General features: G+C 54.5%; 52 protein-coding genes, 1 other RNA gene and 4 pseudogenes (2 of these 57 cut by a window edge). 21 read left to right on the top strand and 36 right to left on the bottom strand.

All coding sequences use genetic code 11. The features are described 5' to 3' along the window. The 4 genes from nrdE to WFN61_RS06075 form a co-directional block, all read right to left on the bottom strand. Positions 1 to 2,053, bottom strand: the 5' portion of a protein-coding gene (gene nrdE / locus WFN61_RS06090) for a class 1b ribonucleoside-diphosphate reductase subunit alpha (protein ID WP_337038259.1). Its footprint begins 92 nt before the window's first position; the window shows 2,053 of its 2,145 coding nt (coding positions 1-2,053); it begins with the start codon at positions 2,051 to 2,053; the stop codon falls past the left edge of the window. After that, complete coding sequence (gene nrdI, locus WFN61_RS06085) at positions 2,026 to 2,436, bottom strand: class Ib ribonucleoside-diphosphate reductase assembly flavoprotein NrdI (RefSeq protein WP_337038257.1); 411 nt, start codon at positions 2,434 to 2,436, stop codon at positions 2,026 to 2,028. Before nrdI ends, nrdE begins: the two co-directional genes overlap by 28 nt. Next, positions 2,433 to 2,678 carry a glutaredoxin-like protein NrdH gene (gene nrdH / locus WFN61_RS06080; RefSeq protein WP_312274813.1) on the bottom strand — a complete coding sequence of 82 codons (246 nt, stop codon included), beginning with the start codon at positions 2,676 to 2,678 and terminating at the stop codon, positions 2,433 to 2,435. The genes nrdI and nrdH overlap by 4 nt, the downstream gene beginning before the upstream one ends. Before the next feature lie 181 nt (positions 2,679 to 2,859). Further along, entirely contained in the window at positions 2,860 to 3,294 is a 435-nt protein-coding gene (locus WFN61_RS06075; RefSeq protein WP_337038252.1) for a carboxymuconolactone decarboxylase family protein, read from the bottom strand. Positions 3,295 to 3,382: 88 nt separating this feature from the next. Between WFN61_RS06075 and pdxR the strand changes: the two genes are divergently transcribed. Next, entirely contained in the window at positions 3,383 to 4,732 is a 1,350-nt protein-coding gene (gene pdxR / locus WFN61_RS06070) for a MocR-like pyridoxine biosynthesis transcription factor PdxR (RefSeq protein ID WP_222888612.1), read from the top strand. 16 nt (positions 4,733 to 4,748) lie between these two features. On the opposite strand, the gene WFN61_RS06065 is transcribed toward pdxR, so the two are convergent. After that, complete coding sequence (locus WFN61_RS06065) at positions 4,749 to 5,075, bottom strand: DUF883 family protein (RefSeq protein WP_042387595.1); 327 nt, start codon at positions 5,073 to 5,075, stop codon at positions 4,749 to 4,751. Positions 5,076 to 5,236: 161 nt separating this feature from the next. Between WFN61_RS06065 and WFN61_RS06060 the strand changes: the two genes are divergently transcribed. Continuing rightward, complete coding sequence (locus tag WFN61_RS06060) at positions 5,237 to 5,581, top strand: DUF2002 family protein (RefSeq protein WP_144817866.1); 345 nt, start codon at positions 5,237 to 5,239, stop codon at positions 5,579 to 5,581. Between the two features lie 12 nt (positions 5,582 to 5,593). On the opposite strand, the gene alaE is transcribed toward WFN61_RS06060, so the two are convergent. Together alaE and WFN61_RS06050 are read right to left on the bottom strand one after the other, a co-directional pair. Then, complete coding sequence (gene alaE / locus WFN61_RS06055; protein ID WP_257758341.1) at positions 5,594 to 6,043, bottom strand: L-alanine exporter AlaE; 450 nt, start codon at positions 6,041 to 6,043, stop codon at positions 5,594 to 5,596. A gap of 294 nt (positions 6,044 to 6,337) precedes the next feature. Next, positions 6,338 to 6,517 (bottom strand): hypothetical protein, encoded by a 180-nt coding sequence (locus WFN61_RS06050; RefSeq protein WP_042387590.1) that lies wholly within the window; start codon positions 6,515 to 6,517, stop codon positions 6,338 to 6,340. Positions 6,518 to 6,756: 239 nt separating this feature from the next. Between WFN61_RS06050 and WFN61_RS06045 the strand changes: the two genes are divergently transcribed. Then, complete coding sequence (locus WFN61_RS06045; RefSeq protein ID WP_042387589.1) at positions 6,757 to 6,915, top strand: YqaE/Pmp3 family membrane protein; 159 nt, start codon at positions 6,757 to 6,759, stop codon at positions 6,913 to 6,915. Between the two features lie 42 nt (positions 6,916 to 6,957). Here the strand turns inward: WFN61_RS06045 and WFN61_RS06040 are convergent, their stop codons facing one another. The 15 genes from WFN61_RS06040 to WFN61_RS05970 form a co-directional block, all read right to left on the bottom strand. Continuing rightward, the gene (locus WFN61_RS06040) at positions 6,958 to 8,370 is read right to left on the bottom strand and encodes a DNA cytosine methyltransferase (RefSeq protein ID WP_337038245.1); all 1,413 of its coding nucleotides are present in this window, start codon (positions 8,368 to 8,370) and stop codon (positions 6,958 to 6,960) included. A gap of 68 nt (positions 8,371 to 8,438) precedes the next feature. Then, the gene (locus WFN61_RS06035) at positions 8,439 to 9,275 is read right to left on the bottom strand and encodes a glycerophosphodiester phosphodiesterase family protein (protein ID WP_337038243.1); all 837 of its coding nucleotides are present in this window, start codon (positions 9,273 to 9,275) and stop codon (positions 8,439 to 8,441) included. Between the two features lie 152 nt (positions 9,276 to 9,427). Then, complete coding sequence (locus WFN61_RS06030) at positions 9,428 to 10,072, bottom strand: helix-turn-helix domain-containing protein (protein WP_337038241.1); 645 nt, start codon at positions 10,070 to 10,072, stop codon at positions 9,428 to 9,430. A 111-nt stretch (positions 10,073 to 10,183) separates the two neighbouring features. After that, on the bottom strand, positions 10,184 to 12,511 hold the full coding sequence (gene pqqF, locus WFN61_RS06025; protein WP_337038238.1) for a pyrroloquinoline quinone biosynthesis protein PqqF: 2,328 nt from the start codon (positions 12,509 to 12,511) through the stop codon (positions 10,184 to 10,186). Positions 12,512 to 12,513: 2 nt separating this feature from the next. Beyond that, positions 12,514 to 13,647, bottom strand: coding sequence for a pyrroloquinoline quinone biosynthesis protein PqqE (gene pqqE, locus WFN61_RS06020; RefSeq protein ID WP_144817872.1), 1,134 nt, complete (start codon positions 13,645 to 13,647; stop codon positions 12,514 to 12,516). Next, a complete protein-coding gene (pqqD, locus tag WFN61_RS06015) occupies positions 13,640 to 13,918 on the bottom strand; it encodes a pyrroloquinoline quinone biosynthesis peptide chaperone PqqD (RefSeq protein WP_144817873.1) in 279 nt (92 codons plus the stop codon). Before pqqD ends, pqqE begins: the two co-directional genes overlap by 8 nt. Next, a complete protein-coding gene (gene pqqC / locus WFN61_RS06010) occupies positions 13,918 to 14,673 on the bottom strand; it encodes a pyrroloquinoline-quinone synthase PqqC (protein ID WP_144817874.1) in 756 nt (251 codons plus the stop codon). The genes pqqD and pqqC overlap by 1 nt, the downstream gene beginning before the upstream one ends. Positions 14,674 to 14,682: 9 nt before the next feature. After that, positions 14,683 to 15,594 carry a pyrroloquinoline quinone biosynthesis protein PqqB gene (pqqB, locus tag WFN61_RS06005; protein WP_144817875.1) on the bottom strand — a complete coding sequence of 304 codons (912 nt, stop codon included), beginning with the start codon at positions 15,592 to 15,594 and terminating at the stop codon, positions 14,683 to 14,685. A gap of 57 nt (positions 15,595 to 15,651) precedes the next feature. Further along, complete coding sequence (gene pqqA, locus WFN61_RS06000; protein ID WP_144817913.1) at positions 15,652 to 15,729, bottom strand: pyrroloquinoline quinone precursor peptide PqqA; 78 nt, start codon at positions 15,727 to 15,729, stop codon at positions 15,652 to 15,654. Between the two features lie 115 nt (positions 15,730 to 15,844). Then, complete coding sequence (locus WFN61_RS05995) at positions 15,845 to 16,894, bottom strand: dipeptidase (protein WP_257758335.1); 1,050 nt, start codon at positions 16,892 to 16,894, stop codon at positions 15,845 to 15,847. Positions 16,895 to 17,179: 285 nt separating this feature from the next. Next, on the bottom strand, positions 17,180 to 17,653 hold the full coding sequence (locus WFN61_RS05990; RefSeq protein ID WP_337038235.1) for a hypothetical protein: 474 nt from the start codon (positions 17,651 to 17,653) through the stop codon (positions 17,180 to 17,182). A gap of 342 nt (positions 17,654 to 17,995) precedes the next feature. Continuing rightward, entirely contained in the window at positions 17,996 to 18,442 is a 447-nt protein-coding gene (locus WFN61_RS05985; protein WP_257758333.1) for a DUF943 family protein, read from the bottom strand. Positions 18,443 to 18,772: 330 nt separating this feature from the next. Then, positions 18,773 to 19,183: a DUF7079 family protein gene (locus tag WFN61_RS05980; protein WP_337038231.1), complete on the bottom strand. Its 411-nt coding sequence runs from the start codon at positions 19,181 to 19,183 to the stop codon at positions 18,773 to 18,775. Positions 19,184 to 19,263: 80 nt separating this feature from the next. Then, positions 19,264 to 19,527 (bottom strand): hypothetical protein, encoded by a 264-nt coding sequence (locus WFN61_RS05975; RefSeq protein WP_257758331.1) that lies wholly within the window; start codon positions 19,525 to 19,527, stop codon positions 19,264 to 19,266. Continuing rightward, positions 19,517 to 20,041 (bottom strand): DUF2778 domain-containing protein, encoded by a 525-nt coding sequence (locus tag WFN61_RS05970; protein WP_257758330.1) that lies wholly within the window; start codon positions 20,039 to 20,041, stop codon positions 19,517 to 19,519. The genes WFN61_RS05975 and WFN61_RS05970 overlap by 11 nt, the downstream gene beginning before the upstream one ends. A 260-nt stretch (positions 20,042 to 20,301) precedes the next feature. On the opposite strand from WFN61_RS05970, the gene WFN61_RS20945 reads away from it, so the two are divergent. Continuing rightward, positions 20,302 to 20,520, top strand: a complete 219-nt coding sequence (locus WFN61_RS20945; RefSeq protein ID WP_374544319.1) for a phage polarity suppression protein — start codon at positions 20,302 to 20,304, stop codon at positions 20,518 to 20,520. Between the two features lie 816 nt (positions 20,521 to 21,336). On the opposite strand, the gene WFN61_RS05965 is transcribed toward WFN61_RS20945, so the two are convergent. The 6 genes and pseudogenes from WFN61_RS05965 to WFN61_RS05940 form a co-directional block, all read right to left on the bottom strand. Continuing rightward, a complete protein-coding gene (locus tag WFN61_RS05965; protein ID WP_257758329.1) occupies positions 21,337 to 21,636 on the bottom strand; it encodes a contact-dependent growth inhibition system immunity protein in 300 nt (99 codons plus the stop codon). Between the two features lie 12 nt (positions 21,637 to 21,648). Beyond that, entirely contained in the window at positions 21,649 to 22,473 is an 825-nt protein-coding gene (locus tag WFN61_RS05960) for an RNase A-like domain-containing protein (protein ID WP_257758640.1), read from the bottom strand. A gap of 217 nt (positions 22,474 to 22,690) precedes the next feature. Next, positions 22,691 to 23,355 (bottom strand): annotated as a pseudogene (locus WFN61_RS05955) (phage integrase central domain-containing protein); the annotation flags it as partial. Positions 23,356 to 23,684: 329 nt separating this feature from the next. Then, entirely contained in the window at positions 23,685 to 24,875 is a 1,191-nt protein-coding gene (locus WFN61_RS05950) for a hypothetical protein (RefSeq protein WP_257758328.1), read from the bottom strand. Position 24,876: 1 nt separating this feature from the next. After that, positions 24,877 to 25,899 carry a site-specific integrase gene (locus WFN61_RS05945; protein WP_257758327.1) on the bottom strand — a complete coding sequence of 341 codons (1,023 nt, stop codon included), beginning with the start codon at positions 25,897 to 25,899 and terminating at the stop codon, positions 24,877 to 24,879. 1 nt (position 25,900) lies between these two features. Further along, a complete protein-coding gene (locus WFN61_RS05940) occupies positions 25,901 to 26,533 on the bottom strand; it encodes a phage repressor protein CI (protein WP_257758326.1) in 633 nt (210 codons plus the stop codon). Between the two features lie 119 nt (positions 26,534 to 26,652). On the opposite strand from WFN61_RS05940, the gene WFN61_RS05935 reads away from it, so the two are divergent. From WFN61_RS05935 to WFN61_RS05900, 8 genes and pseudogenes are all read left to right on the top strand, one after another. Next, positions 26,653 to 26,895: a Rha family transcriptional regulator gene (locus WFN61_RS05935; protein WP_337038227.1), complete on the top strand. Its 243-nt coding sequence runs from the start codon at positions 26,653 to 26,655 to the stop codon at positions 26,893 to 26,895. A 32-nt stretch (positions 26,896 to 26,927) separates the two neighbouring features. Next, positions 26,928 to 27,437 carry a phage regulatory CII family protein gene (locus WFN61_RS05930; protein ID WP_257758324.1) on the top strand — a complete coding sequence of 170 codons (510 nt, stop codon included), beginning with the start codon at positions 26,928 to 26,930 and terminating at the stop codon, positions 27,435 to 27,437. Between the two features lie 7 nt (positions 27,438 to 27,444). After that, a complete protein-coding gene (locus tag WFN61_RS05925; RefSeq protein WP_257758323.1) occupies positions 27,445 to 27,642 on the top strand; it encodes a phage filamentation protein Fil family protein in 198 nt (65 codons plus the stop codon). Continuing rightward, positions 27,639 to 28,010, top strand: coding sequence for a hypothetical protein (locus WFN61_RS05920; protein ID WP_257758322.1), 372 nt, complete (start codon positions 27,639 to 27,641; stop codon positions 28,008 to 28,010). The genes WFN61_RS05925 and WFN61_RS05920 overlap by 4 nt, the downstream gene beginning before the upstream one ends. A 70-nt stretch (positions 28,011 to 28,080) precedes the next feature. Beyond that, complete coding sequence (locus WFN61_RS05915; RefSeq protein ID WP_257758321.1) at positions 28,081 to 28,308, top strand: DUF2732 domain-containing protein; 228 nt, start codon at positions 28,081 to 28,083, stop codon at positions 28,306 to 28,308. Continuing rightward, the gene (locus WFN61_RS05910) at positions 28,308 to 28,532 is read left to right on the top strand and encodes a TraR/DksA family transcriptional regulator (protein ID WP_257758320.1); all 225 of its coding nucleotides are present in this window, start codon (positions 28,308 to 28,310) and stop codon (positions 28,530 to 28,532) included. The genes WFN61_RS05915 and WFN61_RS05910 overlap by 1 nt, the downstream gene beginning before the upstream one ends. Continuing rightward, positions 28,529 to 28,675 (top strand): annotated as a pseudogene (locus tag WFN61_RS05905) (DNA adenine methylase); the annotation flags it as partial. The gene WFN61_RS05910 and the pseudogene WFN61_RS05905, both read left to right, overlap by 4 nt. A gap of 508 nt (positions 28,676 to 29,183) precedes the next feature. Beyond that, complete coding sequence (locus WFN61_RS05900; protein WP_257758319.1) at positions 29,184 to 30,623, top strand: toll/interleukin-1 receptor domain-containing protein; 1,440 nt, start codon at positions 29,184 to 29,186, stop codon at positions 30,621 to 30,623. Between the two features lie 27 nt (positions 30,624 to 30,650). Here WFN61_RS05900 and WFN61_RS05895 read toward each other — a convergent pair. Continuing rightward, a pseudogene (locus WFN61_RS05895) lies at positions 30,651 to 31,661 on the bottom strand (phage portal protein). A 56-nt stretch (positions 31,662 to 31,717) separates the two neighbouring features. Next, complete coding sequence (locus WFN61_RS05890) at positions 31,718 to 33,484, bottom strand: terminase ATPase subunit family protein (protein ID WP_257758318.1); 1,767 nt, start codon at positions 33,482 to 33,484, stop codon at positions 31,718 to 31,720. A gap of 144 nt (positions 33,485 to 33,628) precedes the next feature. On the opposite strand from WFN61_RS05890, the gene WFN61_RS05885 reads away from it, so the two are divergent. The 3 genes and pseudogenes from WFN61_RS05885 to WFN61_RS05880 all read left to right on the top strand — a co-directional run bounded on the left by WFN61_RS05885 (position 33,629) and on the right by WFN61_RS05880 (position 34,952). Next, positions 33,629 to 34,483, top strand: coding sequence for a GPO family capsid scaffolding protein (locus WFN61_RS05885; protein WP_257758317.1), 855 nt, complete (start codon positions 33,629 to 33,631; stop codon positions 34,481 to 34,483). Positions 34,484 to 34,554: 71 nt separating this feature from the next. After that, positions 34,555 to 34,665, top strand: a pseudogene (locus tag WFN61_RS20940) (phage late control D family protein); the annotation flags it as partial. Positions 34,666 to 34,733: 68 nt separating this feature from the next. Beyond that, the gene (locus WFN61_RS05880; protein ID WP_257758316.1) at positions 34,734 to 34,952 is read left to right on the top strand and encodes an ogr/Delta-like zinc finger family protein; all 219 of its coding nucleotides are present in this window, start codon (positions 34,734 to 34,736) and stop codon (positions 34,950 to 34,952) included. A gap of 115 nt (positions 34,953 to 35,067) precedes the next feature. Here the strand turns inward: WFN61_RS05880 and ssrA are convergent. Both ssrA and WFN61_RS05870 read right to left on the bottom strand, forming a co-directional pair. After that, positions 35,068 to 35,431: a transfer-messenger RNA gene (gene ssrA, locus WFN61_RS05875) on the bottom strand. 443 nt (positions 35,432 to 35,874) lie between these two features. Next, a complete protein-coding gene (locus WFN61_RS05870; RefSeq protein WP_337038218.1) occupies positions 35,875 to 36,003 on the bottom strand; it encodes a hypothetical protein in 129 nt (42 codons plus the stop codon). Positions 36,004 to 36,036: 33 nt separating this feature from the next. Here WFN61_RS05870 and WFN61_RS05865 point away from each other — a divergent pair, with 33 nt between their 5' ends. The 4 genes from WFN61_RS05865 to WFN61_RS05850 all read left to right on the top strand — a co-directional run bounded on the left by WFN61_RS05865 (position 36,037) and on the right by WFN61_RS05850 (position 53,165). Then, positions 36,037 to 48,408, top strand: coding sequence for an Ig-like domain-containing protein (locus WFN61_RS05865; RefSeq protein ID WP_337038574.1), 12,372 nt, complete (start codon positions 36,037 to 36,039; stop codon positions 48,406 to 48,408). Between the two features lie 131 nt (positions 48,409 to 48,539). Continuing rightward, positions 48,540 to 49,829 (top strand): TolC family outer membrane protein, encoded by a 1,290-nt coding sequence (locus WFN61_RS05860; protein WP_312633740.1) that lies wholly within the window; start codon positions 48,540 to 48,542, stop codon positions 49,827 to 49,829. A gap of 23 nt (positions 49,830 to 49,852) precedes the next feature. Next, entirely contained in the window at positions 49,853 to 51,985 is a 2,133-nt protein-coding gene (locus tag WFN61_RS05855) for a type I secretion system permease/ATPase (RefSeq protein WP_144817886.1), read from the top strand. Positions 51,986 to 51,995: 10 nt separating this feature from the next. Beyond that, on the top strand, positions 51,996 to 53,165 hold the full coding sequence (locus WFN61_RS05850; protein ID WP_144817887.1) for an HlyD family efflux transporter periplasmic adaptor subunit: 1,170 nt from the start codon (positions 51,996 to 51,998) through the stop codon (positions 53,163 to 53,165). A gap of 66 nt (positions 53,166 to 53,231) precedes the next feature. Here the strand turns inward: WFN61_RS05850 and smpB are convergent, their stop codons facing one another. Then, positions 53,232 to 53,714: an SsrA-binding protein SmpB gene (gene smpB / locus WFN61_RS05845; protein WP_042387529.1), complete on the bottom strand. Its 483-nt coding sequence runs from the start codon at positions 53,712 to 53,714 to the stop codon at positions 53,232 to 53,234. Between the two features lie 154 nt (positions 53,715 to 53,868). Here smpB and WFN61_RS05840 point away from each other — a divergent pair, with 154 nt between their 5' ends. Further along, positions 53,869 to 54,306, top strand: coding sequence for a type II toxin-antitoxin system RatA family toxin (locus WFN61_RS05840; RefSeq protein ID WP_222126333.1), 438 nt, complete (start codon positions 53,869 to 53,871; stop codon positions 54,304 to 54,306). Then, entirely contained in the window at positions 54,296 to 54,586 is a 291-nt protein-coding gene (locus WFN61_RS05835) for an RnfH family protein (RefSeq protein ID WP_042387526.1), read from the top strand. The genes WFN61_RS05840 and WFN61_RS05835 overlap by 11 nt, the downstream gene beginning before the upstream one ends. 61 nt (positions 54,587 to 54,647) lie before the next feature. Here the strand turns inward: WFN61_RS05835 and bamE are convergent, their stop codons facing one another. The 3 genes from bamE to nadK form a co-directional block, all read right to left on the bottom strand. Beyond that, positions 54,648 to 54,986, bottom strand: coding sequence for an outer membrane protein assembly factor BamE (bamE, locus tag WFN61_RS05830; RefSeq protein WP_042387524.1), 339 nt, complete (start codon positions 54,984 to 54,986; stop codon positions 54,648 to 54,650). A 147-nt stretch (positions 54,987 to 55,133) separates the two neighbouring features. Continuing rightward, a complete protein-coding gene (gene recN / locus WFN61_RS05825) occupies positions 55,134 to 56,795 on the bottom strand; it encodes a DNA repair protein RecN (protein WP_312235223.1) in 1,662 nt (553 codons plus the stop codon). Positions 56,796 to 56,882: 87 nt separating this feature from the next. After that, positions 56,883 to 56,930: the end of an NAD(+) kinase gene (gene nadK / locus WFN61_RS05820; RefSeq protein WP_144817891.1), read on the bottom strand. The gene runs 831 nt beyond the window's last position; the window shows 48 of its 879 coding nt (coding positions 832-879); its start codon lies beyond the right edge, outside the window; it ends in the stop codon at positions 56,883 to 56,885.

Raw genomic sequence — 56,930 nt, 5'->3', positions numbered from 1 at the left:
TCCAGGCGTAGATCTGCGCCCGGTTAATGTCGCGGGTAGTGGCGGTATCCGGGAAGAAGAGGGTTAAAGAGAGCCCCTGATCCACATGGCGCGTGGCCGCCGCATAGGTGTCGATGATCTTCTCAGGGCCAATCTCATAGGCATCCTGATAGAGATGCAGGTTATCGTTAGTCATAAACGGGGCAGGGTAGTAGACGCGCCCGGTTTTTCCCTCTTTGCGGATCTCAATCTTCGATACGATGGGATGGATGCTGGAGGTGGCATGGTTGATGTAGGAGATGGAGCCGGTAGGCGGCACGGCCTGCAAATTCTGGTTGTAGATGCCGTAGCGCATCACGTCGTCGCGCAGCTGGCACCACATCTCCCGCGTTGGCAGTACGATGCCCGCCCGCGCAAACAGCGCCCGCACGGCCTCTGTTTTCGGCTGCCAGCGCTCCTCAATATAGTGCGTAAAGTAGTCGCCGCTGGCGTAGCGCGACTGCTCAAATCCGGCAAAGCGCTGGCCTCGTTCGCGGGCCAGCATCATGGAGGTGTTCAGCGCATGCCAGGTAACGGTGTAGAAGTAGAGATTGGTAAAGTCGATCCCCTCTTCGCTGCCGTAGGCAATGCCCTCCCGGGCCAGATAGCCGTGCAGGTTCATCTGCCCGAGACCAATGGCGTGCGACGCGGCGTTGCCGGCCTGAATTGAGGGCACGGAGCGAATATGGCTCATGTCCGACACCGCCGTCAGTCCGCGGATGGCGGTCTCTACGCTGCGGCCAAAATCGGGCGAGTCCATGATATGGGCGATGTTCAGCGAGCCAAGATTGCAGGAGATGTCGTGTCCGGTTTGGGCGTAGTCGAGGTTCTCGTCATACGTCGAGGCGCTGTTGACCTGCAAAATCTCCGAGCAGAGGTTGCTCATGTTGATTCGCCCGGCAATCGGGTTAGCGCGGTTGACCGTATCCTCGAACATAATATACGGGTAGCCCGACTCGAACTGGATCTCTGCCAGCCGCTGGAAGAAATCACGGGCGTTAATGGTGGTTTTGCGAATGCGATCGTCGGCGACCAGCGTGTCATAGTGCTCGCTGATAGCGATATCGGCAAAGGGTTTGCCGTAGATGCGCTCTACGTCGTAGGGGGAGAAGAGCGCCATCGGGGCGTTCTCCTTCGCCAGTCGGAAGGTGACGTCCGGGATTACGACGCCCAGCGACAGGGTTTTAATGCGGATCTTCTCATCGGCGTTCTCGCGCTTGGTATCAAGAAAGCGCAGGATATCCGGGTGGTGAGCGTGCAGATAGACGGCCCCGGCCCCCTGGCGCGCCCCCAGCTGATTGGCGTAGGAGAAGGCATCCTCCAGCATCTTCATTACCGGGATAACGCCCGAGGACTGGTTTTCTATCCGCTTGATCGGCGCGCCCGCCTCGCGCAGGTTCGACAGCAGGAAGGCGACGCCGCCGCCGCGCTTGGAGAGCTGGAGCGCCGAGTTCACCGCCCGGCCAATCGACTCCATATTGTCTTCAATGCGCAGCAGGAAGCAGGAGACCAGCTCCCCACGCTGCTGCTTACCCGCATTTAAAAAGGTAGGCGTTGCAGGCTGGAAGCGGCCGGAGAGCATCTCTTCGCTAAGCTGGCGCGCCAGCGCCTCGTCGCCCTGGGCCAGGGTCAAGGCAACCATCACCACCCGATCCTCGAAGTGCTCCAGGTAGCGCTTGCCGTCGAAGGTTTTTAGCGTATAGCTGGTGTAGAACTTCCATGCACCCAGAAAAGTGTGGAAACGAAAGCCGCTGCGGTGAGCGGTGGCAAAGAGATCGACGATAAACTCCTGACCATAGCGCGCCAGCACGCTGCCGTCGTAATAGCCCTCGTTCACCAGGTAGTCCAGCCGCGCCTGCTGGCTGGCAAAGGTCACGGTATTCGGCAGGACATGCGCGGTGTGAAATGCCTCCACCGCCTGACGATCTTTATCCAACTGAATGTGGCCTGATGAATCATAGAGATTCAGCATGGCATTCAGCGCATGGTAGTCCGGCGCGGCCTGCATCACGCGTTCTGCGGTTGTCGTTGCCAAAATTCGCTCACTCCTTTTCGCACGTTGTCGAGATCCTGCTGCGTGCCCATCAGTTCAAAACGGTAGAGATAAGGGACGCTGCACTTTTGAGAAATCACATCCCCGGCGCGGCCATAGGCATCACCGAAGTTACGGTTGCCAGCGGCAATAACGCCACGGATCAGCGCCCGGTTTTGTGGATCGTTCAGAAAGCGGATCACCTGGCGCGGCACCGCGCCTGCCGTACCGCCCCCGCCGTAGCTGGGAACGATCAGAATATAGGGAGCGTCCACCTGAATACGCTCGCGCTCGTTAAGCGGAATGCGCACCGCCGGCAGCCCGAGACGCTCAATAAAGCGCTGCGTATTTTCCGAGCTGCTGGAGAAGTAGACGAGGTTGCTCATGCGCTGGCGACGCGGGAGGCGGGCAGCAGGCGGTTAATCATATCCGGACGAAAGCCCGACCAGCTGGTGTCGCCCGCAATCACCACCGGCAGCTGGCGGAAACCCTGCTCCCGCAGCGTATCGGCAGCTTCCGGAACGAGATCGATATTCACCATCTCAAACTTCACGCCCCGGCTCTCCATAGCCCGTTTTGTGGCGTGGCACTGAACACAGTCGTTTCTAGTGTAAATAGTAATGATCATGATTCGTATTCCCATCTATAATAGCAGGTCGGCGCGAAAGGTCGCCCCGGGATATGTGCTTCTTGCTTACAGGAATACTAGATGTAGTTATAAAAATTATCAACCGCGCTATATATAGGTTTTAGGGCGGATTTATGCCCCGTCGACGCATGCGACGGGGGCGGGTAGCTTTTGGCTGAAATTACAGGCGCATGGCAACGGCGAGGCGGTTAAATGCATTCATAAGGCTTATGGCACATGTCAGATCACTCACCTGCTCAGCGCTAAAATGGGCCAACAGTGGCTGATAAACGCTCTCTTCCGCGTGGCTGTCGGCAATATGGGTCACCGACTCGGCCCATGCCAGCGCCGCTTGCTCTTTGTCACTGAAGTGGTGGCTGATCCGCCACCCTGCCAGCGCATCGAGTTTTGCCTGCTCAACACCCGCTTTACGCAGCGCCCGGCTGTGCTTGTCGAGACAGAATGCACAGCCGTTGATCTGTGAAATACGCAGGTAGATAAGCTCAATAAACGTGTTATCAAGCGAGCATTGCTCCAGTGCCTGACTGGCCTGAATCAGGCCGTTATAGGTGGCTGGGCTAAGTTCATAGAAAGGCTGGCGTAGTAGCTGGTTCATCACTCTTCTCCTCGTTAAGATGGCGAAAATGTAGCACTATGATGGTCTGCTCTGGAGAGCCATATTTTGATTAAAAAGGCAGACCATAATGGACGCACGCTATCAGCAAATTGCCCGGCAGCTTAAGGCCGCCATTACTTCAGGAGAGCTCAAAACCGGGAGTCGGCTGCCGTCGAGCCGGACATGGGCCCAGGAGAATGGCATTTCACGTACAACGGTTGAGCAGGCTTACGGCGAGCTGGTCGCGCAGGGATGGCTGGAGCGGCGTGGGCAGGCGGGCACCTTCGTGAGCCAGACTTCACCTTCGGCGTTAGCAGAGACGCCCGCCGTACAGCACGGCGACGAGCATGAGCCGAAGCCGTTTCAGATGGGCCTGCCCGCGCTGGATCTCTTTCCGCGTGCGCTGTGGGCGCGGCTGACCGGCAGACGTCTGCGTACCCAGTCGCGCTTCGATCTCACGCTTGGGGATCCGGCGGGCGAGGCTATGCTGCGCCAGGCCATCGCCGACTACCTGCGCTTCTCCCGCAGCATTGAGTGCCAGCCGGAGCAGATATTTATTACCTCGGGCTATGCGCAGTCGATGAGCCTGATCCTGCAAACGCTGGCCCGCCCGGGGGATGGCATGTGGGTGGAAGATCCCGGCTTCCCGTTGATCTCTTCTGCCATTGAGGGGGAAGGGGTCCAGCGTCTCCCGGTGCCCGTGGACCAGAACGGAATGGATATTGAGGCGGCGATAGCGCGCTGGCCCCAGGCGCGTTTTGCGTTGCTCACCCCGGCCCATCAAAGCCCGTTGGGCGTTGCGCTGTCGCTCCCCCGGCGCAGGCAGGTGCTGGCATGGGCGGCCCAGCAGGCCGCGTGGATTATTGAGGATGACTACGACAGCGAGTTTCGCTATCACGGCAGGCCGCTGCCGCCGTTAAAGAGCCTCGATGCCCCGCAGCGAGTGATCTATACCGGCACCTTTAGTAAATCCCTGTTTCCAGCCATACGCACGGCCTGGATCGTCGTGCCAGCCGCCGAAGCAGCGGCGTTTCGCCAGCGGATCACCAGCACTCCGTGCAGCGTCCCCACGCTGTGGCAGTGCGCGCTGGCGGATTTTATTCAGCAGGGACATTTTTGGCGTCATTTAAAAAAGATGCGGCTGCACTATGCTCAACGGCGTGCCTGGCTGGAAGCGGCGCTCATCCACTACGGGTTTAACGTAGTGCCTCAGCAAGGTGGTATTCAGCTGGTGGCCGAGATCGACGGGGATGACAGAGCCATTGTGGCGCGGGCGCAGCAGAGGGGGCTGGCAGTACAGGCGCTAAGCGACTGGCACAGCGCGCAGCCGGGACGTCGCGGGATTTTAATGAGCTTCACGAATATTACGTCCGCCGAAATGGCGATGCAGTGGGTAGGGCGGCTTTATGAGAACGAAAAGAAACCCCGTGAGGGTTAGCTCACGGGGTTGGGTATTAACGACGGAGGCTTAGCAGCGCACCGAGGAAGATCCCGGCGGCAGCGGCAGCACCTACGCTGCACCATGGCCTGTCTTTAACAAAGCTATCCGCACAGCCGGCAACATCGGTCGCTGCTTGCGTAACGCGGTTACGGCCATGCAGCTTGGCTCGGGTCTGTTTCAGCAGCGCCTGTGCTTTACGACGGGCACCGTCTGCATCATCTTTTGCATCGCTTCCCCAGGACTTCAATACCGCCTCCAGAGAGTCCGCTAGCTGGCTGACATCATTATTAATATCGTCTACGCCTGCATCTACGTCGCTACGGTTTGGTCTTCTAAGCATATGATCCTCCCTTGATTTCGATGTACTAATCAGTGTAGCGCAAAATTTTAACCTCTGACGCCAATCACGACTTGATGGGGCGTTTATGGACTTTTCCGAAAGCGCTGCTAATGCTCAATACTGTAAGGTGGCGCTGCTGTAGACGATGACGAGGATAAAATATGTACTTACGACCCGATGAGGTGGCACGCGTTCTTGAGAAGGCGGGATTTACCATGGACGTCGCGACGCCAAAGGCCTATGGCTATCGTCGCGGAGATAACTATGTGTATGTGAATCGTGAAGCGCGAATGGGGCGCACGGCGCTGATTATTCATCCTACGCTAAAAGAGCGCAGCCAGACGCTGGCTGAACCGGCTTCCGATATCAAGACCAGCGATCACTATCAGCACTTTCCGCTCTACTTAGGCGGCGATGCGCAGGAGCACTACGGCATTCCGCACGGTTTTAGTTCACGTATGGCGCTGGAGCGTTATCTGACTGGACTCTTTGGCGAGTCGGCCTGACTCGCCACGCCATCAGGCTTTGGCCTGATGATAGCTGCTCACCCGGAACAGGCGACGGCAGTAATCGAGAAAGTAGCCATAGGCTGCGCCCATCACCATTGAAACCACGATATTTGAACTGACGGCAGCAGCAATCTGATGCCAGTCAGCCCCCACCACTAGCAGGATTGTCACGTAGACCGGCGACTGAAAAGTCACATACGCCAGCACGTCCGCCATGTTTTTAACTCCACCAGCAGGGGAGAGGCGTCGGGCGAAGCGCATAAAGGCATCGCGGTAGAGGCCATACGGCCATGCAATAAGGATGTTTACCGGGATCGCTACCAGCCGCGAGGAGAGAGACTGCTCGAACGTCATTCCCGAGAGGAAAATCTCAATCAGCATGTTCACGACAGAACAGTAGACGACCATCGCAAAGGTGTCTGCCATGGCATGACGCAGGCGAGACTGGGGAGAGAACATGCTGATGCTCCTGCATAAAAGCAACGAAAGGGGAAGGTTTGACAGCGTTTTGCGGCGCTGCTTTGATTGCGCATAGATTATATCTCTGCCTGTCAACGTACAACTAGCGTAAAATTTTTATTTATCACGCTTTTGTCGATAACATTCTCTGCGGCAGGCTGTTTTTCATCCGCTGCGTTATTTTTGGTGGGGTAGTTAGGTAATGTTTTACTAATCAAGAAGTTATTAAAAAGAGGTGGAACGGCGAGGGGAAGCGGTACGGTGAGCGGATGCCCACCGTAGAAGCGGTGTCTTTTAGCAGACGCCGAAATTGCCTTCTTCTTTGTACAAGGTGACATCAGCAGCCTTAATGGTTACCTTTTCACCCTGCTCGTTACTGGCGGGTACGGCCACAATCTGGTCATCATTTACTTCCACAACTTTAAGCTTCTGGCCGCCGATGCGGGGCTGCACATAATCACCAACTGAAAACATAGCGTCTCTCCTCTCTTTTGATGCATTCACTATAGGTCAGGCCAGCGGCCTGAGAAAATAAATAAGCCCGATTATAACTATCGTTCAACACCTTAAGACAGATTAAGCCAAAGTTTAAGGGTAAGTAAAAGAGGGTAAAAGCACGGGGCGAAAGTGGCAGAGTCACTTAAAATAGCTACGCTTAAAGAGAAAATGTCTTTTTATACAGCCACCTGGATAAATTTTACACGGGAGTAATTATGGGTTTCTGGCGAATTGTACTGACAATTATTCTGCCCCCGCTGGGCGTGCTGCTTGGCAAGGGCTTTGGTATGGCGTTCATTCTGAACATCATCCTGACACTTCTGGGGTACATCCCGGGTCTGATCCACGCTTTCTGGGTACAGTCGCGTTCATAATGCCGTTTTCGGGCAGGAGACCTGCCCGTAACCATCATCTCGCTAGCGTTTTTTAACCGCTTCGAGGATCCAGGGTTCCAGCAGCTTCGCCACGGCAGCGAAGACCGGAACCACGACGGAGTTACCGAACTGGCGGTAAGCCTGGGTATCGGACACCGGTATACGAAACGGTGCCTGCCCAGGCTTTTCAAACCCCATCAGACGAGCGCACTCCCTCGGCGTTAAGCGTCGGGGCCGCCGCAGCTGGTTATCAGCGTTGCCGAAGTCAGCTTCGCCGAGCGCGCGATCCCATCCCCTGTCGATTAAAATCTCTGAACCATCCTTGTAGTAGCGGGCCGACAGAGTGCGCGCCACGCTCTCTGCGCGGGTGGGATCCACCAGACCGAAACCAAAGCCGTTACCCTTTGCCTGATGTTTTTTGGCGTAGTGCCAGAGATAGTGCCACAGCTTTTCTGACAGGATGTATTTGCTGTCCGCGTCCGGCTGCAGGAGCTCGCCAAAGGCAGGGCGGCGTTCAGGGTAGAAGCGGGCAACGTCGCGCAGGGTAAAGCCGTTATGGATGCCCAGATCGCGTCTGAACCCCACCAGCACAATGCGCTCCCGGTGCTGGGGCAGGAAGTGGCGGCCATCGATAACCTTGGGATCGTCTTTACCCACTGCGGCCGCATCGGCAACCTCATAGCCCAGCTCATCCAGCGTCGCCATGATGACGGCGAAGGTTTTACCTTTATCGTGGCTCTTTAGGTTCTTCACATTTTCCAGCACGAAGATAGCGGGCTTTTTCGCTTTGATAATTCGCGCAACGTCGAAAAAGAGGGTGCCCTGGGCTTCACACTCAAAGCCGTGTGCCCGGCCCAGGGCGTTCTTCTTGCTGACGCCTGCCAGACTGAACGGCTGGCAGGGGAAACCGGCCAGCAGCACGTCGTGATTGGGGATCTCAGCGTCAATATGCGCATAGGCCTCGGTTTCCGACACGTCTTTATCCGCGCTCAGCGTGACTTCGCGGATATCCTGGTTAAAGCGATGGGATGCTTCGTCATTGAACCAGTTAGCCTGGTAGGTACGAACCGCATTTTTGTTCCACTCGCTGGTGAAAACACACTGTCCACCGATGGCTTCAAAGCCGTGGCGTATGCCACCGATGCCGGCAAAAAGATCGATAAAGCGAAAGGCATAGTGGGGATGATGTGCCGGAGGAGAGGGAAGCATCTTTTGTAGCAGCTCTGCTTCTAATGCCGTCAGGGTTTTCGGTGCGCTTTTTCCGTTTACCCAGCGGTTAAGCGTCTCCCGGCTCCACTCGCTCTTACCCAGCTTACGTAGCTGCTCGGCCACATATTTTTGACCATAGATGGCCAGCACCTGGTCCAGCAGCTTCCTGTCCTGAGCCTGCTGCAGCTCCTCATGCGTACGCGCACGCTCAAGCAAATCCTGCGCTATTACATCAAATTCCGCCATGATCTCTCCTTGGGGTTAATGCGTGAAAATATATCACTCATTTGACCCAGCGAAACAGAGATTTCTTGCTAACGGGTAGCGGGTAGCGGGAAGTCAACAAGTACGCTATCTGCGTGCAGCGTCTGCGCTATCTGGTACAGGGTTTCAGTATCCCCTCCAGTAAGGATCACTTTGGCAAGCTTGTTATTCCTGAAGCAGCGCATGGCTTCCTGACCCCACGCCAGCGGCGAAGCGCTTGGTGCATTTTGTATATAGCGTTGATATTTTAGGATATACCACTTTTCAATTGCGAATGAAGGAACATCACAGCGATGGTTGATGATGATATCCGAGAGCACCGTCTGGGTAGCTTGCTCGGTCTCAAATCGCGCGATGGTATCGGGCAGAGCGTCAAGGAAGAGCGCATTATTTGCATATACGCGCACCCTGTTGTAGCTATGGCTCTTTTCAAGTACGTCTTCCAGCAGCACGGAAAAGAGCTGAGGAGGCGTACCGGGTGAGTTAATCTCGAGAAAGAAAAAGGTGTTGGGCCATCTTTTGAGCACCTCTGCCAGGGTAGGTACATAGAGATTTTTGCCTCGCAAGGGGTAGTCTGGTTTACCATACCAGTAGCCTGCGTCGGCCTGTTGAAGTTGGGCGACGGTATAGGCCGCGACCGGCCCTTTCAGGTTGGTTAACGTCTGCAGATCGGCAGGGCGATAGAGGACGATCTCATTATCTTTACTGAGCTGTAGGGTCAGCCAGATGGCATTCGCCCCGCTATCGACAGCCTTTTTGATTGATAAAAGCGTATTCTCTGGGGTATCTACCGTACCCTGGCGGGTAATGACCAGCGGCTCTGAAGCCAGTGTCACGATTGAAAATAGCATACCGACAGAGAGCATTAATTTAAACAAAATACGCATTGTTGTTTCTCTTACAGGGCGACAGCATCGTGAAGACCCTCTCTTTTTTTACGGGGGGTGCGTAAAGATGGCATGTTAAAGAATTAATTATAAAAATAATATTCTTATGATGAATGTATTAAGCTATCTATTTTTATGCCTTAACGGTTTAATTAAAACTTTTCCGGCAGGTTTCTGTTGATGCGTATAAGCTTGCCTTTTTTCATCTCTATAAACCCACCCGCCTTCAGTTCTGCAAGAATTTTCAAAATGATGCTGCGCGATAGCCTGGAAAACGTCTGCATATATTTGACTACGGTGTAGCGCTCCTTCAGCGAGTAGGCGGTCTCTCGGTCCATATAGATAAGATAGCTTCTGATGATATCATAAGCCGACTGTAGTCCAGACGCTGCGGTTCTCGCTGCCAGAGTATTAACTATCGTCAGCATAATCTTCATAACATCTGGCCAGAGCCGGTTCTCTTCGACGATCTTAATAAATTTATCAACGCCTACTGAATAAACCATACACGGCGCGATAGCTTCATATTGGGCAATAGCACCCGAAGGCGCAAGCTGTCCGAGGCCCAGAATCGATGGGCCGGTGACGATGGCTAAATTTTGCTTTTTATCTCCCTCACCCAACGCACAAATCATGGCTCCGCTGAGCAAAAAAACGATCTTTCCTGGCGGGGCGCCATTTCGTGCGGCGGTTGGCAATGTCTGGCCTGTTTCGATAAGACAGGGCTGGTTAACAGGAAAGTGAGATAAAATATTTTCAATAGAAGCCAGCGGTTTTTCTAATGCTTTCAGATCCATTGTTGTCTACCGTGCTATAAAAATATGAAGAGTGGAATAGTACAAGCTGACGGTGTGGAATGAAATGAGCAGGCGCGGCCAAAAATCATAAGCACGGCATTAATAATATTTTTATAATAGCTTAATACTCTGGTGCAGCCTCTGCTGCCAATACTGGAGCTGCGTCAATGATAATAAGGAGACGTGCTCGAGAGGCATACGGTTTTCCAGTGCGATTTCCCGGGCGCGCTGCAGCGGCTCAGCACTAAGCTGCCGAACATTTTGCCGCACTCTTTGCTGTATCTGATTCAACTCACCGACCTCCAGAGTCGCTAACGTATGCTGCATGTTGAGTAAAAATTCATTGGTAAACCGTTGCAGCTGTTCAACGCTAAACGTCGGGGACTGGAGAGCGAACAGCAGACCTTCAACCTCACCGCTGCGGTAGAGCGCGCACTGCACTACGTAGCCGATGTTGTGCTCCACGCGGAGCCGCTGGAAGTAGCGCGGCGCGTATAGCTGAGCCAGCACGCGCAGCGCCCAGCGTCCCTCAGCTTCATTATTTGCTAAAGGATAAAATTGCAGCAGCGCATGTTCGCTGCCGCTCTCTGTCAGCATGACAGGATGATGCTGACGCGGAGACGGCATTAACCGTTCAGCAGTGACGGAACAAGGAGAATCGCTGAGCAGATGCGCCAGCCGCTGCTGTAACGCTTCATCGCCGCCGACCAGCGTGGCGTGCCAGTTGGGCATTGGCTCGGGCGAGGCATTTAACGCCGCGGGTAGCTGTGCTAACAGGCGGCGGATGGCGATATCGTATTGCTCTGCCAGCCGGGCGCGACGCTGGTTTCTTGCTGCTTCATGGCGCATTGCCGGTGTCAGCCCCGCCAGCGCACGGTTTATGAGACTCAGGCCATGGCAGATCAGCGCCTCGCTGCCCGTCAGCTGCAGCAGCCATATACCCTGATGTCGTTCCACGCTGACATGTCCATCCCGGTGTGCCAGCTCAGCGGCGACGGCACGCAGCGCCACCTGCATGCATCCGGCATGCTCATCGGTAAGCGCTGCGGGCCATGCGGGATAGAGCAACAGCACCGGCTGTGCGTCTCCGGGAAGAAGATGCCGAAGCGGTGCCCGATCTGCAGGCAGTACCGGCATTGGCGGTAGTGCCGAAGAGGAGAAAAAGTGGAACGCTTCGGCGGCAGGAGCGGCGGCGGCGTTGGTAAAAGGGCCGAGCACCAGCGGCAACCCCTGAAGTTCATGTTTTTCGCCGCCGCCCTCAGGGCGCACGGCCAGACGGCGGCGGGGGGCGACAATCAGTGCAGCGATATGCTGACGCCAGCCGTCATGCTGTTCTGCGGGCGGCAGACCAAATGCTTTGGCCCGCAGCTGATCGAGCGGCGCCCGCTGTTTGACGTCGCGGTTCGCCAACTGGCGATAATGCTCAAGCTGGGCAGGGGTCAGGTCACGTAGAGACCCCAGCCACGCAAGCAGGGCGCTTTCAATGTTAGCGGCTTCGTGAGCCGACCCGCTATTGACGGTAAAGATAAAGCTCAGCAGCGCGCTGTTTTCACTACAGCGTAAATAATCGAGTCGAACGGCGTCGCAGCATGCCTGAGCCCGCAGCCTGGCCAGCAGCCCTCCGGGGGCCTCATCCAGCAGCAGGCGCTCCAGACGCCGCAGCCAGCTACGTGACCGGAAGGGCTGAAGGGCAAACACCAGCCGCAGCTGGGGGGCACCGGGGAGAGAGAGGGTATAATCCTGCCCGGCGACCAGCGGCGGCGCTGCTACCTGCGGGAGGGCATTGCCAGCGATAAAACGGTTGCCGTAGCGTGTCGCCAGCGTATGCAGCGCCTCCAGCGGCTGGGGGCCATGCAGCCATAGCGTCATGGCCGGGGCACGGAAATAGCGGCGATGAAACTGCCGCAGGGCGCGTTGCAGGGCTGGAGTGTTATCGCCAAAGGCCGCGCGGCTGCCGATATGAAAGCGGTGCAGGGCGTCAATGCCGCTGAACATGTGCCGCTGTGCGGCTTCGCAGCAGGTTTCCGCATCGGTACGGAGCAGATGATACTCTGCGTCGATCACCTCAATCTCTTGCTTTACCGCCCCGGCAGTAAGCCGCGGCGCGGCGAGCATATCGCTCAGACGGGCCAGTCCATCCGCCAGGTGTTCGCTGCCGGCTTCAAAGAAGAGAGCCGTTTGCGTGGTCTGCGTCGTAGCGTTCACCCTGCCACCTACCGACTGTGCCCAGGCAATAAGGCTATCCTCTGCGGCAAAGTTAGCGCTGCCGCGAAACAGCATATGCTCCAGCAGATGTGCGAGGCCAGGCCAGGCGGTGGGCTCCTGGAAAGATCCCGCCTCGACCCGCACCAGAGCCGCGGCGCAGGTTGCGGCGGGGTCGCTGACGGCGTGAATGCGTAGGCCGTTATCGAGCAGCCAGCAGGCGTTGGCGATCTCCACGTTTAGCCTTTGAAAATCAGCCGGGAGTTGGCCTGATTGCGGAAACGCAGCTGATCGATGCCGAGCTGGGTGCGGTTTGCCGCTTCTCGCGCCGCCAAAATGGTGCCGTGATGGGGCGATTTAGCACACACCGGGTCGGCATTATCAGCGTCGCCGGTGAGCATGAAGGCCTGGCAGCGGCAGCCGCCGAAGTCTTTCTCTTTCTCCGGGCAGGATCGGCACGGCTCCGGCATCCACGCATTGCCGCGGTAACGGTTAAAGCCGAAGGAGTGATACCAGATATGCTCGAGATCGTGTTCCAGCACCGACGGAAACTTCACCGGCAGCTGACGGGCACTGTGGCAGGGCAGGGCCATTCCTTCCGGCGTCACGCTCATGAAAATGGCTCCCCAACCGCCCATACAGCCTTTTGGCCGCTCCTCATAGTAGTCCGGCGTGACAAACAGCAGATTAGCCAGCTTGCCGTCGACGGCCATGCGTTCGCGGTAGCGCTGGACCACGCTCTCTGCTTTGGCGATCTGTTCGCGGGTGGGAAGCAGGCCTTCGCGATTCAGGTGCGCCCAGCCGTAGAACTGGCAGGTTGCCAGCTCTACGTCATCGGCATCCAGCTGGATCGCCAGCTCGATGATACGGTCAATCTGATCGATATTATGGCGATGCAGCACGAAGTTGAGCACCATCGGATAGCCGAGCGCCTTAACCGCTTTGGCCATTGTCAGCTTCTGCTGAAATGCTTTGGCAGAGCCAGCCAGAGCCGCGTTTAACGTCTCGTCGCTGGCTTGAAAGCTGATCTGAATATGGTCCAGCCCGGCATCGGCGAAGGTCTGCAGCTTCTTCTCGGTCAGGCCGATGCCGGAGGTGATCAGGTTGGTGTAAAAGCCGAGATCGCGCGCGGCGGCGATCAGCTCGGGGAGATCTTTACGCACCAGCGGCTCGCCGCCGGAGAAGCCCAACTGCACGCTGCCCATCGCGCGTGCCTGGCGAAATACCTCGATCCACTGCTCGGTACTCAGCTCTTTTTCCTGGGCGGCGAAATCGAGTGGGTTGGAGCAGTAGGGGCACTGCAGCGGGCAGCGGTAGGTCAGCTCCGCCAGCAGCCAGAGCGGTGGGTTCACCGTGGGCGCGTGGTCAGTCATGGAAGATCACCCATTTTTGTTCATAGGCGCGCTGGAAAAACTCCATTACGTCGTCCGCCAGCCCTCCGGCATCGGGGAAACGCGCGTTTAACTGCGCGATAATGCCCTCCAGCGTCGTGTGGCCATCGACCAGCTGTAAAATGGCGGCCGCGCTATCGTTTAGTTTGGCCATGCCCTCCGGGTAGAGGATCACATGGCTATTTTGAACCTGCTCCCATTGCAGGCGGTAGCCGCGACGGAAGAGGGGAATTTGTTCAGGGGTTAATGTCATTATACCAGCCTCTGATTGTGCCATACCCGCTCGGCGGTCACGCTGTGATAAGGGGGACGGTTCAGGGTGTAGGCCATGCTCATGGCGTCCAGCATGCTCCACAGAATATCCAGCTTGAACTGCAGGATCTCCAGCATCCGCTGCTGCTTCTCAACGGTATCGCAGTACTCTAGCGCCAGCGCCAGACCATGCTCAACGTCGCGATTGGCCTGGCCAAGGCGGCTGCGGAAGTAGTCATAGCCCGCTGCGTCGATCCACGGGTAGTGCTGCGGCCAGCTGTCGAGGCGCGACTGATGGATCTGCGGTGCGAAGAGTTCGGTCAGGGAGCTACAGGCGGCTTCCTGCCAGCAGGCGCGGCGCGCGAAGTTCACATAGGCATCCACCGCGAAGCGCACGCCAGGAAGCACTCGCTCTTCAGAGAGCAGACTCTCGCGCTGCAGGCCGACGGCCTCACCGAGGCGCAGCCACGCTTCAATCCCCCCCTCGCTACCGCCGTAGCCGTCGTGATCCAGAATACGCTGCACCCACTTGCGGCGGGTTTCCGGCTGCGGACAGTTAGCCATGATGGCTGCATCCTTGATGGGAATGCTGGTCTGGTAGTAGAACCGGTTGGCGACCCAGCCCTGGATCTGCTCGCGGGTGGCTTCACCGTTATGCATTGCGATGTGATACGGATGATGAATGTGGTAGTAAGCACCTTTCGCGCGCAGCGCCGCCTCAAATGCCTCAGAAGAGAGAAGCTGTGGTTGTGTCATGGTCATTTCCTACAACTCGATGTTCATGCCATCCCAGCTCACTTCGATGCCAGCGGCGTTCAGGCTCCGCCGCTCCGCGGAGTCCTCGTTGAGGATCGGGTTGGTATTGTTAATATGAATGAGGATCTTACGCCTGGCGGGCAGGGTGCTAAGCAGCGCCGCCAGCCCGTTCTCTTCCGCCAGCGCCAGATGCCCCATGTCTTTACCGGTATTGCGGCCTACGCCAGTATTGGCCAGCTCATTATCACGCCATAGCGTGCCGTCGATCAGCAGACAATCTGCCCGGCGTAGCCAGGGCATGAGCGCCTCGTCTGGTTCACCCAGGCCTGGGGCATATAGCAGCCCAACCCCGCGTGCGGTATCCTCGATAAATAGCGCCACGTTATGGCCTGGCAACGGGCGATCCCGGTATGGTGAATAGGGCGGTGCGTTGCTCAGCAGCGGGATGGCGGTGAAGCGCACATGGGAGCAGACCGCGGTTTGAAACGGCTCGCCGGGCGTCACCGGATGGTGAATTAGCCCGCCGTTCCAGTGGGAGAGCATAGGAAACACGGGAAAACCGGTGCTGAGATCGTTATACACTTCCGGGGTGCACCACACGTGATGAGGGCAGCCTTCACGTAAATTGAGTAATCCCGCACTGTGATCGATCTGACTGTCGGTCAGAATGATTGCGCCGATACCGGTCCCACGCAGTACGTCAGGGTTATTCAATTCGGGTGAGGCCAGCAGCTGATGGCAAATGTCCGGCGAGACATTGCACAAGACCCAGTTTTTACCGTCGTCGCTGACGGCGATGGATGACTGGGTGCGGCGCGTGGCGTTGATGCTGTGATCGCGAACGCCGCGGCAGTTTTCACAGTTGCAATTCCACTGGGGAAAACCGCCGCCCGCTGCCGAGCCGAGAACTTTTATCTGCATGTCAAAACCAGAAGAAAGAGAAAGAAATGCCCGCACGAAAAGCGGGCAGACGGGCGATTAACGGTTGGAAATGTACAGCGTCACTTCCAGGCCCAGGCGCAGATCAACAAACTCAGGTTTAATCCAGGTAGTCATAGCGGTGCTCCTTTAGATGCATCGTAGAGTGTCAGGCCTGATGATAAGCATTCGCATCAGGCCGGTGAATGTTAACGAAATGTGATTTGGTTCACAACTTTAAAAAGGTAACAGGTTATTTGCCCCAGGTGGCAGAGAGCACGTTCAGCCAGTTACGCCAGGCCAGTTTCTCCAGCAGTCGATCGTCGAATCCTGCCTTCGACAGCGCCAGCATCAGGCGGGGCAGACCTTCGACATCTTCCAACTGGTGCGGAACGTTAACCCCGTCAAAATCAGAACCAAATCCCACACGATCCTCACCAAGTTTAGCGATCAAATACGTAACATGTTTAACAATTTCCGTTATTCCGGTTGTCGTACTGTCGCGTTTTCCATCTGCCCGCAGGAAAGCGGTACCGAAATTGACGCCGACCAGCCCGCCGCTGCGGGCAATCGCCTCCAGCTGGGCGTCGGTCAGGTTGCGTGGCTGCGGGCAAAGCGCGTGGGCATTGGAGTGGGTCGCAACCAGCGGGGCGCGGCTCAGCTCAGCGGTTTGCCAGAAGGCTTTTTCATTCATATGTGAGACATCGATCAGGAGGCGCTGCCGGTTACAGGCACGGATTAACGCTTCACCCGCAGGCGTCAGGCCGGGGCCGGTATCGGGCGAACCGGGGAACGGCCCGTTAACGCCTTCGCCAAAAGCATTCGGCAGGTTCCAGAACGGACCAATGCTGCGCACGCCCAGCTGATAAAAGGCCTCCAGTTGCGATAGCCCGGCATCCATCATGCTGGCACCTTCAATATGCAGTACCACAGCGATCTGCCGATTAAGGCGGCACTGCTCAATCTCCTCGACCGTACAACAGATGCGCAGCTGCCCCTGAGAGGCCTGCTCGAGCTGGTGCATAATAGCGATCTGCCGCTCGGCGATGGCTAATGGGTCGAAGGCTGCACGCGCTTCGGCGTGCGTCTGCTTACGCATCTGTGCGATATAGCTAACGGGCGGTATGAACACCGCAAAGAGTCCGCCGCAGAAGCCGCCGCGCTGCATACGCGGGAAGTCGAGATGACCCGACGGGATCCCGGAGTAGAAGGCCGTGACCGGATCGTTGTCATGCTGTAGCCACAGGTTCAGCAGCAGATCGTTGTGGCCGTCAAACACTGGCCAGAGAGGGGCGAAGGGCATGGGCATTTTACTGAGTGTTTTCATTGATGATTACAATAACTGCATTGATTATTTTTTGATGTTTTTAATTTTAACTATCCATCTATAGTCATAGTCCTGCAGCTCACGACCGATAAAAAGCTCGGATAACGCATACCATACTGAGATGCGGATAGCTAATTCTGCCCCGTTAAAGCGCATCAGTTTCTCTCCTGAGATTTTTTCGCAGTTTAGCCTCAAAAATCTTACTGTTACTATAGGTAGGAGCTAGGAGCGGCCTTATGCCGGGATCTCTTACATATTACATCAACGACGACCGTCTGCACGAGCGAGTGGAGGATTGGCTGAAATATCAATAAATTTCTTAAAGCCAAATCGGCGCGATACGCCACGCGGATCAGAAAACGGCAATCTTAATGAAGGATCTCTCATTACTCTTACGGTCCAGGTAGTATCTCCAAAAAAACTAAAATCAATATAATCATCTCGCACTCGCATTTTTTCAAAGGTACCCGTGAGATACTGTCCGCCCAAAGAGACGACCTCAAGCAAGCCCTTTTTTAAATTTATAAGCGATATTTTCGGGGTTTCTTCATAATCGATACCATCAGTTGTAAATAATAGGTAGAGATCAACGTCAACAAAAATTGCGGCTTCAAGAATCTTTCCAGAAATGATGATTTTGGTATTAGCGTTATTAATATTGACATAACACTGAGTTTCTGAAAAAGCGTCAGAGTCTTTGGCTATTTCTAGCGATACGGTATCAATTAATTTCATTTCTAATTATTCCTGAGTTCGTGTTAAGGACTGTATCAGGTGAAACCCTTGTCAGTCTGAGCTGATTTACGAGTTTGGGTGGTCTTTTCAGCCCATTCCTCTCTGTGATGGTGTTTGTGGGCATTGCCTCCATCGTGGTCGCGATGGTGGGCGGTATATGGTGAGCAAGCTTTATCAGGGTTTAACTCGTGTTAAGGATAAGTAATGGGGGCTCGGCACTGTATCCGCGCCTTGTAAAGAGCTTGTTGGTTCGTGCTTTTGGCGGTCGCTTAGTATGAACTTATTGTTTTCCATAGTAAATTATTCTTAGTTTATTTTTTGAATGGTTAAAATTATTGTTTTTTATTCTAAAGTGACTTGGCCATTAGCATTCTCAATATACGTTTTACCGTCTATGTTTATGAATTTTTTACCTTTAAGGTTGCCTCTAATAATTATTGCAATACTATTATATACGCATTTATGATGCTTCCCATCAGTATCATCAAAGCAGGCGTAATCGTCGATGGAACCATCTCTTGTTCCTTTGGGTAATTGTTCATAACCATTGAAGTTCATGATGGTAACTGTGAAGTTATAAGGTGTATTAATAACATGATATTTTTGCTGAAGTAAATCCTTGTTTTTCATCCACCAGCTTAATTTTCCCTCTGTACTTAATGGCAAATGTTCTACAAAAACAGCACCCTTATCCACTCTGACTATTTTGGTTGGTCTTACAGTAATCCATAAAAAATATGCGGCTATTAAAGCAACTATAATAGCTCCAATCCTTTTATAATTAAACATTGGTTTCTCCTGTCAATGTTATAGTGGCTTAAAATTACTATATACTTAAGTGGTGCAGTTGGGGTTTTTCCCAACCTTTTTGTAGCTGAAAATGTAGTCTGGGTGTTTCATTTTGATTTCAGTGTCTGAAAGTTTCTTAGCAATCAATGCCATTGTGGGCTCCTCAGTTTTGGACCCTTTTCAACGGGTCCTGTTCAGGGTGCCATAAGTAATAGATTTCAGCAATTCTCACTAAACGATTACAGACACAAAAAAGCCCGCAGGGCTTTCAAGACTTTACATCAGGCTCTGGTGACCATCGACAAAGAAAGCGTATATCAATCGCTTCGCTTAACAGGCTTTTGGGTTTATTTCCTGTGTGCATTTATCCAGCTCGGCAGTAAGCCTGTTTAGCTCATCCCGAATGTGTTTCCTACGCAGTTTTAACAATAAACTGGCTGGAACAACACGCTCAATAATGGTCGGCTTCCTGCTCACATACTGTATTATGAGCCGTTTAACATCTTCTTCTGTCCAGCCATCCATCACCGGCGTTGGGTTATAAAGAAGATTATCCTGGAAGGCAGGGGCAACTTCCTCATCCAGAATCGTGAAGATCTCTTTACGGCTTAACGCTGACTTCTTCAGCGCCTGCGCTATCCATCTGTAGTCATAGTCCTGAAGCTCACGACCGGTAAAAAGCTCGGATAACGCGTGCCATACTGGGATGCGGATAGCTAACTCTGCCTCGTTAAAGCGCATCAGTTTCTCCTCTGTACTTTTTGCTCGCGATTTATCTTATTGCCGATGAACGCAAGCTGTTGATACCTGCTATAGCCTTTTTAATTAAAATTCATTCGCATGGCACGAAGGATCCTATTAATTGCAGCAATAAGTATTAGAGCAACAATCCCGTTAACGATCAGCAGCGTTATCAGTAAAGCTAAATCATGATCGCCACCTGTGCATTGAATGGATGAAGCTCGACAGGCTCGGTCAACAAAATTAAGAATACTATCGGACACAGTTAATAAGACTCTGCTTTTTACTAAGCAGGTAGTGAGGGCAATAAAAAGAAGAGGATAAATAATTTTATTACCTAACATAACATGGCCCCTCAACCGAACCTTTTACCGTTACTGACACATATGACAGCAGGTTAGTATTATTAATCCTAAACTTCTGTACTCTAAGTAAAGAGTTCCGAAAAAACATAAACTCCGAACTACGAAAGAATGTGATACAACCCCATGATGTACCAGAACCGTCAGGCCGTAAAGGATGGGTCCTAAAATGTGAGCGTCTTACACCGCTGATAAAGGTTTCATCATCAATGCTGCCATCGGCCCGATACAAAGCAAACCATGTACTATGTTCGTTTCCGGTTGCAAAATCCTCTGCCCAAGTAAGAGTCCGTGATTTCCAGGGCCCTCTTGGGCGATCTACTATCCAGTACTTCCCGTTAGGTATCGCTGAATGGTCGATAAAAGAGCATTCAGGGCGATTGGTGAATGGCATATCACCGCTGAAAACTTCAAATTTACCAATGCCAGGGCATTGTAAGTACACTTTTTTTCGGTCGGCTGAAATTTGGTCAAAGTCGAGTAAGCAATCAATCATTTTATTTCCAAATGTTGTCAATTAACGCCAAAAAAGGGTACCACCATTTGATTTATGATTGAACAAAATAGTTGAGGGTAAAATCCGAATAATACATTCTTGTGATTTATTAATTCTAAAAATTGATAGATGATAATTATGTTTTTATTACGATCTGCGCCAATTTATTAAGTTCACGAAGCAGGAAAGTAATATGGCTGACAAGGGGGTTACTCGTTCACATGGAAAAGTTTAGTGCCTTAGCATCCGGCAAGAGCTGAATGACTTTATGCTGCGCTCATGGTGCGAAGTTAGACGTCGCCCTTGCTCCGAAGCTGATGAACCTGAACAGCCAACCTACGCTGATAAAAAATCGCGTCCTTGACCGTGCTACAGCGTATGTGCGTGATGCGTTGGCAGCCTGGCTGGAAGAAGGTGCAGAGACTAGTTATGCGGCACAGGATAATGACATTTTAACCACTATAGGATTCAGGCCTTAAAAGGCCCCGCACGTTGATTAATAGGAAAAATATAACTCAGCACAAAATTTGATTTATGCGCGTCGTAAAGCCGGACATGCAGTCCACGAGCCGGTGTGAAAAAACGCTAAATTCCCGTCAATTTAATATTTTTATGGTTAGGGTTGCTGTGGTTATAACACTTATAAAAAAGCATTGTATCATTACAAGCTTTTATGGCGTCTCTTTGCTTTGTTGTGCTTTTAAATATGACAAAACAGGCTAAGATTATTAGGGAGATCAATGGGGTTATAAGCCATTGCCATTTTGGGACCCTCGATTTTTTGACCCTTCGTTGTGGGTCCCATCCAGGGTGCCAAAAGTGATAGCTCTCAGCAATTCTCGCTGAACAACAACAGGCACAAAAAAGCCCGCCAGGCTTACGCCTTACGGGCTTTCGGGACTTCATCTCAGGCTCTGGTGACCATTGACAAAGAATTTTGTTGGGTTGGCGGAGTCTGAATAAATTATTTAATGTATTGTTTTTATTGATAATTCATTAATTCAACTTTCATTGGTATACCTAAACGTATACCAATGGCGATTTGTTGCAGTGTTTCCTGTGGTTGAGCAAACCTGTTTTTTGAATGGAGCACATCAAGAAAAAAGTTTTTTTGCATTTAACTGTTCACACTGTTCATCTTTGATTTTTACAATTAATTTCATGCGGTTAGATGGTGAACATACGGTGAAGGGTGAACCGTGGACTGTTCACCCTTAAGTTATGTTTAGAAAGTAAAAGACCGGCTGTTGCCGGTCTGAGGTCGGTTAAGTCGCTGCGGGTTTGTCTTCCTGTAGCTACTTCGAAGAAAGTGCAAGTCTGCGCACTGTCATCAGGAAATCGAAGGGGGTTGAATCCCACAACTCAGGTGAAAAATCAAATCCATACCGGCTTTTGAACTCCTCATCCAACTTGTCTCCGTAAAGCTCAAGGAAAGAATCGACCTCTTCGGCTAACTCTTTTAACATCCAGTTGGGGGCTGTTTTTTTATAGAGTTTAACAGTGCCCTCAATAGTATTCTCTCCCTCATTTATGAGGTCATAATCCTGATTGAAATAACCCTGAATCAGCTGATCAAGATGATAGAAACTTTGCATAATCCACCTGTCCTATGGGGTCGGGAATGCTGTAAGGATATAGTAAGGTTTTCCGTTATACTCTTGCAGTTCGATAACAATCCTCACTCCACGCATGCTGATGCGCTGTGTGCTGCCTCGCGTGAATCCATACCCAACCTCCTGCCCGACAGGATAATTGATGGTAAGGCGTCCACCGTTTTTACCACCTCCGAGTAAAGATTTTATATTTGCCCGGTTAAGATAGACTGCCTTCGAAATAACATTTTCAGCAACATTTAAATCTTTAAACGTTGAAGACATTAAAAGTCGCTTATTTTTCTCGAATCGGGCAAGTAACTCACTGTCAGTTTTTCCGACATGATTTGCGAGTGTATGCCCACCGGGTTTGAGACCCGTAACTGATTCATGCTGGATCAATTTGATGCGGCCAGCTTTAATTGCAGCTACACGGACGGCACCAATAGCCGCTGCAAATCCAAGCGGAACGGCTATATCAACTGTCATGCCGATATTGAGGGCGGTGTCTTCATCGGCACCAAGTTCTCTTGCCGCGCTCACAGCGATCTGCCAGGTGGCTGAGCGCGTATCACGACCGGTTATCACCTGTCTGGCTGCGCTTTGAACAGCGTCAAGACTATGTGCACCAACAACCACACATCCCGCTTTCGTTAGTCCTGTTGGTTCTGGTGCGATACATAGTGCCGTGGCACCGACCATTTCTACCGCTCCGAGTAAAACACCAAGTCCACCCAATAATCGGTTACTCAGCGTTTCCGCCTCTGTAACGCTCTTATCTGAAAGCACCGCCGCCAGTTGTACCGGTGACATAACAACGATCATTCCACCTTCTTCCATCACAGTATCCCATTCCCCCATATCCTTACTCAATAATAGCCAAAACTTTCTTCGGTTGATAAGAGTAAATTCTTAACCTTCCTTATTTATTTAAACTCATCATATTCAGCTGATATAAAAAGACCGGCTGTTGCCGGTCTGGAGTTGTTTATGTCGTTGCGGGTTCATCGCATTTCGGCAGCCAGTCGCCGTAGCTTTCCTCTTTCAGCGACAGATTGGTTTGTATCCCCTGCTTTTTGGGCTTCTCAAAGGCCATCCCAATTCCTGAAGCTGGGTTGGCATCAATCAGACCAGTGTTTACGGCATAAATCATTATTTCATTAATGCGCTGCACCAATCGACGTACAGTCTCAAGCGCCCCACGAGCTTTGATTGGCTCAAGCGCTTCAACCAATGTTCGGGCTTTAATTTGCTGAACGGGGATCTCACCAACGGCGGGGAATACATCTTTCTCTAATGAGCGCCAAATGTCTTTTGCGTAATCTGGGGTAACGCTTTTGCTTTTGAGCTGGAACCAGTTAGCGGCGACCGTTGAAAAAATATTGTCCAAAGCGATTTGCTGCTGTTCCTCTGCAACTTCAGCTTGAATTTGCGGGTTAATTCCATCGGCTAACAAGGCAAGGTAATCCGCACTTAACCTTCCGGCACCAGCTAGCGAAAGGGCGGGAAGGCACAGAGCCCTATCATTGTCCGGTGTTTTGTTGCTGAACGTTGATAACGAAAGCACCAGAGTTTCTTGACGCTGGTTTTCACTATCAGGAAAAGCCCATCGCCATCATGCAGCGTTAGAGCCTCCTCTAATGCTTTAGCGTACGGAAATTCGGTGTTGGTCAAAGAGCGTGTTGTCCGTGCTACTGTAACCGCTCTTTCATGACGAGGTATACGCTTTTAGGATACATCTCACCGTAACCCTAGATGTAAACCAATAATCATCGGGTTAAGCCAGATGTCCTCAGACAAATTACAGGCACAAAAAAGCCCGCAGGGCTTGCGCCGTGCGGGCTCTTAGGACTTCATCGGATGACTCTGGTAATCACCGATGGAGAATTTTGGTGGAGCTGGCGGGAGTTGAACCCGCGTCCGAAATTCCTACATACTATAATAACTACTATAAAAACAGGCAGTTACCTTTAAAAACAGCGCCTTAGTCTTAAGGGGTGTTTATTAGTTTTACGCGTTTTTAATGTTGTGCCGCCATTTTGCCGCCACCATCATCCAATGATTTTGTCGTAATCAAACAGTCTATCAATCCAAACTTCAAGTTTATAGAAGTCCGTTAAAGGGTACAATTTAACAATATCTTCATAGAGATTTGAGATTCCTGCTAATTTTTCCCTTTTACGCAAAAAATTTTCTGCGTCTTCCTGTTCAGATGTTTTGAAATCATCATGCTGGTAATCTAAGGTTTTTAAAACCTGCCAAGATACTGGTGGTGTAAATTCAAATAAATCTTTCAAACGTGGGCAATACTCTTTTAGTATCGTTTGTCTATAAGTTGCTTTAGGGGGAAGTACAACATTAATTGAGCGAGGTGTTTTATTTGCATTAGGCATTCTTGTTGAATGGTATGCGATCCCGAAAATAGGAGAGTTAGTGCGGCGACTTATCCACTGCATTAACAAGTTTGGGATTATATACTCTTGAATAAAGGATGCGTTAGCGTTCTTCTTAATATAACTACAAGAAAGAATCAAAGGCCATAAAATTAAGTAAGATGCCTTTCTCCAGTTAGTTTCTTTTAATTCCTCTCCATTCAAAAGGCCTGTGGTTGGTTTGTTTAATATGTCAGGCGAGAAGTTTAATATTTTAGATTTCGTATCATAAGAAATAAAGGATGATAGATATAGTTTATCAAAATCAGGTTTGTTCATTTCTTGCCAGCATACATATAAAGACGTACCCAGATACAGACATGGTAATCCAGCTACTGAGTACCTTTGTGCACTTACGTTTTGTCTCTTAGTAAAAGGAATATGAAATATATCCTCTCTTTCTGACAGTGGAGTATCAGACTTTCTGACTCGGAATAATGGTTTGTTTTTATTGCAGATATCTTTTAGGGGAATGGCAATTCTTTGAATGTGTCTGTTAATTGTATCCGCAGAGAAGGTATCATCGAAAGCATCATAAGCAGATTTAATATCACCAGATAAAAATTCCTCAAGACACTTAGTGATTCCATCGACAATCACACTTATCCGTTTTATCAATAATGTGAAATTTATACCAGAAATATTTTCTTCATCATATTTCTTGAGGGCGTTTACATAGTATTCACATCTTCCCTTAAAGTCTGAAACAATATCGGTTTTTAGTGTGATTGGAGGAGATATACGGTTGGATGTCAAAATTTCATTAATTATATTGTTTAGATCAATCTCTTTGCTTTTCTCAATTTCCATTTTATTGCCTTACAAATTGGTCAAAGGATTTTTTATACACCGCATCTTCAATATGCTCGGGAGAAAAGTGTGCATATATCATAGTCATTTTAATATCGGCATGGCCCAGAATTTCTTTAAGCACAAATATATTTCCGCCGTTAATCATAAAGTGACTGGCGAATGTATGACGCAGCACATGCGTGCACTGGCCTTCAGGCAAGTCGATACCCGCTCTTTTTACTGCACGCTCAAAAGCTTTTCTGCATGGCGTGAATAGCTTCCCTCTGTTTTTGGGGAGTTCGTCGTACAGCTTCTGAAATATCGGTACGGTTCGGTTTTTCTTGCCTTTGGTTTTGGTGTAGGTGATTCGGTATTTAGATAACTGATGGCCCTGCATGTTTTCGGCTTCACTCCATCGCGCGCCGGTGGCCAGGCATACCTTTGCGATCATCAACAGGCTGGGACTTTGAGAATCAGCGCAGGCATCTAACAGGCGTTTAATTTCGTCGGGGTCCAGGAACGCTAGTTCTCCCTCTGCGATTTTGAATGTTGGTAGCCCGGCAAGCGGGTTAGGTGCTGACCAGTGGCCCAGCTTTTTCAGGGTGCCAAAAACGGATGATAAGTTACGCTGTTCCAGGTTTACCGTGCGGGGCTTTACTGGCGACATTAGCGCGCCGTCTTCGTTATGTACCCCACCTTTTAATCGTGCTTCACGATATTTTGTAAAGTCACCGGCGGTTAACTCAGAGGCGACGGGATCGCCCAGCCCATTGCAGATAATATTCAGTTTCGTCATTAGGCGCTTGGGGTCTGCGAGCGTCTGGCCGTAAAGGGAGTGCCACTGCTCAATCAATTCTGACAAACGCCGCCGATCTTCCTTCTCACCCAGCCACGGCTTTTTGTTCACTTCATCCATAGTGAAGTTTTCGAATGCTACAGCCTCGCCCTTAGTCGCAAATTGCTTGCGCACGCGCTTGCCGTCACGCCCGTTCGGGTAACACTCGCACAACCATTTTCCGTTCGGCTGTTTTCTGATGGTCATATCAGAGGCTCTTAATGATTTTCAATGCGCGGCCAACAACCTCGATATCATCCAGGCTGCACTCAAACGAAGAGTCATCTTGATGCACAACTAATCTGTTTCCCGGAAGGCGAGTTAACTTAACAATGCTTTTTATCCCGTCGATATCGACTAACCACATCCCATTCACTGGTGGTGTCTGGTTACGGTCAACTAAATATGAATCGCCAGTGGTATTTACGAGAAACAGTTCGCTTGAGTCACGGGGAAGCAGACTACTATCAATGATGGCCTTCCCGGCTTCAACCAACGAACCTCCTATAAGGGTAGCCTTGTCGATCTCTGGCGATACAAGTTCAGCAAGAGGTTTTACCTTGCTGGAGTTCACAAAATTGATACTTTTTTTATCATCAATTTTTGCTCCTGGTTCGCCTTGTCCTGTGGTTAGCCAGAGTAAAGAAACGCCTGTTTCAAGAGCGCATTGGATCACCCATTCTGCAGGAAAGCTGTCTCTTAAATATCTGTTTGCCATAGTGCTTTTAGATGCGCCTAGGTGATCGCATAGCTGCTGTCTGGACTTGAAATCATAAGCAGCCATCAACCTATGGATAGCCTCTCTACCCCCTGTATTCTCGCCAGCTTTCACCTGTATCATTTTTTAATCCTGTTTATGTATCAAATATTGGATAGTAGTATCTAAATTGTTCAAATGTTGAATCGCATAAAACAAGATAAAACGACATAAACCAAACCTTAATCGAGTGATACTGCACTATGAGCACTGATATTTCAATTCGTGTACCAAAAGAGATGGCTACGCCTGCAGAGTTCGCGGAATGGGAAGGAATTTCTCGCGGCTCTGTTTATCAAAAAATCCATCATGGTCAGCTTGCTAAGTACATGGTTAAAAAGGATAAAAATAAGAGGCGCGTGTGCCTGCGTTACCTAATGTACAAAACCGATCAGGTTCGCGAGTCCCTCGGTCATTCTAACTCCCGCGTCATTGTTGGGCTGTAAGTTCAATATTGAGACATAAAAGGATTTACAGCATGTTTGATTTTAGGGTTTCCACACATTGCCACTATGACGAAGCTTGCCAGACATTTGCGGCGCGTCACAACTTGGCCGAGCTTGCAGACAAAGCAGGCATTAAGCCACAGACACTGCGTAATAAGCTTAACCCGGAGCAGCCGCATCAGCTGACAGCACCGGAAATTATGCTGCTGACTGATATCACCGAAGATTCAACGCTGGTCGATGGCTTTCTGGCACAACTGCACTGTATGCCATGTATGCCGGTCAACGAGCTGGCTAGTGAAAAGCTACCAGTTTATGTCATGAAGGCAACGGCAGAAGTGGGCCAGCTCGCAGCTGGTGCAATATCAACGGAGCGCATGACGCAGTGTCGAAAAAATTCGATGGTGTCCAGTGTCAATGTCGGGATCCGCTGCCTGTTTCTGGCCGCTATGGCAGTGCAATGCCGTATCCAGGGCAACCCTGCGGTAGCTGGCGCTGTAGATACTGTCAGCGGCATCGGCGCAACCTTCGGCCTGATGTGAGGTGAGCATGAAAAATGAACCCTCATTCGCATCGCTGCTTGTTCGCCAAAGCCCATCCATGCATTACGGCCACGGCTGGATCATGGGAAGCGACCGTAAACGCTGGAACTCCAGCCGCGACCAGTCAGCATTATTAAGTGAACTGCGCACAGTGCGCCCCGCGTCGTTTAAGCGCCGGGTTAAAGCTTTTTTGAGGTTGATATGATTAATAACATGTCCGCACCAATCAATGCAGGTGCGACGCCGTTTAATAATGCTGGTTGTACTGTTGCGGAGCCGGAGAAAATGAGTGGTGAGGAATGTCTTGCTCTGTTTCATCAGAAATTAAAAGCCACGCAAAACGGTGCGTTGCGTAATTTCAACAAGCTGAATGATGATTTTAAATTTTCTGTTATGACGCTGGCAAATCGCAACGAGCCAGGCGCGTTTAAGAGTGATGAGGTCGGCAGGCCGTTTGAATATTTCGACCATGCCCGTCGGTTGTTGCTGATTAAAGCGATGAACGAAATAGCGCGCTGGGGCGAAATTTTACCCCGTCGTTTCTCGCTGCATGAAAGCGTACTACCTGAGTAATTAACCCCAAACGAAATTAATGGCGTAAACCCGCCGGGCATTCTTTTGCCCAAATTCTGGAGAAATGAATATGCGAAATACCGAAACCCGTAATTTCAAAGCTGACAGCGATGCGCTGACCGTATTGCTGACAGCCGCAAAAAACGAGGAGCGTAAAGACCGCGCACTCGCTGTTTCAATCCGTCTTGAGTCGCTGGCTATCCACATTACCCAGAAGGGGCTGAACGGCAAAGAAGCCGCCGAACTGCTGCGCCGTGAAGCTGCCCGCTTTGAAAACGAATCTCAGGAGTTGCACTAATGGCCGATTCAATGGATCTCGCACAGCAGCGCGAACAGGAAAACCGTGAGCGCCACATCCACAACGCGCGTAGCCGTCCGGCTGCGCCTTCTGCGTTCTTCTGCCAGGCGTGCGGCGGCGATATTCCTGCTGCTCGCCGGGCTGTGATTCCGGGCGTGCAGTGCTGTGTCACTTGTCAGGAAATCGCCGAGCTGAAAGGCAAGCACTACAAGGGGGCTATATGAGCACCATCCTGAAATGGGCGGGTAATAAAACCGCCGTTATGCCGCACCTGAAAAAGCACCTGCCCGCTGGCCCGCGACTGGTTGAGCCGTTCGCAGGTTCCTGTTCTGTGATGATGGAGACGGATTACCCCAGTTATCTCGTAACCCCGCACTAAAATGCCCGCCGGGTGCCGACGTTCTGATCCAGGCATTCGGGCGAACGCATTTCGCTAAGGTCGCGGGTCACGCCTTTATCACTGCGGACGGCGAAGCGCTGGACGATGTGGTGATTTTAGGCAGGGTTACGCACCTCATCAACCGCGCCATTAGCGATGATAATTGCCCTGTGATCTGAATATTTTGTCATTGCCGCGCCTTTCACGCGGTTGTGCATGTCTATGGTGCATGAAAATGAAGGATCGTTAGAGGATCGTTTACGCCCCGGCCCGCCAGTTCTGGCGGGCTTTTTGTTATCTCATGCACCTGCATGAAAACTATTACACAAAGCGCGCAAGCGTGGCGGGGCTACGAGCGCGCTATTATGGTTAAAATCCTGATTCTCAGGCTATTCGAAGCAATTGCTTGGGCTTGGTGTAGATCATGCGCACTTGTCCCGTGGGCATCGAGGAAGTATCTTAAGTAGAAAGAGCTAACTAGCAATAAGGTAAGATAATGGAACCAAAAATTTTCATTTCATACAGTTGGTCTACAGTAGCGCATAGAGGACGAGTAAAGCAGATTGCCGACAGGCTAATTGGCGACGGTGTAGATGTTATAATTGACATTTATGACTTGAAGGAAGGCCATGATAAAAATGCCTTTATGGAAAAACTTGTTGTTGATGACACTATCACTAATGTATTAGTAATGTGTGATAAAGCGTATGCTGAAAAGGCAGATCAAAAAATCAGAGGGGTAGGAACTGAATCTCAAATAATTTCACAACAAGTATATACTAAAGTTGCGCAAACTAAATTTATTCCTATTTTCTGTGAGTGTGATGAAAACGAAGAACCTTACTTGCCCGTGTTTATGGGTTCTTTAATTGGAATCGATTTCTCTACACCTGAAAAAGAAAATGAAAATTGGGAGCAATTAATAAGGCTTTTACATGGTCAACCGTTGCATAAAAAGCCTAAGCTGGGTTCACGTCCTTCTTTCCTTGATGAAACACGTTATGAGCCTACAAGTGAACCGTTAACAAAACTCAATGGGCTCAAACAAGCATTATTTCAAAATAAAAATGGCATCGCTCACTATAGGAATGATTTTTTAGCTTCGTCGTTTTCATATCTGGATACTTTGCGCGTCAGAGCTGAACCAGATGCCAAGACAGATGAAGCACTCGCTGCGAAAATTGTTAGCGACGTTACGGCTATGAAAGCAATTAGAAATCTATATTGCGAATGGTTCTCGTTAGAAATGGAGTTTACAGGGCAACAGGAATTGAGTGATGTTTTTGTTACATTCCTCGAGAAATTACTCATTTTGCCGACACGTCCAGAAGAACTTCGCTCATATCAAACAAATTGGTTTGATGCTCAACAAATATTTATTTATGAGATGTTCCTTTACCTTGTTTCATCTATGGTGAAGAAAGGGAAGTTCTCATTAATTAATGATGTTCTTTCATCTCACTATTTAGTTCAGGAAGGTCACGCTTCAAGAGAGAAAAATTTCGTCTCATTTGACTCTTTCTTTACAAGTTCAAATACTGTACAACATGCCCTTAGTAAAGAGCACCGATATTATAGCCCATCAGTTGAACTCATACGGCGTAACGCAGATCGTAATGATATAGTGTTCACGGATATTATAGAGGCAGATATATTGTGTTTGGCGTATTCTTGTTGTCATGAAGGGATTTACTGGTATGCCGCCACAACACCTTACATGGTTTACAATACTGTCCCTGATATTTTCTTGAGAGCAACACAACATAAAGGTTTTATAAAACTTAAAGAGGCGCTTGGGGTTGATAGCGCTGATGATTTTAGGTCTAGAATGGAAGAGAAACAACAGCAACATTTAGCGCAAAATTATGGATATGGTAGGGGTCCTGCGAGTTATAAAAACTTAATGAACCTAGATAATATTGACACTTTAAAATAAAACCGCCCTGTCGGGCGGTCTGTGGGGTCAGCTGGCGCTGTCATCGCCCAAATCCAGGCTGTACGGTTCCCAGCGGATCACCTGCTCTCCGATCCAGTCGTTCAGCTCTTCCATGCGCTTCTGTAATGGCAGCAGCTCATTACGTACAAAGACGCGGGCGGCCTTCTCAACGTCACCAAACCCGCCGGTGTTAGTCGGGATGATACCCATCAGCTGCGGCGGCACGCGATGGGCGGCCAGCATGTCATCACGGCTCACGTTCTTGATGTTCAGAAACTCATCCTTTGCCGCTACCTCTGACAGCGGGATGATCTGAATGCCGTCTTTCTTCCCGTTCGGGCTGTACATAAACAGGTTGCGGAAGTTGCCTGGGCCCTTCGATTTTTTCAGCGCTTCACGGATGTTATCCACGTCCTGTTGGTTAGCCGCGGGATCTGACATGTACATGATAAAACCCGCGTGGCTTCCGTTCAGGTAATACTTTCGACGGAACATGGTCGCGGACTCATTCAGCAGCGTGGACGGAATGGCGGAGAGATAATCCGGCAGGCCGTAAATCTCCTGGTTCAGATCCGCTTCCATCAGATGAAAAACCCGGCCCGGCGCAAACTCTTAGGGCTGCTTCTGGTAGCCGTACTGCACAAACCTGTAATGATCCGGGTGAATGCCGCGCCGGGTAAACTTGGCAAGCGACGCCTCAAGCGTCAGCGTGTCGCCTAACCGGTTTACCCGCTTCTCAAGGTAGGCGTTACCAAAGACAAGAAAATCCTGGACGAAACGGCCAAATGCCTGCTTGGACAGCAGGTGGTGCGGTTTAAAGGTGCTGACCAGAATGTTACGTTTCACCTGTATTGCGCTGCTGTGATGAACCGCTGCGCGGTACGTTCGCGCCAGCCCGTCCAGGCTAATGGGTGGCTCATACCACCTGTCGACCTGAACGCATTCCAGATAATCCAGCAGTTCGCGGCGATCAAGCACCGGCACGGGGTCCCCGAAGGAAAATGCTTCGGCATGTGCGCCGCCGGTTTGTTCTGTCATGGTCTGAGCGGCAGGCTGGCGGGGCAGCTCCTGCGCGCGGGGCTTGCGTTTACCCATCAGTAAATCTCCACAATAGTGCTGTTATTCACCGTTGCGCCTTCCAGCGGTTCGTTAAAGAGTGCGTGCATGGTTGCCCATGCCAGATCTGCATGGCTGGCTTCCTCGCTGCGGCTGGCCTCATACGTTGGCCGGTTTCCGCTTGCCGTGGTGCTTTTGCGGATCGCCATAAAGGACTGGGCTACATCGGTCATACCCGCGTCAAACTCAAGACGGCGGCTCGCGATGATGTCGTAGGCTTTGAGCACCAGGGCGTTTTTGACGTTGGGGTTGTAGACAAACTCACGGACGCCGGGATAGAACGCCTTCACGTTCTCATAGACGCCGTGGCCCACGCCGGTCGAGTCGATGCCGATATAGGTCACGTTAAACTGCAGGGTCAGCTGCCGGATGGCTTCTGCCTGGGCGCGGAAGTCCATCCCGCGCCACTGGTAGCGCTGCTGGATGCGGAACTTGCCGCCAGGCACCAGAGGGGGCGCAATCACTACGCACCCGGCGCTGTCGCCGTTCGTTGTCCCTTTCGCAGGGTCATAGCCGATCCATACCGGGCGGTTAGCAAACGGGCGAATCATCAGCGGCTCAAAATCGTCCCAGACTTCCCAGCTGTCCACTATGCAGCCCTGCATAAGGGCCAGGTTAAACACGGACGCCAGATCGTCCATAAATACGCACATCAGCAGGTTCTGGTAGTCCTCCGGGCTGTAACGCTGGCGCAGCTGCTCCAGGTCGAACAGGTCGCAGCCACCACGCACCGCATCTTCCACGGTGATGATCTGGCGATACTGGCCGTCAGCACAGAGTGCGCCTCGCGCCAGATGGCTGTGCGAAAGGTCAATTTCTACCTTGTCATGCTTTGTCCGGCCCTTATTAAACTGAGCGCCGGACCAGAACGGATAGGCGCTGTGCGTCAGGCTGGAAGGCGTGGAGAAGTAGGTTTCACGCCATTTTTTATGCAGCGCCATGCCGGACGCCACTTTCTGCAGCTCCTGGAATTTTGGTATCCAGAAATATTCGTCCAGATAGAGGTTGCCGTGATAGCTCTGCGCGGTCCGGGCGTTGGTTCCGAGGAAATACAGCGTCGCCCCGTTCGGCAGCATCATCGGATCGCCGCGCAGCTCTACATCAACCTCTTTCGCAAACTCAACAATGTACTGCTTGAAAACGTGAGCCTGGGCTTTACTCGCTGAGAGGAAAATCTGGTTGCGGCCGGTAATAAGTGCATCAATCAGTGCCTCACGGGCAAAAAAGAACGTCGCTCCGATCTGGCGTGATTTCAGCAGGTTCCTGACGGCGTATTTATTCCCGGCTTCCCACCACTGGCGCTGGTAGTCGAACATGGTGGAGTGGAAAATTTCTTCCAGCTTCTCGATTTGGTTATCGGTGAAAACGTTTTTCTCTGGCGGCCTGCGCGGGCCTTTGTTGCGGTTGGCTACCTTCGGATTGAGATCGGCCTCGTTACCCCCATCGTTAAATTTACCGATCCGGGCGTGGCGTTCTGCCTGACGGGCCAGCAGGTCAATCTCCTTAAAATCTCGACCCTCCTTTGCGGGCTTCATGATGAGCTGGCAATAGCGCGCCGCCGTGGTCAGCTGCATCTGATCCAGAGGACCGATCTCGCTCCACTTGTCGCGCTTTTTCCAGCTGTGAACAGTTGCGGGTTTCTCTCCCAGCATTTCAGCAATGCGGGCGATGCGTATACCGCTAAAATACAGAAACATCGCCTGTTTTCGCGGGTCGAGGTCCGGGTTAATCGTCGTCATGTTCATGGCGTCAGACTACGGCCCCGCGTTCACCTGCGCCGCTTCGCCCTGTTGGCCATTTTTCCCACAATGGCCGCGCATTGTTTATCCCTCCCCTGAAACGCAAACATAAAGCCTCTCGACACGTCCAGAACAACCGGAGCCGGACAGATGGCAAAAAAATCAAAGCGTTTTCGTATTGGGGTGGAAGGTGCCACCACTGACGGGCGCGTCATTGAGCGCGTATGGCTGACCCAGATGGCGGTGAATTACAGCCAGCAGGTCTACACCGCTGTAGTCAATATGGAGCACATCAAGGGCTATACGCCTGACAGCTCTTTCCGCCGTTTCGGCATTGTGGAAGCGCTGGAAGCTGAGGAAATCAGTGAAGGCCCGCTGAAAGGCAAGATGGCGTTATACGCCTGGATTGTCCCGACTGACGAGCTGGTTTCCATGACCGCGAAGCTGCAGAAGCTTTTCACCTCAATGGAGGTAAACCCGAAATTTTCCGACACCGGGGAAGCCTATCTGGTCGGCATGGCTGTCACTGACGATCCGGCCAGCCTGGGCACGGAAATGCTGCAGTTCAGCGCAAATGCTGAAGCTAATCCGCTGGCACGTCGCAAACAGGACCGCGACAACCTCTTCACCGCTGCCGAAGAAACCCTCTTCGAATTTGAAGACTTGCCGGAAGAAAAGCCGAGCTTTTTCGCCAGCATCAAAGCGCTGCTGTCCCGTAAATCTGCTGACGACGACGCCCGCTTTGCTGACGTGCATCAGGCCGTTGAAGAGGTCGCGGGGGCACACCAGGCACTGTCTGAATCGGTGGCAGAAGTCGGCCAGCGCGTCGGCAATCTGAAAGATGATTTTTCACAGCGCCTGGATGCCATGCAGCAACAGCTGTCCACGGCAGAAACCGGGCTTTCAACCCTGCGCGAGAAGTTAACCGAGGAAGATAGCCGCAGCGATCGCCGCCCGTTCTCTTCCGGCGGTAACGGCAGCTCAGAACAATTAACCACCTGCTGACAGAGCATAAAACTCGATGAAAAAGAAAACCCGCTTTGCCTATAACGCTTACCTGCAGCAGCTGGCGAAGCTTAGACCAGGCAGACTGGACGATTACAACTGTGACCAACACTATCGGGGAGGGTGGCTTCACCACCTCGCTTGAGTTAGAGGTAAAAATAGCTGATCTCGATATGGAATAATTGGCTCTCGAAATTGAATAATAGTGTATCATTATTGCGATTTCAGCAAAGGCGGCGGGATAATAATTATGATGAACTGTCCAGATTGTGGTAGCGCGGCGCACACAAGAAGTAGTTTCCAGGCATCAAAAACTACTAAAGAGCGCTATAACCAATGCCAAAATATTAACTGTGAATGTACTTTCATCACTCATGAAACTTTTGTACGGTACATTGTAAAGACTGAAAGCGTTGCAAAGGTTCCTCCGCATCCTAGCGCTGGAGGTCAGAGCCATATGATTTTCTAACAAGACCCGCTTAATGCGGGTTTTTTTATTGCAGTCAGTCCAGGCGGCCGTCGCCATTTTGCCGCCACTGGCATAAAAAAAGGGGCTACGTTTTCACGTAACCCCTTGTTTTATTTGGTGGAGCTGGCGGGAGTTGAACCCGCGTCCGAAATTCCTACATCCTCGGCACTACATGCTTAGTCAGTCTTTACATTCGCTTGCCAGCTGCGGACAGACACGCCACTAACAAACTAGCCTGATTAGTTTTAACGCTTCAACCCCAGGCAAGGCATCCGCGCGATCTCTTTTGGGTTTGACCTCTCTTTGATCCCCGTCTTAAGAGCGGAAGCTAGGGAGAGAGGGCTCAGAGCAGGTTATTAAGCTGCTAAAGCGTAGTTTTCGTCGTTTGCGACTATTTTTTTGCGGCTTTTTACGAGGCAAACCGCCCCTCGGCATGCACCTTGGGTTTCGCAAATCCCGTCGAATCCAGAATCAGCCCCAATGTGTTGACTACAGTATAACAGGTTTTGCCATCAACGCACCAGTCCATATCGCTACAACATCTGTATGAGCCTCAGTTGGTTAAAGTATGAACAGGCTTGATTTATCACGCTGTAGCCGCTCCGTTGCCGCGGCTAAATCCTCTTTTATTCAGAATAGAAAGGCTGCAAGAATATATTCAATATTCGCTATATAGGATATATCGTAATATTCTGCTTTGCTTCATGCTAATTATTAAAAATAGATCTATTCACTGCATGTACTATTTAAGTGACGCTTAAGTATTAACGATTTTGTTAACAATATATTCTGTATTTAAAAAAATGTGAAAATTTGTGACTTTAGCGTTTGCCTAATTTCAGACTATTGCGTATATATTTTAATGAGATCAATTCTGCACCGAAGTTATGTAAGAGGTATTAATTTATTTAAAAACAATCACTTATCGATCCACTGCCCAGTTTTTAGAAAAACGATTAATTTCTGCCACTTTATTTTGGTAGCGCTCTTCCTCTGCCAAAAATAGGGCTGGCACATGCACAAAATAGCGATCTAAATAGCGAGAGGACATTATATGGCTCCCCAAATTAGCCCTGCTGGGTCAGTGGATATTTTGAATAAAAAAACTGGTGATGTCGTTAGCCAATATGCCCAAAGTGCCGACCGAGTTGTTAATCTGACGCAGACCAGTATCGTTCGCATTAACGCTTCCCCAGAGTCTGTTAATTACTATCAGCGTGAAGGTAATGACCTGATCGTCCATATGAATGACGGTACTACGGTACGCTATCAGCGCTTTTTTGTGCTTGATGAGAATGGCCTACACAGCGAACTGATCTTTGAAGACGATTTGGGCGCGCACCATGCTGTCTTCCCGTTTGCCGAGGCCGCTGCGCCCGCTACTGCGGAAGCAATTGTGCCGGCACTCTCTGAAGCATCTGTAGATTCTCTTGTTGGTGCAGGAGGGATCTCTGCATTGGCCGTATTGGGCGGAGTAGCTGCAATCGGGGGTATTGTGGGTATCGCAGCCGCAGCGGGCGGCGGCGGTGGCGGCAGCAACCGTCAGGAAGCAGAGGATAATGGCGTCCTTCCTCCTATTGATGGGACACCGCCAGATAATGGCGGAACCACGCCGCCGGACGATGGTGGAACCACGCCGCCGGACGATGGCGGAACCACACCGCCGGACGATGGCGGAACCACGCCGCCAGTCGATGGCGGAACCACGCCGCCGGACGATGGCGGAACCACGCCGCCAGACGATGGCGGGACCACACCGCCGGATGATGGCGGAACCACGCCGCCGGATGATGGCGGAACCACACCGCCAGATGATGGTGGGGAGGAGCCTACTCCTCCTGTTTCTACTCTGCTGGTCGACCCATTGACAGGCGACAACGTATTAAATCAGCAAGAGGTGAGCGCGGCGCAGGTCCTGGCGGGAAGAACTGACCTGGTTAACGCAGGTAGTCTGATTACCGTAACGTTGGGCAGCAACACATGGCAGACAGTCGTTAATAGCGACGGTAGCTGGAGCCTGGAAATACCGGCCGCCGTTTTACAGTCTCTGTCACAGGGAGCAAATTCGCTTTCGGTTCTGCTTGTCGACAGTGCGGGCCGTACTGTAACAACCTCAGTGGATCTGCTGGTAGATACCGTTCCGCCCGTGCTCCAGATGACGCCCTTCGTACCAAACAATACGCTTGATATCTCCCAACTCAATACAGACAAGATCGTTCGCGGCTTCTCCAGCAGTGAAGATCAGGGCAGCGTAGTAACGGTAACGCTAAACGGCAAGAGCTACACCACCGCAGTAGACAGTCTTGGCCGCTGGCAGCTGAGCATCCCGCAGGCCGACATCCAGCAGCTACAGGATGGCCAGCCCTATACCGTGGAGTATCAGATCGTCGATATGGCGGGCAACGTCACGACCGGGCAAGCTGACTTCACCACTAACTTCACCAGTCCGCAGGTGAGTGTCAATCCGGTAACGGGGGACAACGTCCTTAATACCGCCGAGCTGCAGCTGAACCAGACACTCTCTGGCCAAACCGTGAATATCCCGGCGGGGCAGGTAGTGACAATTACGCTGGGAACGAAAACCTACTACGCCCAGGTGATGGGCGACGGCAGCTGGAAAACTACGCTGCCAGCAGGCGATCTCGCCTCCCTGACACAGGGCGATAATCCACTCACCGTCTCGGTGAATGATGCCAACGGCACGCCGGTGGTACGTACTGAAACGATCAACGTCGATAGCAGCCAGAGCGGCATTGCCATCGCTATTCTCTCGACCGACGACTACCTGAACGCCAACGAGGCGCAGAGCCCGCTGGAGGTGCGTGGTGTCACCACGGTGACCGGGCCGGACGTCAGTATCGTTGTTTTCTTTAACGGCAAACAGTATGCCGTCACCGCTATTGATGCCGCAGGAAACTGGAGCGTACAGATCCCTTCCGCCGATCTGCTACTGCTCCCGGATGGTCCAAACACTGTTGAAGCGGTCGTCACTCAGGGGGCTCAGTCCGCAGGCGACACCCACACCCTGAACGTGCAGATCCACTATCTGCCGATTCCGACCATTGATGCACCGTTTGGTGATGGCTACCTTAACAGCGTGGAAAAAGGGCTGGATCAGGTACTGAGCGGTAATACCGGCGTCTCCGGTAGCGGGCAGAGCGTAAGCGTGCAGCTGGCGGGGAAAACCTATCAGGCGCTGGTGGACGGCGACGGCAACTGGCGCGCGATCGTTCCCGCCAGCGATATGCAGACGATCCCGGATGGGCTCCTGACCATCAACGTCAATGCGATTGATGCTGCAGGCAACAGCGCGCCGCTCACCAGCACCGCGCAGGTGGATACCACTCTACCCGCGCTCAGTCTGCTGCCGCTGACGGCGGACGGCAAACTCAACGGCCAGGAGCTGGGGCAGGATCAGATTCTGAGCGGCATCAGCTCGGTCGCTGAACGCGGCCAGCCGGTGACGGTCGTGCTGAATGGCAAAACCTACACCGCTACAGTAGGGACGGATGGTAACTGGCAGCTGCCGCTTCCGGCAGCCGATCTGCAGCAGCTGAGCCAGGGTAGCTATCCGCTGACGGTGACGCTGACCGATACGGCCGGTAACACCCAGACCGTGACGCAAAATATCGATGTGAAAACCGCTTTACCTGCGCTTACCGTCCAGGCGCTGACCGACGGTAACGATCTGGATGCGGCAGAGATCAAGGTCGATCAGATCCTTCAGGGAACGGTTACCAATGCCGAGCCGGGTAGCGTAATTACCGTTACGCTCGGATCGGGCATCTATCAGGGCACCGTGGACGCGGGCGGCAACTGGCGCGTGACCTTGCCTGCCGTGGAGCTGCAAAAGCTTGCCGACGGCACCAACACCCTGACCGTTAGCGTAACCGACGGCTACGGCCAGAACACCTCGGTTGAGCATAGCTTTACCGTTGATACCACCGTTGATGCGGTGGCGATCAGCATTATCTCCAGCGATGACTACCTGAATTTTGATGAGGCGAGCAGCGATCTGGTGATCAACGGCAACAGCGCCGGGTTGCCGTTAGGTACTGTTGTAAACGTAACGCTGAACGGTCAAAACTATGTCGGCACTATTGCCGCCAACGGTGCATGGCAGGTGACGATAGCCTCTGCCGATCTGCTGGCGCTGAGCGATGGCTCTGCCGTGGTGACCGCCACTGCAACCGGCCCTAACGGTGTCGTCATCGACAGCCATACCTTTACGGTAATTGTTAACGATCTACCCCAGGCGGTGGTGAATACGCCGTTTGGGGATGGCGTTGTGAACCTTACCGAATCCGAGCGGGATCAGTTCGTGACCGGCAATACCGGCGTTACCGGCGCAGGGCAGACGGTTGTGGCGACCCTCAACGGGCAGCAGTACACCGGTACCGTTGCCGCCGATGGCAGCTGGTCGGTTGTCCTGCCTGCCGGGGCGATGACGACCCTGCCAGACGGCGCGGCATCGTTCGACGTGACCGTTACCGATGCCGCAGGCAACGATGCTTCCCAGACCATTCCATTCACCGTGGATAAAGTGCCGCCGGAGGTGACCGTCCAGCCCATCAACGGTACGGATACGCTCAACGCCACGCAGGTGCAGAGCAACCAGGCTATCAATGTTATCTCGCCGGATGCCGCCCAGGTGACCGTAAACATTAACGGTACAGGCTACACGGCACTGCCGGGTGCAACGCCGGGCAGCTGGGTGGTGACGCTGCCTGCCGGGGCGCTGGCTGCGCTGCCTGACGGACAGGTCGCCTATACCGTGACCGTGACCGATGCAGCCGGTAACGCAACCACCATTACCCGGGGTGTTAGCCTGGACGCGACGCCGCCGAACGTGGTGGTTGATCCGGTTACCCGTGATAACGTGCTCGATCCTGCCGAACTGGCAAACGGTTTTACCCTGACTGGCCGCACCGTGCCTGCCGATCCAGGCGCAACGGTGGCCCTTACCGTTAACGGCCAGCCGCTCAGCGGCGTGGTTAACGCAGATGGCAGCTGGGCGATACAGGTTCCAGCTACGGCCCTCAGCGGCCTCGGCGACGGTCCGCAGCAGCTTACGGTGACGGTCACGGACAGCGCGGGTAACGCCTCTGCACCGCTGAACGTTGGTTTTGCCGTTGACTCCACCGCCAGCGCGCTGCTGATCAATCCGGTGGAAGGGGATAACGCCATCAGCCTGGCGGATATCAGCGATGGGATCACCATTAGCGGCTCGTCGGTGCGCATTCCTGAAGGCACCCCGGTCACCGTCACCCTTAACGGGCAGCAGTACCAGGGCGTGGTGAACGCCGGTGGTTTCTGGACCGTGAACGTACCGACTGCCGCTGCTGCGCTGATTGCCGACGGTACGACAACCGTGACCGTCTCCTCGGTCGACGTTAACGGCGCACCGCTCTCCAGTGAGCAGCAGTTCCTGATCATCACCCAGCAGCTGCCGCTGGCAACGATCAACACGCCGTTTGGCGATGGTACTATCAATATCGTTGAGGCGGCGGCAGGCGGGGCATTGACCGGTACAACCGGCAGCCGTGGCGCAGGCCAGACCGTCACCGTCCAACTGGACAACAACGCGCCAATAACCGGTACGGTGGATGCCAACGGCAACTGGACGCTGCCGCTGACGCCAGCGCAAATCATTGGGCTGGGACAGGGATCGCATACGGTAACGGTGACCGTTGCGGATGCGGCGGGGAACCAGAATACCCAGACCGCACCGCTGAACGTGGATACCGTAGCGCCGCAGCTGACGATCAATGCCGTGACGCCGGATAACACCATCAACGGCAGTGAAGCCAGCGGGGCCATTGTCATTAGCGGCACTGGTGGGCCATACGATCCCCAGAACGTGCAGGCGGTGATCGTGCTGGTCAACGGCCAGAACTACGATGCCATTTTGCAGCCGGACGGAACCTGGAGCATTACGCTGCCAGCCGGAGCGCTGGCTAACGTTGCCGATGGTCCGGTGGCTATCTCGGCGAGGATCACCGATCCGGCGGGGAATACCACCACCATCCCAGGCAGCTTTACCCTTGATGCCTCGCCGTTGAATGCCCCGCTAGTTTCGGTGAACACCGTAGCGGCGGATAACTTTGTTAATGCGCTGGAAGCGCAGAGCCCGCTGACCATTAGCGGGACCACCACGCGCGTTGAGGCCGGGCAGACCGTTACGGTGACGTTGAGCGGCCAAACCTATACCGCTCAGGTCAATGGCGATGGTCGCTGGACGCTGGATGTGCCTGCCACAGCGCTGGCTGCGGTAGCTGATGGCACGCAAACCATCAGCGTGCAGGTGAGCGATCTGGCCGGTAACGTGGCGACCGGGGCGCAGAACGTGACCTTTGCTGCCACCCCGGCTTCTCAGCCGACGCTGACCGTAAATGTCGTGGCACAGGATGACATCGTCAATATTCAGGAGCAGGGTCGTGACCTGATCATCAGCGGCTCGTCGACTAATTTGGCGACTGGTACGGTGATCAGCGCGACCTTTGCTGGCGCGCCTTACAGCGCGACCGTAGGCAGCAACGGCAGCTGGCAGTTTATTGTGCCACAGGCAGTCGTGCAGACCCTCACTGAGGGTACCACCTATACCGTCACCGCCACGGCGGTGGATGCGGCGCAGAATAGTGCCCAGGCTACGCATACCGTTGGCGTCGATCTGACGCCGCCGCTGCTTACCGTGCAGACGGCAGGCACCTTCCTGGAGGATAACCGGGTCAATATCGCCGAGTCGCTGCTGGACCAAACCATCACCGGCACCGGTACGCCGGGCCTGACGGTGCTGCTGCCCATTAACGGCAAGACCATTTCAGCGGTCATTAACGGTGACGGCAACTGGAGCATGACTATTCCGGCGGCGGATTTGCAGTCGCTGCCGCAGGGTACTTCACAGCTGGGCTTCAGCGTTTCCGATCCGCAGGGCAACAGCCAGCCGGTAGCCGTGCCGATTAACGTCAATACCCAGAATGCACCAGCCATTACGCTCAACCCTGTCTTTGGCGATAACATCGCCAGCTCGGCAGAGCTGGCAGCGGGAACTACGCTGACCGGGACGGTAAGCGGCCTGCCAACCGGCACGCAGGTTACCGTTACTATTGGTACCCAAAGCTTCCTCGGCACCGTCACCGGTACCACCTGGGCCGTAACGGTGCCTGGAGAAGCAATCCAGGTCCAGGCGAACAGCATTCTGCCGATTACGGTAACGGCACTTGATGCATTTGGTAACCCGGCCACGGCCAGCGCCAGCCTTGACGCAGTGCGCTTTGGGCCGGTGGCGGAGCTGCCACCAGCGCTGTTTGGTGATGGCTACCTCAACCAGGTGGAGGCCAATACCGGGGCGCAGATCACCGGTTCGACCGGCCAGGCCGGGCCAAACCAGCAGGTGAGAATTGTCATTGATGGTCTGCAGGAGTTTGTGGGTACCGTAGACGTTAACGGAAACTGGACGGTGCCGTTAACGCCACAGCAGCTCAACGCCTTTACTGACGCGACCCACTCGATGACGGTAACCATTACCGATCGGGCGGGCAACGTCTCTACCTCGCCAGCGCAGAACTTTACTGTTCTTACCGATGCGCTGACCCCGCCGACGCTGGCTACCGCCTTTACGGATGGCTTCCTGAGCGCTGCCGAGACGCTAACTGACTCGGCGCTGACCGGGTCGACGGGCGTGCCTGCCGGTCAGGTAGGCAGCGTACTCGTGAGCATCAACAGCGGGCCGGCCATCGCCGCGACGGTAACAGGAGGCACCTGGACGCTGCCGCTGACCGCCGCCCAGCTGCAGGCGCTGCCGGATGGCGTGCTGAGCGTAAATATTACCGTCACCGATATCGCCGGGAACCAGATCAGCGGGCAGGGCAGCTTTGAGGCAATTGTCAATGCGCTGCCGCAGGCGCAGTTTGTCACGCCGTTTGGCGATGGCACTCTGAACTTCACCGAGTCGCAAAGCAATCAGGTGTTGCAGGGCAATACCGGGGTTACCGGGCCGGGGCAGACCGTTAGCGTGGCGTTAAGCACGGGTCAGATCTATACCGGGACGGTGCAGGAGAACGGCGACTGGACGATTACCCTACCTGCTGCCGATCTGCAAACGCTGGCGAATAACACCACCCCGACCTTTGAGGTCACCGTCACCGACCGCGCAGGCAATACCGATACCGATCCAGGCAGTTTCCAGGTGCGTACCGCGCTGCCTGCGCCGATTGCCAACAATCTGTTTGGCGATAACATTCTTAATATCAACGAAGCGGCTGGCGCGGTGCAGATCACCGGCTCTACCCAGGTGCTCGGGCCTAACCAGTTCGTGACTATCCGGGTTAATGTGAACGGCACGCCATATACCGCTAACGTGCTGGAAGACGGTACCTGGACCATTAATCTGCCAGCGGGCACGCTGCAGTCGCTGGCCCAGGGACCGCAGCAGTTGGTGATCTATGCTGAGGATCAGTACGGCAACAGTGCTACCGTCCCGGTACCGTACCAGGTGGCGCTGACCCCGCCAAACGTGACCATCACTACGCCGCTGTTTGGCGATAACGTGGTCAGCGTGGATGAGGCGAGCGGCACGAATACCATCGCCGGTAGCTTTACCACCCCCTATCCGGTAGGAAGCCGGGTTGATGTGACGGTGGGCGGTAAGCTCTTTACTAACGTGCCGGTAAACGGCACCACGTGGTCTCTGACGCTGACCGATGCCGACTGGGCGGGAGTCGCGCGCGGGGATCAGAGCGTGCAGGTTACGGTGACCGACGGCGCGGGCAACGCGAACAGCACCAGCGCCCCGGTGACTATCCTGATCGATGTGCCGACGCTGCAGGTGACTACACCGTTTGCTGGCGATAATGTCCTGACCTACGACGAGAGCCAGACGGTTCAGACCATCGCCGGGACCTCAACTAACCTGGAAGCCGGACAGCCGTTGCTGGTGACCTTCCCAGACGGACGCACCTTTACCACTACTATTCAGGCTAACGGCAGCTGGACGCTGCAGCTTACGCCAGCGGATATGGCAGGGCTGACGGCGGGCACCATCACCGTTCAGGCCACGGATCGCGCGGGCAACCTGGTGTCCATCGACGGCGGCACGCTGAGTGTCGACCTGACTCCGCCACCTGCCTTCCTGACGCTGGACGTGATTGCCAGCGATAACTTTGTCAATGCCAGCGAATTCACAAATGATACGCTGCTCATTAGCGGTCGCGCCGCGAACGTTACCGGGCTGATTAATGTGGTGCTTGACGGGAATTTCATTGGTAACACGACCATCGCAGCAGATGGCAGCTGGACCTTTAACGTTCCGCGTGCGCTGTTGAGCGAAGGACCGCACACGCTTGGTGTGGAGAGCTTTACCACGCCAGGTTTTGCCTCCATCCAGCCGTTTGTTGTCGATACCGCGGTGCCGACTATCACGCTGAATAACTTTGCCGGCGACAATTTCGTCAATGTTGATGAGAAGAGCCTGAGCCAGACCGTTAGCGGGACCGCCAGCGAGCCGGGCCGCGACGTACAGGTGACGCTCAACGGCAAAACCTACTATGCGACGGTCAACCCTCAGGGCGAATGGACGGTCACCGTTCCGCAGAGTGACGTCGCAGGGCTTACCGACGGCACCTATCCGCTGACTGCCAGCATTACCGATGCGGCAGGCAACCCGCAAAGCACCACCCAGACGGTAACGGTCGATGCCAGCGCGCCGCTGCTCTCCGTTGACGCCCTGGGCGTGCCGGCGGTGCTCAATACCACCAGCGCAGCGACAGGGCTGCTGCTCCAGGGGACGGGCGATCCAGGCAACGAGGTGACCATCCAGCTGGGGCCGATCAGCTGGACCGGGCAGGTCGATCAGCAGGGCAACTGGCGCTATGACTTCCCGAATATTGATCTGACAACCCTGGCCGATGGCCCGCAGGTGATCAGTATCTCTTCCCGGGACAGCGCAGGTAACGTCTCCACTAACAACGTCGCGCTGAACGTGGCGCTCAACCCCACTCTGGGCCTGCTCTTTGACTCGCTCTTCTTTGGCGATGGCATCCTGAACGTGGCCGAGTCGCTGGTTACCCAGACCCTGACGGGCCGGGTTGAAGGGGACTATCGCGGGGCGCGGGTCAACCTGACGCTGGTGGGTACGGACGTCACCATCAACGATCTACTGGTGGGGCCGGACGGCAGATTCTCCGTCAACCTGCCACCGGAGGTGTTGCAGGGGCTGGTGACCGACACCCTGTCGCTGCAGTTTGACGTCATCGACGCCAACGGTAATACCCGCCAGGAGATTGTCGACGTAGGCCTGGCGCTGACCGACCTGCCGGTAGTGGGCGAGATCCTGATGACGGCGGACAACGTGCTTAACAGCGTGGAGAGCGGCGTTGCCCAGACCCTCACCGGGACGCTTAACAACGCGGCAAACGTCACGGGGATGGTGGTTAACTTTGGTGGCCAGGCGATCAATGCGGTGGTCGATACCGTTACCGGGGCCTGGTCTGCCGTCCTGCCGGATACCCTGCTTAACACCCTGCCGGAAGGCCAGGCGAACGTGGGTCTGGTTATCAACGACGCCTTTGGCAACGTTATCAACACCAGCGCCAGCTTTAACGTGGCGCGGGCGTTGCCGACCATCGGGCTTGACCCGCTGTTTAGCGACGGCGTGCTGAGTATTCCTGAGCTGCTGGGCGCAGCCCTGAGCGGGACCTCTACCCGTCTGGCCGGGCAGCAGCTGACCATCCAGATCGGCAACGCAGAGGCCTTTACCACCAACGTCGACGGTAGCGGCCGCTGGGCTGTAAACCTGCCGGCGGCGGTGCAGGCTCTGCTACAGGGCATCGGCTCGGGAGATGTGCCGGTCACCATTAGCGCCTTCGACCAGTACGGCAACCCGGCAAGCCAGACTGCGCTGATTAAGGTGGATCTGGTCGCACCGGTGCTCAACAGCCTGGCGGTATTTACCGACAACGTGCTGAACGTAGCCGATTCGCTGCTGAATCAAACCATCAGCGGTGTCGTAGGCAATGCGCCGGTAGGCTCCCAGATCCAGGTCCAGGTGGCAGGGAAAACCTTCCTTGGCGCGGTCGGGGCGGGTGGCGTGTTCTCAATCAATCTGGCTCCATCCGATCTGACCGGCCTGCTGGACGGTGCCTTCCAGCCGCAGGTGACTATCGTCACCCCGGACGGTAACAGCGCGCAGATCGCCGCGCCGGTAGAGGTGCGGGTGGGCCTGGCTAATCTGCCGACGGTGGTGATCAACTCCCTGTTCGGCAACGATGGCTACATCAACCTTGCTGACCTGGGTGTCGCTCAGACCATCAGTGGGACGGCGGCAGGCCTTGCTTCGGGCCTCGTCACCGTGAACGTGGCGGGCCAGCCTTTCACCGGCAACGTGGTTGACGGGGTCTGGTCAGTGACGGTACCGGCAGGCGCATTAGCCGGTAGCGTGGTCAACGGCGCACTGAGCGTGACCGCCAGCGTAGTGGACACCGTCGGCAACGTGGTCACCGGCAACCAGGTCGTGAATGCCATCGTGCAGAACCTGCCGACGCTGGGCCTCAACACGCTGTTCGGCAACGGCACGCTGGATCTCGGCGATCTGCTCTCTACGCAGCTGCTGTCGGGGACCAGTACGAACCTGGCTGCCGGTACGATTATCGACGTTAAAATCGGTCCATTGAGCCTGACCACCACCGTTGGGGCGAACGGAACCTGGCAGCTGCCGGTGCCGACCGTCTCCTTACAAGGACTGGCGGACGGCGTACTGCAGGTCACTGCCACTGCCCGCGACGTGGCGGGTAACGTTGCCAACACTGCCCAGGATCTGACGGTGGCGATCCAGCAGGCACCTTCACTGCTGATCAACACCCTGTTTGGTGGCAACGGCCTGAATGCGGCTGAGATCCTCAGCGCGCAGGTGGTCAGCGGGACCAGTACCAACGCGGCCGGTTCGCTGGTCAACGTCTCTCTTGGCGGTAAAACCTATCAGTCAACGGTGGCGGCCAACGGCAACTGGTCGGTGTCGGTGCCAAAAACCGACCTGGCGGCGTTGCTGGATGGGACGCTGACGGTCAACGCCAGCCTGGTCAACCCGGCAGGTAAGAATGCTACCGCCACCTCGCTGGTGGATGTGATCACCCATAACCTGCCGACCATCTCGCTGACCTCGCTGTTTGGTAACGATGGCTATCTCAACATCAACGAGGCGGCGTCGGGCCAGGTTATCGGCGGTAAAATTGGCGGTGTACCGGCGGGAGCCTCGGTCGTTGTGACCCTCGGCGGAACGCCGATTAACGCCCTCGTTGATGCCGCAGGTAACTGGACGGCCACGGTTAGCAACTCGGTGCTGCAAAACCTCGCCACCGGGGCGCTGAAGGTGGGGGTAGCGGTAACCGACCGGGTGGGTAACACCACCGCAACCGAGGCGGACGTCGGCGTCAAGCTGACCCAGCCGACGCTGGCCATTACGCCGGTTACCAACCTGCTGGGCGTCATTGGCGGTGTGCTTACCGGCCTGCTCGGTTCGGCGAAGCTGACCATCAGCGGGACCTCCAACAACCTGGGGCAGGGGGCGCTGGTGCACCTTAACCTGCTCAACCTTGCGCAGGCCACGGCAATAACCGGTGCAGACGGTCGGTGGTCAACTACGCTTGATGTAGGGCTTGATTTAGCGAGGATTTTGTCGCTTGGCACGGTTATCAATCTCTATGCCGCAGACGTAGCAGGGAACGTGGGATACCTGAACGTTGGTCTCAACGGCAGCAACCCCACCACCACGCCGCCAGTTGGGGTGCAAACTCTGGCAGCAGATGCCTCCAGCTTCTCGCTGCTGGCAGCCAGTGCGGTAGAGAGCAGCGATACCACCCAGCAGACCACGGAGGAGAACAGCGCAACGCATGCCGCCGTGAGCCGTGTTGCGGCGACCCCTGCCAGCGAAGAGAGCACCGCTGACACTAGCGCGCAGAGCGCCACGGCCGACGATGCTTTCACTATTGGCGGCCTGAGCATCACCCTGGCCGACGGGACGCAGCAGAGCGGTGAGAGCGTACAGGGTAGCGCCGGTAGCGACACTATCCACCTCTCAACGCTGGGCTTTATCGATATCAACGGGGGCGCGGGCACCGATACCCTGGTGCTGGATGGCGTCAATATGATCCTTAACCTGATTGATACCGCAAGCCGTGTCCACAACGTCGAGATCATCGACCTCGGTAAATCGGGGACTAACAGCCTGACGCTCGATCTGAACGAAGCGCTGACGGTAACCGATAAGCCGGAAGACGATCTGGTGATTAAAGGCAGCAACGGTGACCAGGTGAATCTGGTGCATGGGGCGAACGACATCTGGGCTATTAGCGGTCAGCGCGAAGTCGATGGGATGCAGTTCGATGTCTATCACAACAGTGCTCAAAACACGACGTTAGGCGATGTGTTGGTCCAGCAAGGGCTGCACGTCAACATGGTATAGCGTTATCCCTGTCATTTATGCCTCAGGGATGAGGCATAAAAGATAAAAAAGTTGTCAGGGAAAGTCAGGGTGGATAGATGAAAGCAAAGGCATTGTATGTCGTTCTGCTGGCCGCGCTCGGAGCGAGCGTTATGAGCACAGCATACGGAGAAGATCAGTTTAACTGGCAGGCCGCACCCGGAGAACAGCTCCAGGCGCAGCTGACAATCAAAGAAGCAATTTTACGCGCCTTCGCCCGCAACCCCAAAATTGCCCAGGCGGCAGCGCAGATCCACGTAGGAAAAGCAAATCTGGACGAGGCGGAGAGCGCCTGGTTTCCTCAGATATCCCTGCAAGGTAACGTTGGGCGTTCGCACCGCAACGACTCGGCAGGCTCCCTCAACAATAACGGCTCCGGCGGCGTCAGCCTCAAGCAGCTGATCTACGACTTTGGCAAAACCGGCGGCAGCATTGATGAGCAGCACAATCTTTCTGATGCCTACCGCTACGATCTCTATAACTCCCTCAATGAGGTTGGCATGGAGACGCTGCAAACCTACCTGCAGGTTAAGCGCTACCAGGCGCTGGCCGAGGCGGCGCGCAAAAATATCGTCTCCTTACAGAGCGTGCAGGAGATGGCGGATCTACGTGCCGAGGCAGGGCTAAGCTCCCAGTCCGACGTGTTGCAGGCCCAGACGCGCATTGCCGGGCTGAACGCCTCGCTCGCCCAGTACGAAGCCCAGACCCGCTCCGCCCAGGCGGCGCTGAGCGTGCTGACCGGCGTGATGTCGAACACGCTTCCCGATCTGCCTGAAGATCTGATGAAGCAGAAAATCACCCTTAACTCGCTCCCCTACGAACGCAGCAATGCGGTGCGCAGCGCCCAGGCAAGACAGCTGGCGGCGGACGACCGCATTCGCCAGGCCCAGGCGCAGCACTGGCCGACGGTTTCGGTGCAGGCGGGGCGGACGCGCTATGAGAACGATAACGACAGCTACTGGGATGACCAGGTGCAGCTGGTGGTCGATGCCCCTATCTATCAGGGCGGTGCCGTCGGCGCGCGCGTTGATGCAGCCGAGGGGGACAGGGCCAGCGCCCGGGCGCAGGTGGAGGCCAGCAAACTGGATATTAACCAGCGCGCCGCCACCGCGTGGGCCGATCTTACCGGGGCGCAGCAGCGCCAGCAGGCAGGGGATGCCCAGTACCAGAGCGCCGACCGCGCTCGTGGGGTCTATCGCGACGAGTATCGCCTGAGCAAACGCAGCCTTAACGATCTGCTCAGCATTGAGCAGGATGTGTTTCAGGCCGATACCGCGTCGATTACCGCGCGCTACGACGCCTGGGATGCTGCAGTACGCTATGCGGCCGCCGCAGATAATCTATTAGATATGTTAGGCATTGAGCGTAGCCGCACCATCGGCGATACCCTGCCATCACTTTAAGCGCTAACGGCCAAGGAGTAGTTATGCAGCAGCCGGATACCGAAAGCTGGATCAATGTCATGGTGCGGGCGGCGGGGCGGTTTGGCCTGCCGGCGGATGCGCCTGCCGTACGCCAGCAGATGCGCTGGTTTGAGAGTTTGCCGCTTAACGCGCGGCTGGAGAGATTGAGCGGCCTGATGGGACTCCAGGTGCGGGTGGTAGAGCTGGAGAAGATGCGCTGGAACGCGCAAAACCTGCCGGTCATCGTGCAACTGGAGTCCGGCGAGCTGATGCTGCTGGAGTCTATTGATGCCGACGGACTCGTGGCCTACTGGCTCAGCGAGGGGGGTGATCTGGTGCGCGAGGAGGCGCTGGAGGCGCTGCTCACCCGCGTGAAGCCGGAGGTGGTGATGCTCGGCATCGCCGCCCGTGGGCGCGACTCCCGCATCGATGACTTTACCCGTCCCTGGGAGGAGCACTGGTTCTGGCGGCACTTCCGCCATGCCAAGCGCAAGCTCTCCGAGATCGCCCTGGCCTCGGTGCTGGGCAACGTGCTGGCCCTGGCAGGGATCCTCTTCTCGATGCAGGTCTACGATCGGGTCATCCCCGCCCAGTCGATCCCCACCCTGTGGGTGCTGTTTATCGGCGTACTGTTTGCCGCCCTGCTGGAGTTTATGATCCGCCTGGCCCGTACCCATGTCTCCGACATTATGGGCAAGCATATCGATCTCAATGTCTCCTCGCTCTTTTTTGCCCGCGCGATGGCGATCAAGAACGATTCCCGGCCCAAATCCACCGGCTCGTTTATCTCCCAGCTGCGTGAGATTGACCAGGTGCGCGAGCTGCTCACCTCGACCACCGTCGGCGCGGCGATGGATATCCCCTTTGTACTGCTGTTTCTCGGCATTATGGCGCTGGTGGGCGGTCCGCTGGTGATCATCCCGCTGATCGCCATTCCGTTGATTGTGATCCCGGGGATCCTCGTCCAGTGGCCAATGGCGAAGCTGGCGAAAGAGGGGATGCGTGAGAGCGCGATCCGCAACGCGGTGCTGGTGGAGTCCATCGAGGGAGTGGAAGATATCAAGGCCCTGCAGGCCGAGCCGTACTTCCAGCGCCAGTGGGAACATACCCACGCCGTGGGAGCCAACATCGGCATGAAGCAGCGCGTCTGGGGGGCACGGCTGAGCGGCTGGGCCTCTACCGTCCAGCAGATCACCTATGCCGGGATGCTGGTTTTCGGCTGCTATCTGGTGATGGAGGGCAACATTACAACCGGTACGCTGGTGGCCTGTAGCCTGCTCTCGTCGCGCACCATCGCGCCGCTGATGCAGCTGACCATGGTCTTCTCCCGCTGGCAGCATGCCAAAATGGCGATGAACGGCCTCGACGATCTGCTCAAGAAGCCGCTGGATAAGAGCACCGATCAGAAAATGGCCCACTGTCCGGTGCTGGCCGGGCACTACCAAGTCCAGAAGGTGCAGTACAGCTACGATCCCGAGAAGGGGGATCAGGCGGCGCAGATCGACGGTCTGGAGATCAAGCCCGGCGAGCGGGTGGCGATCCTCGGCAAGACCGGGGCGGGTAAATCGACGCTGCTGAAGCTGCTGTCAGGTCAGGCGCAGGCCAGCAAGGGTAAAGTGATCATCGACGGCGTCGATATGGCGCATATCGATCCCATGGATGTTCGCCGTCAGGTGGGCTACCTCTCTCAGGACTCACGCCTCTTTTTCGGCACGCTGCGGCAGAACCTGATGCTGGGCCATCCGCACGCCACCGAGGCGGAGCTGATCCAGGCCCTGCGCATCAGCGGCGCGATTGGCATGGTGCAGCAGGATGCCGCCAGTCTCGACCGGCTAATTAACGAGGGCGGGCGCGGTCTCTCCGGTGGCCAGCGTCAGATGGTGCTGCTCAGCCGCCTGATTGTGCGTAACCCGCAGATTGTACTGCTTGATGAGCCCACGGCGTCAATGGATGAGCAGCTGGAGGCGTGGGTCATTCGCCAGCTTCAGCAGTGGCTTACCGGACGCACCCTGGTGTTAGTGACCCACCGCCCGGCGCTGCTGAATCTGGTAGACCGGATTGTAGTGATGGAGAACGGCAAGGTGATTGCCGACGGGCCGCGCGATACGCTGCTTCAGCAGGCGACGCGCAACAGCAACGTGGCATCGATAGCCTGAGGAGCGAGCAATGAGTCAACTGAGTATGCAGGACGATCTCGCCCGTCAGGGGCGGTTCTACTCGTCGGTGATCTGGCTGACGCTGGCGGGGCTGCTGATCTTTGTGGTGTGGGCATGGTGGGCCATTCTGGATGAGGTGACGGTGGGGACGGGCAAGATCACGCCATCTACCCATGCCCAGGTGATCGAGAGCCTCGACGGCGGTATCGTTAGCGCGATGCTGGTGCGCGAGGGGGATATTGTCGAGCGCGGGCAGATGCTCGCCCGTCTCGATCCCACTCGCTTTCAGTCTAACTACGGTGAGTCGGCGGCCCGGGTGCGCGCGCTGCGCGCGTCCAGCGAGCGTCTGCGCTCAGAGCTGACCGGAGAGCCGCTGCGCTTTAGCGAGGAGTCGATGCGCGAGCCGGAGCTGGTGGCACGTGAGCGGCAGCTGTACGAATCCCGGCGGCGCAACCTGAACGAGACGGTGGCTAACCTGCAAAAAACGTATCAGCTGGTGATGTCAGAGCTGCGCATGACCCAGCCGCTGGTGGCCAAGGGCGCGGCAAGTGAGGTAGAGGTGATCCGCCTCCAGCGCCAGGCTACCGAACTGCAGGGTAAGATCGACGAGGCGCGCAACCAGTTTGCGGTGCGCGCCCGCGAGGAGCAGGTGAAAAACAACGCCGATCTCGACGCGCAGATCCAGGCGATGAGCGGTAAAGCGGATCAGGTGGATAGGACGACACTCTTCTCACCGGTGCGCGGCATCGTCAAGGATATCCAGGTCACCACCGTCGGCGGCGTTCTGCAGCCGGGGGGCAAGCTGATGGAGATCGTCCCGCTGGAGGATCAGCTTTTAGTCGAGACGCGCATCAACCCACGGGATATCGCCTATATCCGGCCGGGCCTGCCGGCAACGGTAAAGGTCACCGCCTACGACTCCTCGATCTACGGGAATCTCACCGGGCTGGTAGAAGTGGTGTCGCCGGATACGCTCCAGGATGAAGTACGCCGGGATCAGTTCTACTACCGGGTCTATGTCCGGACCAAGAGCGCCGAGCTGCAAAACAAGAGTGGCCAGCGCTTCCCGATCCTGCCGGGTATGGTGGCAAACGTAGAGATTAAAACCGGGCAGAAATCGGTGATGGACTACCTGATCAAGCCGCTGAACAAGGTCAACGAGGCGCTGCGCGAGCGCTAGGCAATCTGACAGAGGGCAGGCACACCCTCTCCCCAGCGGAGAGGGAGGTGCTGTAGCTGTTGCAGTTTAGCGGCCGGCGTTTTTCATAATGCGGGCTTTATCAACCTGCCACTCGCGCTCTTTCACATCGGAGCGTTTGTCATGCTGTTTCTTACCGCGGGCGACGCCAATCTTCACTTTGCACCAGGCATTTTTCCAGTACATAGAGAGGGCGACAACGGTATAGCCTTCGCGGTTTACGCGGCCATAGAGCGTGTCCAGCTCGCGCTGGTTGAGCAGCAGCTTACGGTTACGGGTAGGGTCGCAGACGACGTGGCTGGAGGCGACGCTCAGCGGCGTAAAGTTGGCCCCGAACAGGTAGGCTTCGCCCTCAATGAGGATCACATAGCTGTCGCTGATGTTGGCCTTCCCGGCGCGCAGGGACTTCACTTCCCAACCCTGAAGGGAGACGCCCGCTTCAAACTCTTCTTCAATAAAATATTCGTGACGGGCGCGCTTGTTAAGCGCAATGGTAGCGGAACCCGGTTTATGTGCTTTTTTCTTTGTCATAAGTATCGTAAATCGTCGGTAATCAGCTGTTGAAAAATACCCCATCTATCCTGCGAGGTGTAACGCGTTATATTAGCATGAGTTTGCCTTTGCGTTTTCCTTTCCTGGACAGGAAATGTTATTATTTATGAGGTGTAGACCTCAGGATAACGCTATGCCGCAGATAAGCCGAACTGCTTTAGTGCCTTACAGCGCAGAGCAGATGTATCAATTAGTGAACGACGTAAAGTCCTACCCGGAATTTTTGCCAGGCTGTACCGGTAGCCGGGTTCTGGAGGCAAGCCCGACGCAGATGACGGCTGCCGTTGATGTCTCGAAGGCGGGCATCAGCAAGACGTTCACCACCCGTAACACCCTTACCGATAACCAAAGCATTCTGATGCAGCTGGTGGATGGTCCCTTTAAGCAGCTGATGGGTGGCTGGCGGTTTACGCCGCTGAGTCCCGATGCCTGCCGTATTGAGTTCAATCTGGACTTCGAATTCACCAACAAGCTGATCGAGCTGGCGTTTGGTCACGTGTTCAAAGAGCTGGCCTCAAACATGGTGCAGGCGTTTACCCATCGCGCCAAAGAGGTTTACAGTGCCGGGTGACATTCGCGTCGAAGTCGCCTATGCCCTGCCGGAGAAGCAGTACCTGCAGCGCGTGACGCTGAGCGAGGGGGCAACGGTGGAGGAGGCGATTAACGCTTCTGGCCTGCTGGAGTTGCGTTCAGATATCGATCTTGCGAAAAACAAGGTGGGTATCTTTAGTCGTCCGGTGAAGCTTGCCGACGCCGTGCAGGACGGTGACCGGGTGGAGATCTACCGCCCGCTGATTGCCGATCCGAAAGAGCTGCGGCGCAAGCGCGCGGAAAAAGCGGACGACGAATAGCTTCGTACTCAAACAAAAAAAGCGCTCACTGAGCGCTTTTTGTTTTTTTACCGAGCGGGACCTAGTTCGACAGGGCCGGTTTGTTATCAATGTTGGTCAGCACGCCGTTGCTGTTAAAGGTCAGGGTCAGCGTCTGCTGCGTGACATCTTCATGGCCTGGCTGCTGGCGGAACACGTAGAACCAGGTGTTGGTACCAAACGGATCGCTCATCATCGGGGTACCCAGCGCATAGGCAACCTGCTGTTGCGTCATGCCAATACGAATTTTAGAGATGTCGTTAGGTGCCAGATAGTTCCCCTGGTTGATATCTGGGCGGTAAACCACTTTCTCCAGAGTGGAACAGCCAGCAGTCATCATCAGAAGAACCGCTGCGGCAGCAGTCAGCGTTTTACAGCGCATAGTGATTTGGTTCCTTTTCGGGCCTGGTAGTACGCGGCTCATTTGTAATATGCCGATAATAATAGACCTTTAGCGAGTTTGAAACCTCTGCTATCGGATCCAGCGGCGATTTTATGTCTCACTATGACCCAGAATTAGCTGAAAAGTTTAGGCTGCGAGCAGTTCTTTCGCATTAGCCAGCGTGTTCCGGGTGACCTCGCTGCCGCCCAGCAGGCGCGCCAGCTCCTGCAGCCGGGCCTTTTTATCCAGCGGCTGCATGTGGGTTTCGGTCATGGCACCGTCGGTCTCTTTGCTGACGTAGAAGTGGTGATGACCACAGCCCGCCACCTGCGGCAGGTGCGTTACGCACATCACCTGGGTGGATTCACCCAGCTGGCGCAGCAGCTTGCCGACCACCGCTGCGGTCGGGCCGCTGATACCCACGTCGACCTCATCGAAAATCAGCGCCGGGGTTTCCATCTTACGGGCGGTGATCACCTGGATCGCCAGGGCAATACGCGACAGTTCCCCGCCGGAGGCCACTTTCGAGATCGCCTGCATCGGCTGTCCTGGGTTGGTAGTCACGCGGAACTCAATGCGGTCTGCCCCTTCCAGCGTCAGGTGACGCTCATCAAAGCTGACGTCGATATGGAAGCGGCCGTGCGGCATTGACAGGGCGTGCATGCTCTCAGTGATCAGCCCGCTCAGCTCCTGGGCATACTTCATACGCTGCGCATGCAGCTGTTGCGCGGTCGCCAGCGCCTGCTGATGGTGCTTCTGTACCGCCAGAGAGAGCGTCTCCTGGGAGTCGGCCTGATCGTCCAGCTGCTGCTGCTCGTCAAGCAGTGCCTGATAGTGCGCCGGCAGCTCTTCCGGGGTGACGTGATGCTTGCGCGCCAGCGAAATCTGTTTGGCGATGCGCTGCTCCAGCTCGTAGAGACGGTTCGGATCGAGGTCCAGGCGATCGCAGTAGTGGCGCAGCTCGTCGCTGGCCTCGCTCAGCTGAATGGCGGCCTCTTCCAGCATATCGAGCACGCTGGAGAGCTTGCTGTCCATACCCACCAGCTCGGTCACCATCTGACGCGCGGTGTAGAGCTGGCTCTGCAGGTTGGCGTCGTCGCTGTCGGCGAGCAGCGTCAGGGCGTGCTGGCTGGTGCTCAGCAGCTGGCCGCTGTTGGCGAGACGCTTGTACTCTTCGTCGATGCGCTCAAACTCGCCCGGCTGCGGACTGAAGTCGTTCAGCTCTTTCAGCTGGTAGTGCAGCAGCTCGGCGCGGGCGCTGCGCTCCTGGCTCTGCTGCTGATGCTGGGCCAGCTCGCGGCAGCTGTGGTTCCACAGGCGATAGTGCTCTGCCATCTGCTGGAGCAGGGCATCTTCACCGGCATAGCCATCGAGCAGGGTTTTCTGGTGATCGGATTTGGTCAGCAACTGGTGGGCGTGCTGGCCGTGGATCTGAATAAGAAGCTGGCCCAGCTCACGCAGCTGGGAGAGCGGCACCGCCGTGCCGTTGATAAAGCCGCGGGAGCGTCCGTCGCTGCTGATGACGCGGCGCAGCAGGCACTCACGGCCATCTTCAAGCTGGTTCTCTTCCAGCCAGCGCTGGGCAGCAGGGGTATCTTTCAGGGAAAAGCGGGCGCAGAGATCGGCGCGTGCGGCGTCGGTGCGAACCATGTCGGCTTCCGCGCGCCCGCCAAGGCAGAGCCCAAGGGCATCAATGGCAATGGATTTACCCGCGCCGGTTTCGCCAGTAATGGCGGTCATGCCGCTGTGAAAATCAATTTCCAGCTCGCGAACAATTGCAAAATTACTGATGGTCAGTTGTGCCAGCATAGCCGCTTTTCCTGTATGAAAAACCATAACTGTGTTTTCGTACAGTATAAACAGGTTTTATATCCAGTAAAGCACCCGCCGTCGATTTCAGAACAATTTTTTTGACCAGCCGAGCTTGGAGCTTAGGGTATTAAA

The organism is Pseudescherichia sp. AS216 (assembly GCF_037152055.1).
Lineage (GTDB): Bacteria > Pseudomonadota > Gammaproteobacteria > Enterobacterales > Enterobacteriaceae > Pseudescherichia.
This window is presented reverse-complemented; position numbering and strand designations above follow the sequence as displayed.

Excerpts from the sequence above, each read along its gene's own strand:
- nrdI (WP_337038257.1), bottom strand. The coding sequence starts at position 2,436 with ATGAGCAACCTCGTCTACTTCTCCAGCAGCTCGGAAAATACGCAGCGC.
- nrdH (WP_312274813.1), bottom strand. The coding sequence starts at position 2,678 with ATGATCATTACTATTTACACTAGAAACGACTGTGTTCAGTGCCACGCC.
- WFN61_RS06075 (WP_337038252.1), bottom strand. The coding sequence starts at position 3,294 with ATGAACCAGCTACTACGCCAGCCTTTCTATGAACTTAGCCCAGCCACC.
- pdxR (WP_222888612.1), top strand. The coding sequence starts at position 3,383 with ATGGACGCACGCTATCAGCAAATTGCCCGGCAGCTTAAGGCCGCCATT.
- WFN61_RS06065 (WP_042387595.1), bottom strand. The coding sequence starts at position 5,075 with ATGCTTAGAAGACCAAACCGTAGCGACGTAGATGCAGGCGTAGACGAT.
- WFN61_RS06060 (WP_144817866.1), top strand. The coding sequence starts at position 5,237 with ATGTACTTACGACCCGATGAGGTGGCACGCGTTCTTGAGAAGGCGGGA.
- alaE (WP_257758341.1), bottom strand. The coding sequence starts at position 6,043 with ATGTTCTCTCCCCAGTCTCGCCTGCGTCATGCCATGGCAGACACCTTT.
- WFN61_RS06050 (WP_042387590.1), bottom strand. The coding sequence starts at position 6,517 with ATGTTTTCAGTTGGTGATTATGTGCAGCCCCGCATCGGCGGCCAGAAG.
- WFN61_RS06045 (WP_042387589.1), top strand. The coding sequence starts at position 6,757 with ATGGGTTTCTGGCGAATTGTACTGACAATTATTCTGCCCCCGCTGGGC.
- WFN61_RS06040 (WP_337038245.1), bottom strand. The coding sequence starts at position 8,370 with ATGGCGGAATTTGATGTAATAGCGCAGGATTTGCTTGAGCGTGCGCGT.
- WFN61_RS06035 (WP_337038243.1), bottom strand. The coding sequence starts at position 9,275 with ATGCGTATTTTGTTTAAATTAATGCTCTCTGTCGGTATGCTATTTTCA.
- WFN61_RS06030 (WP_337038241.1), bottom strand. The coding sequence starts at position 10,072 with ATGGATCTGAAAGCATTAGAAAAACCGCTGGCTTCTATTGAAAATATT.
- pqqE (WP_144817872.1), bottom strand. The coding sequence starts at position 13,647 with ATGACTGACCACGCGCCCACGGTGAACCCACCGCTCTGGCTGCTGGCG.
- pqqD (WP_144817873.1), bottom strand. The coding sequence starts at position 13,918 with ATGACATTAACCCCTGAACAAATTCCCCTCTTCCGTCGCGGCTACCGC.
- pqqC (WP_144817874.1), bottom strand. The coding sequence starts at position 14,673 with ATGACACAACCACAGCTTCTCTCTTCTGAGGCATTTGAGGCGGCGCTG.
- pqqB (WP_144817875.1), bottom strand. The coding sequence starts at position 15,594 with ATGCAGATAAAAGTTCTCGGCTCGGCAGCGGGCGGCGGTTTTCCCCAG.
- pqqA (WP_144817913.1), bottom strand. The coding sequence starts at position 15,729 with ATGACTACCTGGATTAAACCTGAGTTTGTTGATCTGCGCCTGGGCCTG.
- WFN61_RS05995 (WP_257758335.1), bottom strand. The coding sequence starts at position 16,894 with ATGCCCTTCGCCCCTCTCTGGCCAGTGTTTGACGGCCACAACGATCTG.
- WFN61_RS05990 (WP_337038235.1), bottom strand. The coding sequence starts at position 17,653 with ATGAAATTAATTGATACCGTATCGCTAGAAATAGCCAAAGACTCTGAC.
- WFN61_RS05985 (WP_257758333.1), bottom strand. The coding sequence starts at position 18,442 with ATGTTTAATTATAAAAGGATTGGAGCTATTATAGTTGCTTTAATAGCC.
- WFN61_RS05980 (WP_337038231.1), bottom strand. The coding sequence starts at position 19,183 with ATGCGCTTTAACGAGGCAGAGTTAGCTATCCGCATCCCAGTATGGCAC.
- WFN61_RS05975 (WP_257758331.1), bottom strand. The coding sequence starts at position 19,527 with ATGTTAGGTAATAAAATTATTTATCCTCTTCTTTTTATTGCCCTCACT.
- WFN61_RS05970 (WP_257758330.1), bottom strand. The coding sequence starts at position 20,041 with ATGATTGATTGCTTACTCGACTTTGACCAAATTTCAGCCGACCGAAAA.
- WFN61_RS20945 (WP_374544319.1), top strand. The coding sequence starts at position 20,302 with ATGACTTTATGCTGCGCTCATGGTGCGAAGTTAGACGTCGCCCTTGCT.
- WFN61_RS05965 (WP_257758329.1), bottom strand. The coding sequence starts at position 21,636 with ATGCAAAGTTTCTATCATCTTGATCAGCTGATTCAGGGTTATTTCAAT.
- WFN61_RS05960 (WP_257758640.1), bottom strand. The coding sequence starts at position 22,473 with ATGGAAGAAGGTGGAATGATCGTTGTTATGTCACCGGTACAACTGGCG.
- WFN61_RS05950 (WP_257758328.1), bottom strand. The coding sequence starts at position 24,875 with ATGGAAATTGAGAAAAGCAAAGAGATTGATCTAAACAATATAATTAAT.
- WFN61_RS05945 (WP_257758327.1), bottom strand. The coding sequence starts at position 25,899 with ATGACCATCAGAAAACAGCCGAACGGAAAATGGTTGTGCGAGTGTTAC.
- WFN61_RS05940 (WP_257758326.1), bottom strand. The coding sequence starts at position 26,533 with ATGATACAGGTGAAAGCTGGCGAGAATACAGGGGGTAGAGAGGCTATC.
- WFN61_RS05935 (WP_337038227.1), top strand. The coding sequence starts at position 26,653 with ATGAGCACTGATATTTCAATTCGTGTACCAAAAGAGATGGCTACGCCT.
- WFN61_RS05930 (WP_257758324.1), top strand. The coding sequence starts at position 26,928 with ATGTTTGATTTTAGGGTTTCCACACATTGCCACTATGACGAAGCTTGC.
- WFN61_RS05925 (WP_257758323.1), top strand. The coding sequence starts at position 27,445 with ATGAAAAATGAACCCTCATTCGCATCGCTGCTTGTTCGCCAAAGCCCA.
- WFN61_RS05920 (WP_257758322.1), top strand. The coding sequence starts at position 27,639 with ATGATTAATAACATGTCCGCACCAATCAATGCAGGTGCGACGCCGTTT.
- WFN61_RS05915 (WP_257758321.1), top strand. The coding sequence starts at position 28,081 with ATGCGAAATACCGAAACCCGTAATTTCAAAGCTGACAGCGATGCGCTG.
- WFN61_RS05910 (WP_257758320.1), top strand. The coding sequence starts at position 28,308 with ATGGCCGATTCAATGGATCTCGCACAGCAGCGCGAACAGGAAAACCGT.
- WFN61_RS05900 (WP_257758319.1), top strand. The coding sequence starts at position 29,184 with ATGGAACCAAAAATTTTCATTTCATACAGTTGGTCTACAGTAGCGCAT.
- WFN61_RS05890 (WP_257758318.1), bottom strand. The coding sequence starts at position 33,484 with ATGAACATGACGACGATTAACCCGGACCTCGACCCGCGAAAACAGGCG.
- WFN61_RS05885 (WP_257758317.1), top strand. The coding sequence starts at position 33,629 with ATGGCAAAAAAATCAAAGCGTTTTCGTATTGGGGTGGAAGGTGCCACC.
- WFN61_RS05880 (WP_257758316.1), top strand. The coding sequence starts at position 34,734 with ATGATGAACTGTCCAGATTGTGGTAGCGCGGCGCACACAAGAAGTAGT.
- WFN61_RS05870 (WP_337038218.1), bottom strand. The coding sequence starts at position 36,003 with ATGTCCTCTCGCTATTTAGATCGCTATTTTGTGCATGTGCCAGCCCTA.
- WFN61_RS05860 (WP_312633740.1), top strand. The coding sequence starts at position 48,540 with ATGAGCACAGCATACGGAGAAGATCAGTTTAACTGGCAGGCCGCACCC.
- WFN61_RS05855 (WP_144817886.1), top strand. The coding sequence starts at position 49,853 with ATGCAGCAGCCGGATACCGAAAGCTGGATCAATGTCATGGTGCGGGCG.
- WFN61_RS05850 (WP_144817887.1), top strand. The coding sequence starts at position 51,996 with ATGAGTCAACTGAGTATGCAGGACGATCTCGCCCGTCAGGGGCGGTTC.
- smpB (WP_042387529.1), bottom strand. The coding sequence starts at position 53,714 with ATGACAAAGAAAAAAGCACATAAACCGGGTTCCGCTACCATTGCGCTT.
- WFN61_RS05840 (WP_222126333.1), top strand. The coding sequence starts at position 53,869 with ATGCCGCAGATAAGCCGAACTGCTTTAGTGCCTTACAGCGCAGAGCAG.
- bamE (WP_042387524.1), bottom strand. The coding sequence starts at position 54,986 with ATGCGCTGTAAAACGCTGACTGCTGCCGCAGCGGTTCTTCTGATGATG.
- recN (WP_312235223.1), bottom strand. The coding sequence starts at position 56,795 with ATGCTGGCACAACTGACCATCAGTAATTTTGCAATTGTTCGCGAGCTG.